The sequence below is a fragment of the Pseudomonas sp. S2_H01 genome (assembly GCF_054668305.1).
In genome coordinates this window covers 4,713,489-4,771,159 of record NZ_CP162756.1, presented here as the reverse complement: position 1 = coordinate 4,771,159, position 57,671 = coordinate 4,713,489, and the positions used below count along the sequence as shown (strand labels likewise).

The 57,671-nt window shown below is 60.0% G+C and carries 52 protein-coding genes and 1 pseudogene (2 of these 53 cut by a window edge); 15 read left to right on the top strand and 38 right to left on the bottom strand.

What is annotated here, in order from left to right; genetic code table 11:
- The 3 genes from AB4N84_RS21260 to AB4N84_RS21250 all read right to left on the bottom strand — a co-directional run.
- Window positions 1-109, bottom strand: the start of a protein-coding gene (locus AB4N84_RS21260; protein ID WP_460043016.1) for an N-acetyltransferase family protein. 377 nt of this gene lie to the left of the window's left edge; only the first 109 of its 486 coding nucleotides appear in the window; it begins with the start codon at window positions 107-109; its stop codon lies off the left edge, out of view.
- 366 nt (window positions 110-475) lie between these two features.
- Window positions 476-745 (bottom strand): tautomerase family protein, encoded by a 270-nt coding sequence (locus AB4N84_RS21255; protein WP_460043014.1) that lies wholly within the window; start codon window positions 743-745, stop codon window positions 476-478.
- Window positions 746-796: 51 nt separating this feature from the next.
- Window positions 797-1,459, bottom strand: coding sequence for an SDR family NAD(P)-dependent oxidoreductase (locus tag AB4N84_RS21250; protein WP_460047089.1), 663 nt, complete (start codon window positions 1,457-1,459; stop codon window positions 797-799).
- Here AB4N84_RS21250 and AB4N84_RS21245 point away from each other — a divergent pair.
- Window positions 1,340-2,026 carry a substrate-binding domain-containing protein gene (locus AB4N84_RS21245; protein ID WP_460047087.1) on the top strand — a complete coding sequence of 229 codons (687 nt, stop codon included), beginning with the start codon at window positions 1,340-1,342 and terminating at the stop codon, window positions 2,024-2,026. The two genes, AB4N84_RS21250 and AB4N84_RS21245, sit on opposite strands and share 120 nt — an antisense overlap.
- Window positions 2,027-2,077: 51 nt before the next feature.
- On the opposite strand, the gene AB4N84_RS21240 is transcribed toward AB4N84_RS21245, so the two are convergent.
- The 3 genes from AB4N84_RS21240 to AB4N84_RS21230 all read right to left on the bottom strand — a co-directional run bounded on the left by AB4N84_RS21240 (window position 2,078) and on the right by AB4N84_RS21230 (window position 7,714).
- Complete coding sequence (locus tag AB4N84_RS21240; RefSeq protein WP_460043013.1) at window positions 2,078-3,799, bottom strand: hypothetical protein; 1,722 nt, start codon at window positions 3,797-3,799, stop codon at window positions 2,078-2,080.
- 176 nt (window positions 3,800-3,975) lie between these two features.
- Complete coding sequence (locus AB4N84_RS21235) at window positions 3,976-6,510, bottom strand: GAF domain-containing hybrid sensor histidine kinase/response regulator (RefSeq protein WP_460047085.1); 2,535 nt, start codon at window positions 6,508-6,510, stop codon at window positions 3,976-3,978.
- A 415-nt stretch (window positions 6,511-6,925) separates the two neighbouring features.
- Complete coding sequence (locus AB4N84_RS21230) at window positions 6,926-7,714, bottom strand: substrate-binding domain-containing protein (protein WP_460043012.1); 789 nt, start codon at window positions 7,712-7,714, stop codon at window positions 6,926-6,928.
- 157 nt (window positions 7,715-7,871) lie between these two features.
- Here AB4N84_RS21230 and AB4N84_RS21225 point away from each other — a divergent pair, with 157 nt between their 5' ends.
- The 5 genes from AB4N84_RS21225 (at window position 7,872) to AB4N84_RS21205 (ending at window position 12,966) form a co-directional block, all read left to right on the top strand.
- Window positions 7,872-8,549, top strand: a complete 678-nt coding sequence (locus tag AB4N84_RS21225; protein WP_074749518.1) for a response regulator transcription factor — start codon at window positions 7,872-7,874, stop codon at window positions 8,547-8,549.
- Window positions 8,527-9,927 carry a sensor histidine kinase gene (locus AB4N84_RS21220; protein WP_460043011.1) on the top strand — a complete coding sequence of 467 codons (1,401 nt, stop codon included), beginning with the start codon at window positions 8,527-8,529 and terminating at the stop codon, window positions 9,925-9,927. Before AB4N84_RS21225 ends, AB4N84_RS21220 begins: the two co-directional genes overlap by 23 nt.
- A 79-nt stretch (window positions 9,928-10,006) precedes the next feature.
- Window positions 10,007-11,197: a D-alanyl-D-alanine carboxypeptidase family protein gene (locus AB4N84_RS21215; RefSeq protein WP_460047084.1), complete on the top strand. Its 1,191-nt coding sequence runs from the start codon at window positions 10,007-10,009 to the stop codon at window positions 11,195-11,197.
- Window positions 11,198-11,336: 139 nt separating this feature from the next.
- Window positions 11,337-11,978 carry a TetR/AcrR family transcriptional regulator gene (locus AB4N84_RS21210; protein ID WP_460043010.1) on the top strand — a complete coding sequence of 214 codons (642 nt, stop codon included), beginning with the start codon at window positions 11,337-11,339 and terminating at the stop codon, window positions 11,976-11,978.
- A gap of 76 nt (window positions 11,979-12,054) precedes the next feature.
- On the top strand, window positions 12,055-12,966 hold the full coding sequence (locus AB4N84_RS21205; RefSeq protein ID WP_460043008.1) for an alpha/beta fold hydrolase: 912 nt from the start codon (window positions 12,055-12,057) through the stop codon (window positions 12,964-12,966).
- Window positions 12,967-13,036: 70 nt separating this feature from the next.
- Here the strand turns inward: AB4N84_RS21205 and AB4N84_RS21200 are convergent, their stop codons facing one another.
- Complete coding sequence (locus tag AB4N84_RS21200; RefSeq protein ID WP_460043007.1) at window positions 13,037-13,903, bottom strand: LysR family transcriptional regulator; 867 nt, start codon at window positions 13,901-13,903, stop codon at window positions 13,037-13,039.
- 125 nt (window positions 13,904-14,028) lie between these two features.
- Between AB4N84_RS21200 and AB4N84_RS21195 the strand changes: the two genes are divergently transcribed.
- The gene (locus AB4N84_RS21195) at window positions 14,029-15,042 is read left to right on the top strand and encodes an NADP-dependent oxidoreductase (RefSeq protein ID WP_460043005.1); all 1,014 of its coding nucleotides are present in this window, start codon (window positions 14,029-14,031) and stop codon (window positions 15,040-15,042) included.
- A 223-nt stretch (window positions 15,043-15,265) separates the two neighbouring features.
- Entirely contained in the window at window positions 15,266-16,012 is a 747-nt protein-coding gene (locus tag AB4N84_RS21190) for a YkgJ family cysteine cluster protein (RefSeq protein ID WP_460043004.1), read from the top strand.
- Window positions 16,013-16,094: 82 nt separating this feature from the next.
- On the opposite strand, the gene AB4N84_RS21185 is transcribed toward AB4N84_RS21190, so the two are convergent.
- From AB4N84_RS21185 to AB4N84_RS21170, 4 genes are all read right to left on the bottom strand, one after another.
- Window positions 16,095-16,481: a DUF1850 domain-containing protein gene (locus AB4N84_RS21185; protein ID WP_074749511.1), complete on the bottom strand. Its 387-nt coding sequence runs from the start codon at window positions 16,479-16,481 to the stop codon at window positions 16,095-16,097.
- The gene (locus AB4N84_RS21180; protein ID WP_460043002.1) at window positions 16,478-18,505 is read right to left on the bottom strand and encodes a TRAP transporter permease; all 2,028 of its coding nucleotides are present in this window, start codon (window positions 18,503-18,505) and stop codon (window positions 16,478-16,480) included. Before AB4N84_RS21180 ends, AB4N84_RS21185 begins: the two co-directional genes overlap by 4 nt.
- Before the next feature lie 74 nt (window positions 18,506-18,579).
- Window positions 18,580-19,533, bottom strand: a complete 954-nt coding sequence (locus AB4N84_RS21175; protein ID WP_074749509.1) for a TAXI family TRAP transporter solute-binding subunit — start codon at window positions 19,531-19,533, stop codon at window positions 18,580-18,582.
- Between the two features lie 149 nt (window positions 19,534-19,682).
- The gene (locus tag AB4N84_RS21170; protein ID WP_074749508.1) at window positions 19,683-20,960 is read right to left on the bottom strand and encodes a DUF2254 domain-containing protein; all 1,278 of its coding nucleotides are present in this window, start codon (window positions 20,958-20,960) and stop codon (window positions 19,683-19,685) included.
- A gap of 179 nt (window positions 20,961-21,139) precedes the next feature.
- Between AB4N84_RS21170 and nhaA the strand changes: the two genes are divergently transcribed.
- The gene (gene nhaA / locus AB4N84_RS21165; protein ID WP_460043000.1) at window positions 21,140-22,483 is read left to right on the top strand and encodes a Na+/H+ antiporter NhaA; all 1,344 of its coding nucleotides are present in this window, start codon (window positions 21,140-21,142) and stop codon (window positions 22,481-22,483) included.
- A 53-nt stretch (window positions 22,484-22,536) separates the two neighbouring features.
- Here the strand turns inward: nhaA and AB4N84_RS21160 are convergent, their stop codons facing one another.
- The 16 genes from AB4N84_RS21160 to AB4N84_RS21085 form a co-directional block, all read right to left on the bottom strand.
- A complete protein-coding gene (locus AB4N84_RS21160; RefSeq protein WP_460042999.1) occupies window positions 22,537-23,592 on the bottom strand; it encodes a Rieske 2Fe-2S domain-containing protein in 1,056 nt (351 codons plus the stop codon).
- The gene (locus AB4N84_RS21155; protein ID WP_460042998.1) at window positions 23,589-24,389 is read right to left on the bottom strand and encodes a cyclase family protein; all 801 of its coding nucleotides are present in this window, start codon (window positions 24,387-24,389) and stop codon (window positions 23,589-23,591) included. Before AB4N84_RS21155 ends, AB4N84_RS21160 begins: the two co-directional genes overlap by 4 nt.
- Window positions 24,386-25,351 carry an NAD-dependent epimerase/dehydratase family protein gene (locus AB4N84_RS21150; RefSeq protein WP_460042997.1) on the bottom strand — a complete coding sequence of 322 codons (966 nt, stop codon included), beginning with the start codon at window positions 25,349-25,351 and terminating at the stop codon, window positions 24,386-24,388. The genes AB4N84_RS21155 and AB4N84_RS21150 overlap by 4 nt, the downstream gene beginning before the upstream one ends.
- Window positions 25,352-25,360: 9 nt before the next feature.
- Window positions 25,361-26,338 carry a fumarylacetoacetate hydrolase family protein gene (locus AB4N84_RS21145; RefSeq protein WP_460042996.1) on the bottom strand — a complete coding sequence of 326 codons (978 nt, stop codon included), beginning with the start codon at window positions 26,336-26,338 and terminating at the stop codon, window positions 25,361-25,363.
- Window positions 26,335-26,898: a cupin domain-containing protein gene (locus tag AB4N84_RS21140; protein WP_460042995.1), complete on the bottom strand. Its 564-nt coding sequence runs from the start codon at window positions 26,896-26,898 to the stop codon at window positions 26,335-26,337. Before AB4N84_RS21140 ends, AB4N84_RS21145 begins: the two co-directional genes overlap by 4 nt.
- Before the next feature lie 14 nt (window positions 26,899-26,912).
- Window positions 26,913-27,176: an SDR family oxidoreductase gene (locus tag AB4N84_RS21135; protein WP_460042994.1), complete on the bottom strand. Its 264-nt coding sequence runs from the start codon at window positions 27,174-27,176 to the stop codon at window positions 26,913-26,915.
- Window positions 27,173-28,351 (bottom strand): MFS transporter, encoded by a 1,179-nt coding sequence (locus tag AB4N84_RS21130; protein WP_460042992.1) that lies wholly within the window; start codon window positions 28,349-28,351, stop codon window positions 27,173-27,175. Before AB4N84_RS21130 ends, AB4N84_RS21135 begins: the two co-directional genes overlap by 4 nt.
- Complete coding sequence (locus AB4N84_RS21125; protein WP_460042991.1) at window positions 28,341-30,812, bottom strand: efflux RND transporter permease subunit; 2,472 nt, start codon at window positions 30,810-30,812, stop codon at window positions 28,341-28,343. Before AB4N84_RS21125 ends, AB4N84_RS21130 begins: the two co-directional genes overlap by 11 nt.
- Before the next feature lie 4 nt (window positions 30,813-30,816).
- Entirely contained in the window at window positions 30,817-31,863 is a 1,047-nt protein-coding gene (locus AB4N84_RS21120; RefSeq protein WP_460042989.1) for a WD40/YVTN/BNR-like repeat-containing protein, read from the bottom strand.
- A gap of 1 nt (window position 31,864) precedes the next feature.
- Complete coding sequence (locus AB4N84_RS21115) at window positions 31,865-33,202, bottom strand: DUF1329 domain-containing protein (RefSeq protein WP_460047083.1); 1,338 nt, start codon at window positions 33,200-33,202, stop codon at window positions 31,865-31,867.
- Window positions 33,203-33,255: 53 nt separating this feature from the next.
- A complete protein-coding gene (locus AB4N84_RS21110; protein WP_460042988.1) occupies window positions 33,256-34,941 on the bottom strand; it encodes a DUF1302 domain-containing protein in 1,686 nt (561 codons plus the stop codon).
- 419 nt (window positions 34,942-35,360) lie between these two features.
- Window positions 35,361-35,798, bottom strand: a complete 438-nt coding sequence (locus AB4N84_RS21105) for a GlcG/HbpS family heme-binding protein (RefSeq protein WP_074749496.1) — start codon at window positions 35,796-35,798, stop codon at window positions 35,361-35,363.
- A gap of 10 nt (window positions 35,799-35,808) precedes the next feature.
- Window positions 35,809-37,176: a metal-dependent hydrolase family protein gene (locus tag AB4N84_RS21100; protein WP_460042986.1), complete on the bottom strand. Its 1,368-nt coding sequence runs from the start codon at window positions 37,174-37,176 to the stop codon at window positions 35,809-35,811.
- Between the two features lie 18 nt (window positions 37,177-37,194).
- A complete protein-coding gene (locus AB4N84_RS21095; protein WP_341845426.1) occupies window positions 37,195-37,578 on the bottom strand; it encodes a Rieske (2Fe-2S) protein in 384 nt (127 codons plus the stop codon).
- Window positions 37,579-37,581: 3 nt separating this feature from the next.
- On the bottom strand, window positions 37,582-38,535 hold the full coding sequence (locus AB4N84_RS21090) for a PDR/VanB family oxidoreductase (protein WP_460042985.1): 954 nt from the start codon (window positions 38,533-38,535) through the stop codon (window positions 37,582-37,584).
- Between the two features lie 53 nt (window positions 38,536-38,588).
- Entirely contained in the window at window positions 38,589-39,713 is a 1,125-nt protein-coding gene (locus tag AB4N84_RS21085; RefSeq protein ID WP_074749492.1) for an FAD-dependent oxidoreductase, read from the bottom strand.
- A 200-nt stretch (window positions 39,714-39,913) separates the two neighbouring features.
- Between AB4N84_RS21085 and AB4N84_RS21080 the strand changes: the two are divergent.
- From AB4N84_RS21080 to AB4N84_RS21070, 3 genes and pseudogenes are all read left to right on the top strand, one after another.
- Window positions 39,914-40,828: pseudogene (locus tag AB4N84_RS21080) on the top strand (LysR family transcriptional regulator); the annotation flags it as partial.
- 212 nt (window positions 40,829-41,040) lie between these two features.
- Entirely contained in the window at window positions 41,041-42,198 is a 1,158-nt protein-coding gene (locus AB4N84_RS21075; RefSeq protein ID WP_460042984.1) for an alpha/beta hydrolase family protein, read from the top strand.
- Between the two features lie 22 nt (window positions 42,199-42,220).
- The gene (locus tag AB4N84_RS21070) at window positions 42,221-43,150 is read left to right on the top strand and encodes a VOC family protein (protein WP_460042983.1); all 930 of its coding nucleotides are present in this window, start codon (window positions 42,221-42,223) and stop codon (window positions 43,148-43,150) included.
- Window positions 43,151-43,260: 110 nt separating this feature from the next.
- On the opposite strand, the gene AB4N84_RS21065 is transcribed toward AB4N84_RS21070, so the two are convergent.
- The 3 genes from AB4N84_RS21065 to AB4N84_RS21055 all read right to left on the bottom strand — a co-directional run bounded on the left by AB4N84_RS21065 (window position 43,261) and on the right by AB4N84_RS21055 (window position 46,514).
- Window positions 43,261-44,301, bottom strand: a complete 1,041-nt coding sequence (locus tag AB4N84_RS21065) for an aromatic ring-hydroxylating dioxygenase subunit alpha (protein ID WP_460042982.1) — start codon at window positions 44,299-44,301, stop codon at window positions 43,261-43,263.
- A gap of 7 nt (window positions 44,302-44,308) precedes the next feature.
- Window positions 44,309-45,409: a Rieske 2Fe-2S domain-containing protein gene (locus tag AB4N84_RS21060; RefSeq protein WP_460042981.1), complete on the bottom strand. Its 1,101-nt coding sequence runs from the start codon at window positions 45,407-45,409 to the stop codon at window positions 44,309-44,311.
- A gap of 214 nt (window positions 45,410-45,623) precedes the next feature.
- Window positions 45,624-46,514: a helix-turn-helix domain-containing protein gene (locus tag AB4N84_RS21055; RefSeq protein ID WP_460042980.1), complete on the bottom strand. Its 891-nt coding sequence runs from the start codon at window positions 46,512-46,514 to the stop codon at window positions 45,624-45,626.
- 128 nt (window positions 46,515-46,642) lie between these two features.
- Here AB4N84_RS21055 and pobA point away from each other — a divergent pair, with 128 nt between their 5' ends.
- Complete coding sequence (gene pobA / locus AB4N84_RS21050) at window positions 46,643-47,836, top strand: 4-hydroxybenzoate 3-monooxygenase (protein ID WP_460047082.1); 1,194 nt, start codon at window positions 46,643-46,645, stop codon at window positions 47,834-47,836.
- A 120-nt stretch (window positions 47,837-47,956) separates the two neighbouring features.
- Here the strand turns inward: pobA and AB4N84_RS21045 are convergent, their stop codons facing one another.
- The 3 genes from AB4N84_RS21045 to AB4N84_RS21035 form a co-directional block, all read right to left on the bottom strand.
- Window positions 47,957-48,136 (bottom strand): CsbD family protein, encoded by a 180-nt coding sequence (locus AB4N84_RS21045; protein ID WP_460042979.1) that lies wholly within the window; start codon window positions 48,134-48,136, stop codon window positions 47,957-47,959.
- A 161-nt stretch (window positions 48,137-48,297) separates the two neighbouring features.
- The gene (locus AB4N84_RS21040) at window positions 48,298-48,552 is read right to left on the bottom strand and encodes a CsbD family protein (protein WP_074749483.1); all 255 of its coding nucleotides are present in this window, start codon (window positions 48,550-48,552) and stop codon (window positions 48,298-48,300) included.
- Window positions 48,553-48,681: 129 nt separating this feature from the next.
- Window positions 48,682-50,175, bottom strand: coding sequence for a PAS domain S-box protein (locus AB4N84_RS21035; RefSeq protein WP_074749482.1), 1,494 nt, complete (start codon window positions 50,173-50,175; stop codon window positions 48,682-48,684).
- Window positions 50,176-50,456: 281 nt separating this feature from the next.
- Here AB4N84_RS21035 and AB4N84_RS21030 point away from each other — a divergent pair, with 281 nt between their 5' ends.
- On the top strand, window positions 50,457-51,449 hold the full coding sequence (locus tag AB4N84_RS21030) for a hypothetical protein (RefSeq protein ID WP_460042978.1): 993 nt from the start codon (window positions 50,457-50,459) through the stop codon (window positions 51,447-51,449).
- An 80-nt stretch (window positions 51,450-51,529) separates the two neighbouring features.
- Here the strand turns inward: AB4N84_RS21030 and AB4N84_RS21025 are convergent, their stop codons facing one another.
- Complete coding sequence (locus AB4N84_RS21025) at window positions 51,530-52,285, bottom strand: bestrophin-like domain (RefSeq protein ID WP_074749480.1); 756 nt, start codon at window positions 52,283-52,285, stop codon at window positions 51,530-51,532.
- Window positions 52,286-52,502: 217 nt separating this feature from the next.
- Between AB4N84_RS21025 and AB4N84_RS21020 the strand changes: the two genes are divergently transcribed.
- Window positions 52,503-53,339, top strand: a complete 837-nt coding sequence (locus tag AB4N84_RS21020; RefSeq protein WP_460042977.1) for a type 1 glutamine amidotransferase domain-containing protein — start codon at window positions 52,503-52,505, stop codon at window positions 53,337-53,339.
- A gap of 433 nt (window positions 53,340-53,772) precedes the next feature.
- Here AB4N84_RS21020 and AB4N84_RS21015 read toward each other — a convergent pair whose 3' ends face one another.
- The 4 genes from AB4N84_RS21015 to AB4N84_RS21000 form a co-directional block, all read right to left on the bottom strand.
- A complete protein-coding gene (locus AB4N84_RS21015; protein ID WP_460042976.1) occupies window positions 53,773-54,600 on the bottom strand; it encodes a carbon-nitrogen hydrolase family protein in 828 nt (275 codons plus the stop codon).
- A gap of 78 nt (window positions 54,601-54,678) precedes the next feature.
- On the bottom strand, window positions 54,679-55,896 hold the full coding sequence (locus tag AB4N84_RS21010) for a M24 family metallopeptidase (RefSeq protein WP_074749478.1): 1,218 nt from the start codon (window positions 55,894-55,896) through the stop codon (window positions 54,679-54,681).
- Window positions 55,897-56,054: 158 nt separating this feature from the next.
- On the bottom strand, window positions 56,055-56,876 hold the full coding sequence (locus AB4N84_RS21005; RefSeq protein ID WP_460047081.1) for a polyprenyl synthetase family protein: 822 nt from the start codon (window positions 56,874-56,876) through the stop codon (window positions 56,055-56,057).
- Window positions 56,877-56,967: 91 nt separating this feature from the next.
- On the bottom strand, window positions 56,968-57,671 hold the 3' portion of the coding sequence (locus AB4N84_RS21000; RefSeq protein ID WP_460042975.1) for an APC family permease. It continues 649 nt past the right edge of the window; only the last 704 of its 1,353 coding nucleotides appear in the window; the start codon falls outside the window, past its right edge — the gene reads right to left on this strand; the stop codon is at window positions 56,968-56,970.

The following is a 57,671-nucleotide window of genomic DNA, read 5'->3' as shown; positions in this document are numbered from 1 at the left end:
AGATATCAGGACGCGCCTCATGGTGGATCGCGTTGAGCAACTGGCCCAACTCACAGATCATCGGCACATCGTTCGCAGTGGCCTGCCGGTAGGTGATCAACTCATCCATTCCCTGTCTTGCTCCTTGTTGAACTTCATTCCCGGAGGCGCTGACAACGCCGTTGCCCTTCCAGTGGTCTCGGATCTTTCCCCAAGAAGGCCCCGAAGAAAACAGCGCTGACGATCTTCTGGCAGTCGGTCAGCATGAAAGAACGTGCATGCTGGCCTTTCAGGCAGGGAAGCATCGAATCCCGTAACTGCCACGCCTCGGTCGACCTCAAGCATCGAGACTAAACCATGAAACGGGCACAGTGGAACAGTGCCCCCCTGTGACAAACAGATCCACGAAAACGGAGTTCGCTCCGCTTGAGCAGGATCTGCTCCGCGCCTGGCGCGCTGACGTCACTTGAGGCTAGACAGAAGCGTTGAGCACAACCTACCCATTACGACGTGCAGCGACATCAGGCTCTGTCGGACCGTCTTGGTCGCGGCGTCGACGGTAAGCGGACAATGGCAACCCGCCCTGGCTGATGTCGTCGATCTCGTGCTCGTGGAAGATCACGGTGGTGTCTTCACGAGGCTTGCCCATGACGTTAAAGAGCAGATCGGCGATGCCCTTATAGACGGCCGCCTTCTGGTCGGCAGTGGTTCGGTCCGCGCCCGGCGTCGTGCCTTCCCGGGTCACCAGAATGTTTACGATTGGCATAGAAAATCCAGGGTATGAGGGGAGCGCGCTGGGCGCGCTCCTCCGAAGGCTTTAACGGCCGGCGATAAGGCCGCCATCAACGTGCAAGATCTCGCCGGTCGAGAAGGCAGCGTCCTCAAGGTAAAGAACGGCACGGACGATGTCCTCGACTTCACCCAGCTTGTTCATGGGATGGAAGGCTGCCAATTGCTCGACAATTTCAGGGTTGTGCATTGGGGTGCGAATAACACCAGGCGCGACGGCATTCACGCGAATCCCTCGGGTGGCGTATTCGATCGCCAGACTCTTGGTAGCCGAATTCATGCCGCCTTTAGTGAGCATGGCAACAAGGGCAGGTGAACGCGAACTGGCGAACTCTGCCGTCGAGGCAGTGATCTGAACGACGTGGCCGCTGCCCTGCTCCAGCATCACAGGAATGACGGCTTGAGTGGTGAAGTAAAAGCCGTCGACGTTGGTTCTCAACTTCAGCCGGTAGTCTTCTTCTGTGTAGTTGGTAAACGCTTTGCCGATGAAGATGCCAGCGTTGTTGACCAGCGTGTCGATGCGGCCAAAGCGCTCCAGCGCCGCTGCCACCAACCGCTTGCTCGTCTCGGGATCGCCAATATCCCCGGCGACGGTGATCAAGTCAGGATCGGTGGACGGTTTAATCGAGCGCGAGGTAGCGACGACACCGTAGCCCTTAGCGAGGAACGCATTCACGATGGCCTCGCCCATTCCCTGCGAAGCGCCGGTGAGATTGCTACTTTCTCGCTGACAGCCCGTTATCCCAAGCTGGATATAGATCTGTCCCCTGCCCTGCGGTCCATCAGCCTTGACCGACGTGAAGCGGATATTGCCATCCGCTTCGACAAGCCCAAGGACGGCGATATCATCGCGCGTCCGATGGTCGAGGTGGGCTATGGGTTTTATGGGACGGAGGAGGCCTGTCGCTCGTTTGAAGCCGCAGGCAATCTGGTTTTGATCGGCTTCAATGAGGCCGATGGTTACCTGACCCAGGAAAAATGGGTGGCCCGGCATTTCCCTCGCGCTCGCATTGCTTTTCGCGCCAAAGACCAGGCGCTTCATGCGATAGCAGCGCGGTCGGGTATCGGACTGGCCTTGATTCCACACTATATCGGGCGCGCGAATTCGACACTGCGGGTATGCGATCTTGGCGCAGTGCCCTCCAGCCGGGAGGTTTTTCTGTTGACCCGCAGTCGCGATCGTAAGGACGCCTCCATCCGGGTCGTGGCCGATGAGGTGGCTGACATGTTTGAGCAGGAACGCGATCTTTTCGTGTGAGTCGCGAAACCGCAGTACAGTTTCTTCCCCCTGCGGCCCGCAGCGGTTTGCTCAAACCGGGCTTTGTGGCGGAGTGAAGTAGACGGATGCGTCGTCATCGGATGAGTCTGTCGCGGTGTGATAGCTGGATGCGTCGTCTTCTGAGAGATTTTCTGTCTGCACTGCGGATTGAGCCAGCCGCTCGGCAGGTCTCTGCGAAGACGCCGAGCCTGAGCGCTCTGCCTCGCTCGAGGGTCCGCCGCTGATCGTGGGCTGCGCCTGCTCGCCGCCAAGGCTCCCCCGAAGACTGCCTCCTGGAGACTGGGTGGAGTTGCGTTCCGTGTCGGCATTCATGATTCGATTGCCGGTGAGGCTGGTGCGCGCAAGAGAATTCGATTCTGAATCCGCTCGCCGGGACCGCTGACTGGACGGTCTGCCGATAAGGCCTGACGCCTCGTCGGGAGCCTCCTCCGCTTGTCCATGCGCTGGCTGAGCGGTCTCTGTCGCGCCCGCCGTATCGGCCGTTGTCCCGCCTTGCGCCATTAAATCCTCAACCAGCTTGTCTGCGACGGCGACGCTCGCGGCATTGGCACCGAACACGACGGCGCCGCCCGCTGTGTTGATGGCGTGTTTTGCAAACGACCCCCAGGCTTGTTGTTGGGCCAACGCGTTGACTGCAGCGCCCTTACCGGCTTCCAGCGCGGCGAAGCCACCGGTCAGTGTGGTGACGTTAGCGGCACCGGAAGCGGTGAAAGTGCCTTTGGCGGTTCTCGACAAGGCCCCAAGCGGATCGGTGAGCAATGTGCGCCCCGCGTCGGCCAAACGCCCTCCCGCATTGGTGAGAGGCGTACTGAAGGTGTTTGCGCCCCGCAGTGCTTGCAAGACGTCGAACCAGTCGGTTTCCTGATTCAAGTCCTGTTTGGGCTCGGCATCTCTTCGTCCCAACAGCAGCGCGGGGCCACTGGTGAATTGCTCCGTCCGACGATTGTGGGCGGCGTAGCCGGTGCCGGCGCCAGCGGCTAACCCACCCGTTATGGCAAGGGCGGTATCCAGAATGGGTTCAACCGCAGGATTGAGTTTGGCCGCCACCGGGCCAGCAATCATCCTGACGGCATTTCGGACAGTGAATGTCTGCGCCTCCTTTGCGTTTTTGATGGCCAGGTTCGCTTTGGTATCGATGCTCTCCAGCGCGACTTTTAAAGACTCATGCAGTTTGTCCCCGGGGGCCTGCAGGTAATACGCATCTTCTCGAAGTTTTTTCATGGACGCGCCGCCGACCTGATCGATCACTGACGCCGCCGCGAGAGAGATCGCCCCTTGCGCTGCCGCTTTTGCCACCGGATTTTGTATGTTTGCTCCGGCGCCTGTGATGGCGGGAATGGTGGCCTGGAGCGTCGATGCCAGGGCAAACGGCAAGCCGCCAACCGTCCCCGACACCATTGAGGCGTTACGGTCCATCTTCTTCGCTTTATCCATCACCGTTTGAAGCTCTTCGAACGAGATGTTCTCTTCCATCAGTTTGTTGACTCGGCTTTCGATGATCCGATCAATTTCTCCCCGATGTGGCGATTCTGCCTCCAGACGGTCCCGATAGGGCCTGAACTGCCGGCTTATAAAGTCGGTAAGCAAATGCCGCATTTCACGGGAGTCGTTCACAGCCGCGGCACTCACCTGTCCGGATTGGGGATGACCCTGTCCCACGCAAGCATGATCGGTGACGGCATTTGCACCCGACCCCTCTTGGCGTTCGATGGAGTGTGAGGAATCGGGGGTTTGCTGGCCAGACACGCGCATGGTGAAGTCCTCTCTGGTAATACGGATGCATCGCTGCTAACCGCGATGGTTATTCAAAGAGGTGTGTGGCCTACCGCGCCGTTCCGGTTCCGGTGCAAACGTCGGTATTTGACGGTTGTGTTTCAGGATAATGACTCGCCTCCTGTCCCACGGTCGCGCTGCGCTTCAGGCGCCGATCAAGGCGCTGCTGTCTGGCCCGCAGCATCGTCCCGGGACTCGCCACGCAGCTGCGAGAGGCTTGCCGCCAGTTCATTCTTGCGAAACGGCTTGGTGAGCCGAGGAAGATCCGGGTCAAGGCCCTCACGTTCTGCATAGCCGGAAATGAGAAGGATCGGGGTTCCTGGCCTGGAGGTACGAACCACCCTGGCCAGGTCGGTCCCGTTGATGCCCGGCATCAGATGGTCCGTTACAAGCAGGTCGAACGCCTCCCCGGCCTCCATCAGCTCAAGGGCCTCTTCGCCTGACGCCGCCTCGATCACGCCATAGCCCAGTTCGGCCAGCATGTACGCTGTACTGGTGCGTACCAGTTCTTCATCATCGACCAACAGCGCAAGCCCACTCGTCAGCTGCGGCTCCACTGCGTCCACGATGCGCAAAGCCGGTGCCGGCTCGGTCATGCTGCGCGGAAGCCAAAGCTCCACGTTCGTGCCGAGATCGGGTGCGCTCTGAATCGTCAGTGCGCCGTTCAACTGCGAGGCCAGCCCATGCACCATCGAAAGGCCCAGGCCGGTACCTTTGCCAACGCCCTTGGTGGAAAAGAATGGCTCCACGGCGCGAGCCAGTGTCGCCGCGTCCATGCCAATGCCGGTGTCCGCGACGGACAGACACAGGTATTCGCCCGTCGCAAGCTTGGAACGGTGCCCCGTGCCGACCCGCTCGGTGCTGGCAGAGATGCGCATCGTCCCGCCCTCAAGCATCGCGTCGCGCGCGTTCACGGAAAGATTGAGAAGGGCCATTTCGAGCTGATTCAAATCTGCAATGGCCGCAGGCAGATCCTCTGGCACATCGATGACCACCTTGATTTGCGGCCCCGTCGTGCTGGCCACGAGATCGCCCATATCGCCCACCAGCTTCGCCACGTCGACGGGAACCGTGCGCAGCGGTTGACGCCGTGCGAAGGCAAGCAACCGTTGCACCAGGGTCTTTGCACGTTCAGCCGATTGCACCGCCCCAGAAATCAGCCGCTGCTCCCGTTCGCCGCCTACGCCTCGTCGCTGAAGCATGTCGAGGGTGCCAACAATGGGTGTGAGCAGGTTGTTGAAATCGTGGGCCACACCGCCGGTGAGCTGCCCCATGGCTTCCATCTTCTGGCTTTGACGCAGCGCTTTTTGCGCCTCTTCCCGTTCGGCAATGGCTTGCGCAACCCTTCCTTCAAGGGTGGCATTGAGCTCTCGCAGTTTCTCCTCGGCGACCTTGCGCGGGGTGATCTCGATCGCCGTGCCGGTCACGCGCAAGCAGCGGCCGGCCGTATCGAACACGCCCCGGCCCTTGGCCGCCACCCAGCGAACGATGCCGTCTTCGCGGCCAATCGTGCGGTAGTCGACTTCGTAGAGCGCGCGGCGTTCAGGGTCAACGGCCGCCGTGAAGGCTTCAATGGTCGCGTCCCTGTCCTCGGGGTGCAAACCGTCATAGAAGTCTTGCAGCGTGACGGGCACGTCAGCCGAGATGCCGAACATCGCTTTCGTCTGCGACGGCCAGATCAGCGTGTTGCGCACGAAATCAACGTCCCAGAAACCCACATCAGCATGGTCAACCGCCAGGCGCAGTCTCGCCTCGCTGATCCGGTTCGCGGAGTCCGCTCGAGCGCGGAGTGCGACAAGGCCGACCGTGTGCACCACGAAATCAATGATCTCAATATCCGCGGACAACGGCTCACGCGGCCCTTGGTGGTACATGACGAAAGCGCCGAGCACAGCGCCTTGCATCGAACGAATCGGGATTGACCAGCAGAGGTGCAGCCCCTGTCTGATAGCCAGCTGACGCAACTCGCCCCAGAGCGGATCGCCTGAACTGTCGCAAATGAGCACCGGAGCATGACCCGACGGCTCGGTGCCCAAGGCCTCAGAGTGCGGCCCAACGGTGATGCCTTTGACAGCATCGATATAGGGACCCGGCAAGCTTGGGCCGGCGCAATGCTCCACGTGGCGACCGTCCTCGGTCAGGAGCAGGACACTTCCCAGGAAACGGGAGGTGGACAGGTCCTCCACCTCGCGGACGATCGCGTCCAGCGTGACGCTCAGGGCAGTCTCTTGTACCGCCAGTTCCAGGATGCGGTTCTGTGCAGACCCAAGCGCTGCCTCGCGATTGCGCGCTTGGGTGAGGCGAGCGTTTTCGATGGCGATCGTGGCCAGCCGCGCCAGACTTTCCAGGCGCTCGATCGTATCGGAATCGTGATCACGAACCTGCGACCAGTAAGCCCCCAGCGCTGCAACGGGGACAGGTCTGCCTATGGGCACCATCACCAGGCTGCGGACGAACGTGGGTGCATAGGCATCCTGCGGGACACGCGGATCGAGCCTGACGTCAGGGATCGCCACCGTCTCGCGGTGACGCATCGCCCACCCCGAAATGCACTGATCGACGAGAAAACTCTGGCCTTGCCAAAGCGCAGAGATGGCATCTTCAGCCACGTAAGAACAGCGGCCGTCATTTTCGATGACGACTGCAATGCCCTCCGCGCCCACCGTGGCACGCGCCGTGTCTCGCAACACATCGACGACCTCCTCCACCGACGCCGCTCTGACCAGCCTTTCACTGGCATTCAGCACATGAGACAAACGGTCATCAATGACGGGGTTCATCGGAACAGTCAGCAAACAGATCTCCCAACGGCCAGAGAATCGTGTCCGGCGGTCTGGTTCAAGTTGAAGGCGGGGAAAACAGATGCCGTAGCGCGACGCTTTCTTATCGACACGGACGGAAGTCAGTTTCTCAGAAAAGACCCCATCAAGCATCACCCGCAAGCAAGCGTGCGACGGACAGCAAATCGGCTCAGAAACAGCCTGTCGGATTACCTACCCGATCACGGCCGCCTGCCTGCCGGGCACTCGGTCACACCGCAACGACGTCAATGACAGGGAGGGAAATGCATGGAAGGAGAGCCTTCACGAAAATCATGAGCGAACACTAGAACGGTTGCAGCCCGCTCTCCTGCATCGCTGCCCGCCCCTGTGAAGACGTCATGTAGTCGAGCAACGTCTTGGCTTCGACGGGATGAGGGCTGCCCTTCATGACGGCACCGGAGTACAAGACCATCTGCTGCACGTTGTCGGGGATCAAGCCCACAATATCAATGCCGGGCGCGGCTTTGAGTTCACTCAACTGCTGAAACCCCAATTGAACATCACCGCGCGCCACGGCATTGCCGACGGGCTCGGTGGAGATGGCCCTGCTTTTGAGCACAAAGTTCTGATCAAGCTCCATTCGCGGGAACAGCCAATGTGAAAGGTACATGCCCGTGGGACTGTTGGCGTAAGCGACAGACTCGGCGTTCATCAGCGCCTCGCGCAAGGCATCAACGGTGTCAATCCTGGGCTTTTGAGCGCCGTCCTTGACTGCCATGGCGATCAACGACTGTCCCAGGTCAACGCGGGTGGCCGGATCCACCCTGCGTTGCGCAACCAGTCGGTCCATGGACACCCTGTCGGTCAGCACCAGGTCAAACGCATCGGGACTGGGTGCGGGCTCAAACGTATCGGCCAGCGTCACGCCAGCGGGCGGCGCCTTGATGATGTCCAGGTGAATAGCGCGGCCTTTTTCGTAGTCAGGCGCGATGGCCTGAGCCGCACCGATGAAACCGCTGGAGCAGAGCAACCTCAGGGTCACTGGACCTTCTGCGGGCTTGTCGGCGGCGTGGCTCAGGCCGTTGCAAAGAAGAAGGCAGGTCAGCAAAACGGGTCTGAAGCACGGGTGCATGGCAGGCAAATCCTCGTCCGGAAAACCTTCACGCTAAAGCAGCGTTCCACCTCCCCCGTGTTAACCCGCGTTAAGAAAAATTTACTTTAACGGACAAACGTACCGGCTCACCTTGCGCCTGCCGTTAGAATGTACGCCCCCCACTCTGGAGTTCAGAATGAATCGTGCGTTAGTCATCGAGGACGACGAAGTTACCGCACACGCCATCATGACCGAGCTTGACGCTCATGGCTTTCAGGCTCAATGGGCGGACAACGGACGCGACGGTCTCGCGCTGGCCATCGCAGGAGGCCATGACGTCATTACCCTGGATCGCATGCTGCCCGATTTTGACGGACTGACGATCGTCAGCACGCTGCGGCAGTTGTCCATTCAGACCCCGGTGCTGATGATCAGCGCCCTGTCGGACGTCGACGAGCGGGTTCGAGGTCTGCGCTCCGGTGGCGACGACTACCTGACCAAACCGTTCTCGATGATCGAAATGATTGCGCGCCTCGAGGTGCTGCTTCGTGACCCGGCACCCGGCGAAACGGAACATTGCTTGCGCTTCGGCGGGCTGCAGATGAACCTGATTGCCCAGACGGTGACGCTTGACGGTCAGGCAATCGCGCTGCTTCCCACCGAATTCAAATTGCTGACCTACCTGATGCGCAACGCCGGTCAGCTGGTCACGCGCACCATGCTGTTCCAGGAGGTCTGGGGTTATCACTTCGATCCCGGCACCAACATCATCGAGGTGCACCTCGCGCGCCTGCGTAAAAAAATAGAAGGACCGGGAGCGCCCGCCATCCAGACGATTCGTGGGTCAGGCTATGTCCTCGTCGACAAGGACTGAACGCTGGCGGTCCAGCGGCAGCCGTCTGATCGGTCTGTATGCGTTGTTTTTCGTGGCCTGGGGTGCCGTTTTCACCGGAGTACTGTACTGGGAGATCACGCGCTATCTAGGCACCGTGGCCGAGCGAACGCTGATGCAACGCGCGCATTATTATGAAAAAGTCAGCGATGCGGCGCTGGTGTCCGAGCTCGCCGGAAGCGAGGTGTACTCCACGCCGGGCATCGATGCTTACGGGTTGTTCGAAGCCAACGGCGCCCACCTGACCGGTGACTTGCTCAAATTGCGCTCCAACCTTCCCGACGATGGACAGGTGCATTATCTGGAGCGCGGTTTAAGCATCGCGTTGCCCAATGAGGAAACCCGCAGCAGCTATGCACTGCGGCTGGATCGCGCGGATGGCAGGATCCTGATCCTCGCGCGCGACGGAGGCTCGATCTCCGCCGTGGGAGGCATTATCGGGCAGGCCCTGTTCTGGGGGTTGTCGCTGACGCTGGTGCCGGGGCTGATCGGCTGGCGCCTGTTGCGAAGACGCCCCATCAGGCGCGTGGAGCGGTTGCAGCGCAGCACCGAGCGCATCGTATCGGGCAACCTGCGTGAGCGGCTGCCGCTCTCGGCCCGCCGCGATGAACTCGACATGCTGGCCAGCGCTGTCAACACCATGCTCGAACACATCGAGCAACTGATGCTGGAGGTCAAAGGTGTGTGTGACGGCATTGCCCATGACCTGCGAACCCCACTGACCCGGTTGCGGGCCCGCCTGTATCAGCTGCAAAAACTGCCGCTGCAGCAGGCCCATGTCGATACGCTGAACTTGGCACTGGAGGAAAGCGAATCGATCATGTCGCGCTTTCAGGGCCTGCTTCGAATATCTGAGCTGGAGGACACCCGACGGCGCTCGGCCTTCGAAGCATTTCAGCCCGCGCGGCTGCTAAAGCAGGCTCACGAGTTTTATGAGCCGCTTGCCCATGAGAAACACCAGCAATTGATCCTGCAGACGCCTGATGACTGCCCAATGCTGGAGGGTGATACCTCTCTGCTGTTCGAGGCGTTGGTGAACCTGATGGACAACGCGATCAAATTCACTCAACCGGGAGGCCACATCTGCCTGCGCTGCGTGCGAAAGGAGCACAGTCTGAGTATCGAGGTGCAGGACAACGGCCCAGGCATCCCCCACCACGAACGCAACAGCGTGACCCGACGTCTCTACCGCGGCGATCAGTCCCGGCAGCAACCGGGCAACGGGCTCGGCTTGTCACTGGTGGCTGCGATTGCCCGACTCCACGGGTTCGGGCTGGGCATCGAAGCTGGCGTCGACGGACGCGGTACCCGAGTGACACTCGAATGTCCTCTGCACGATGCTCGGCACGGCGCTTCTTAAACTTTTCTTAACCCTGCTTAATTGGTCGCTGTTTTTGCGCTGATCTAGGTTGTCGCACCTCGCGTCTAACCAAGGCTTTCTGTTCGTGAAACACCTGACCCCACGGCTCGTCCTGACTCTTGCGTTGACTCACTGGCCGACAGTGTTCGCCGCTCCCGTTCCCTCAGGCCCCATGACACCTTCGGCGCCTCAGCTTCATGCAAAATCCTGGGTGCTGATGGATGCAGGCACCGGGGACGTGATCACCAGCCATGATGCAAATGAACACCTGCCCCCTGCCAGCCTGACCAAATTGATGACGGTGTACGTCGCGACCAACGAGATACAGAGCGGCCGGTTGCGATCCGACGATGAAGTCACCATCAGTGAGAACGCCTGGCACACCGAGGGCTCGCGCATGTTTCTCGATCCGCGAAGCAAGGTGGCCGTCCATGACCTGTTGCGCGGGATCGTCATCGACTCGGGCAATGACGCCAGCGTCGCGCTCGCCGAGCACATCGCTGGCGATGAAACCAGTTTCGCCGGCTTGATGAACGCAACGGCAAAGCGGCTGGGGCTCGACGACACGCATTTCCTGAACCCGACCGGCCTGCCCGCGCCAGATCACTATTCCTCAGCGCTGGACATGGCGAAGCTCGCTCGGGCCATCATCAACGACGAGTCCGCTTATTACCCGCTGTATAAACAAAAGCACTTCACCTGGAACGGGATACGCCAACCCAATCGCAATCTGCTGTTGTGGCGGGACGAGTCCGTGGACGGCCTGAAAACCGGGCATACCGAGGCAGCGGGCTACTGCATGGTCACCTCTGCCCTGCGCGACGGTCATCGATTGATCACGGCAGTATTTGGCTCCACCTCGATGAAAAATCGCGCCAATGACGCTGAAAAACTGCTGAGCTACGGCTTTCGCTTCTTCGACACCCAAACCTATGTGAAGGCGGCTCAGGTCCTGTCCAACCCGATGCTCTGGAAAGGCGAAGACCGGACGCTGCCCGTAGGGTCGCTGGATGATATTTCCCTGACCCTGCCAAAGGACCGGAATCGCAAGGTCGATGTCCGCTTCAACATCGACCACCCTCTGGTCGCCCCCATCGCCATGGGCACCGTGGTCGGCAGCCTGGACCTGTACGACGGCGATAAGAAACTGGCGACGCGGCCTTTGATCGCCCTGGAAGAAGCGCCTGAGGGCGGCTGGTGGAAGCGGACCTGGGACACCGTGCGGCTGTTCTTCCTGAACATGTTCGGACAAGGAGAATCGGACCAGTAAGCCAATGCGAGCTGGCAGGATACGGTCAAAGATCCTGCCGGATTATTGCGGTCATCAAGGCCACAAGGGCTGGCCTCAAGGAGGGACGTGACCAGCCCTTGATGGATCAAACGCAGGTTTTTTATCTTCAGCTCTTTATTTGGAAACGATTGATTCCTATACTCGCGCCATGACTACGAAAAATGACTTCTCCGTCCGGCCAGGTCGGCCGCGCGAATTTGACACTGACGCGGCGCTGGACAAAGCGATTACACGCTTCAGTGAATATGGGTTTCACGGCACCTCGATCTCGGACTTGAACACGTGCCTGGGCCTGACGTCGGGCAGCATCTACAAGGCCTGGGGCGACAAACGCGGCCTTTTTCTGGCAGCACTTGATCGCTATTTGACCCGACGTGCAGAGGCGATTGCCGCCTGCCTGGAGAGCAAGCGCTCTGGACGCGACAAAATCGAAGCGCTGCTCATTCACTACGCGCACCTCAGCTGCGAGGCTGCAGGCCGCACAGGATGCCTGGTCGTCGAAACCGCGGTTGAGCTTTCGCGGGCTGATAGCGAGATTGCAGGCTTGATCGGCGCGCAGCAGGACAGGCGAGAAGCCCAGCTCCGCCGCCTGATCGAGGAAGGTCAGTCAGATGGCTCCGTTCGTGAGGAGCTTGATGCCCCGAATCTGGCAAAGCTGCTCTTGGTCCTCCAGCAAGGCATGCGGGTAGTGGGCAAAACGGGCTCAGACACCGAACAGATGCTCGCAATGGTGAACGAACTGATGGGACTGCTGGAGTAAACATTTAGTCAATTAGGAAACGATCAATTCCATTTCGGGAGATATCATGAAGATTCGATCAGAACAACCAACGTATGTGGGCACGGATTTCATGGTGCGCACAGATTTCTGGCAGCGATTCCGCCACGCAAGTACGCAGATCAGCGGAGTCAATATTCACTACGTCGAGGGCGGCGCAGGCCCGACGCTTCTGCTGATACCTGGCTGGCCGCAGAGTTGGTATGCATGGCGTTATGTAATGCCCCAATTGGTGGATGCCGGTTACCGAGTGATTGCGGTTGATCCCCGTGGCATGGGGGAAAGCGATGCGCCGGCAGGCAATTATGATCTGCGGACCGTCGCCACTGAGTTGCATCAGTTTGCAGAAAAAATCGACCTGTTTGATGAAGGCCCGATCCATGTTGCGGGGCACGATGTGGGCACCTGGATTGCCTATGCCTGGGCTGCGGACTGGCCTGCAGACATCCGGCGCCTCGCGTTGCTTGACGCACTGATTCCCGGCGTTTCAGCGCCGCGCACTGATTTGCCGTCCGACGAGGCCAACCGGCGCAGTTGGCATTTTGCGTTCAACCAACTCGACGGCCTTCCTCAATTGCTGATATCCGGTCGCGAACAAGCATTCCTGACCTGGCTGTACAAGGCCAAGGCGCTGCAACCCTGGACCATTACCCCTGAAGACATTGCCGTTTATGCGCGCCAGCTTGCCGCCCCCGGGGCATTGCAAGCGGTCACCGGGTACTACCAGTCAGCGCTGTCACCGGAAGGGGTTGCCGCTAACCGGCGTCGCGCTGAAACGCCGCTCAATATTCCGGTATTGGCCCTGGGGGCAGAGCGAGGGGTGGGCGATCATATCGTCAAAGCCCTGCGCGCCTTGGCCACCGATGTACAGGGTGATGTGATCCTCAACGCGGGCCATTACCTGCCGGAAGAGGCTGCGAATCGGATAGCCGATGAGTTGATCGGCTTTTTCGGCAATCAAGAAGAGTAGCGATGCTTCTCTTCTTTTTTCTGGCTGCTGCGGCAGGCGGGAGTATCGCTGCACTCTGAAAAATCCCGGCTCAACCAAGCTCGATCAGCATGTCCAGAAAAGCGCGCACCGCAGGATTACTGCGACGGCTCTCGGGCCAGATGGCGGTGATGTTGTGCCGATGCACCGCGAACTCGGACAGTACAGGCACCAGCTCCTGTCGCCTCACCCTCGGGGCGGCCATGAAGCTCGCCGCCAAGCCTATCCCCGCCCCCGCCGCGATGGCCGCCAGAACGGCTTCGCTCGCATCCAGGACGACAGGCGATGACGGCAGCCGCTCGATCTCCTTGTCGCCCACCCGAAACGGCCAGCGCAAGGTCTGGCCGGTGCTTTGATAGCGCAGGTTGACCGTCTCGTGCTCCACCAGATCATCGGGGTGCTGAGGCGTGCCGCACCTGGCCAGATAATCCGGCGAAGCGTAACAGCAGAGGGTGTACGGCAAGAGCCGGCGGGACAACAGGGACGAGTCCGAAAGCTCACCAATCCTCACCGCCAGATCAATGCCCTCGCCAATCAGGTCGACGATCTGGTCACTCAGCCGAACGTCGAGCAGCACCTTGGGGTGGCGTTGCCGAAACGCCGTGATGACGGGCGCTATCACGTGCAGCCCAATGGGAAGTGACGTCGCGATCCTCAACGTGCCCGCCGGCTCGGAGCGCGCGGACTTCGCCACCTGCTCGATCTCTTCGGCCTGGCGCAACAGCTGCAACACCCGCTCGTGAAGATCGCGACCTTCGGCGGTGAGGACCAGCGAGCGCGTGGTGCGGGTGAACAATGACACGCCGAAATGATGCTCAAGCCGCTGGATGCTTTTGCTGATCGCGGAGGGTGAAACGGACAGCGAGCGGGCCGCTGCTCTGTAGCTGCCCAGAGAGCCCGCGCGGGCGAATGCGATCATCCCGCTCAGTCGTTCAAATCCGATTGGTTCCTTCATGGCACCATTGAAACGAATTGTAACCTTATTATCAACCCGACCATTGAGGCTTACGCTGAGTCATCCCCATTGATCTGCACGAGGTTGCGATGAACGACACGATGAAAGCGGTGCTGCTACGGGAATTTGGCGGGCCGGACGTCCTGCGTTACGAAGAGGCGCCCACACCCATTCCCCAACGTAACGAAGTGCTCGTCCGTGTGCACGCGGCCAGCCTCAACCCGCCCGACCTCTATTTGCGCGACGGCTATCGGGCGTTGCCACCAGCGTGGCGTCCAGACGCGCGATTCCCCCTGATTTTGGGTACCGATGTTTCAGGAGAGGTCATTGCCGTTGGCGACAGCGCCTCCCGCTTCAGCGTCGGTGACGAAGTCTATTCAATGGTGCGTTTTCCGGAAGACGTGATGACCGGCAGCGGCTCTTACGCTCAGTTCGTTCGCGTCCATGAGGACGAGTTGGCCTTCAAACCCCAGGGCATCGATCATGTGCAGGCTGCCGGCGCGCCCATGTCGTTGCTCACGGCCTGGCAATTCCTGATTGACCCCGGCCATGACGCGCCGAACCCGTTCCAGGCATTTCGGCATGCACCCGTCCCGCTGAAAGGCAAAACGGTGCTGGTCAACGGTGCTGGAGGGGGTGTGGGGCATTTGGCGTTGCAGGTTGCCAAATGGCAAGGAGCGCGTGTGATCGCGGTGGCCTCTGGCAAACACGAGAACCTGCTCCGCGAATTGGGCGCCGACGCCTTTATCGATTACACAAAGACCGCCGCCGACGCTGCAGCAACGGATGTGGATCTCGTGATTGACGCCGTCGGCGGCGAGAGCATGGAACGCTTTCTGCGCGTGATCAAACCGGGCGGCGCCCTCTTCCTGGTCAATCCGCTGGGGTTCTGCGGGCATGAAGAAGCCGCCCATCGAACTGTCACGGTGTCGTCGACACAGGTGCGCTCCAATGGAACACAACTGGCCGAGGCCGGTCGGCTGCTGGATGACGGCACGCTGCGTGTGGTGATTGACAGCACATTTGCACTGGCCCAGGCATCGGATGCACACCACCGCGCTTCACAGGGCGGTATCCAGGGCAAGATCGTGCTCATCGCCTGAGTCATCGATGCCCTCGAAGATGAGCCGACGTTAGAGGCATCACCTCACCCCATTTTTTCGGCTCACTGTAACCAGAGCCTGAAAACAGCGAATTAACTTCCGGGCGTGGTCGCCAATGTTATCCGTCTGGGTATCAAGGTCCGCGCGCCAACCGCCCGGAAAGAGACAACTCGCCTCTCCGGATCATCGCCTTCCACGGCCCTCGCGACCCTCCGGAATTGATATGCAACCTGACGTAACCCACTTCTCCTGCACTGGCTGTGGCGTCTGCTGCAAAGGAAGACTTATACCGCTCACGCTGGATGAAACCCGACAATGGTTGCGTCGGGGACATGATGTGTCGGTGATCGTTGAAGCCTTCGATGAGTCGAACTGGGCAGGCTCCTCGCTGCAATTCTCCCACGCCTCAGGCCGGTCCGTGACCGTACGCAGCGGGGATGCTCCGGTCCGGTTGATCGCTCTATTCGCAGGGCGAGCCCTTGAGCAATGCCCAAACCTGAAGGACGACAACCTCTGCGGTATCTATGAAGAACGACCGCTGGTTTGCCGCATCTACCCCATGGAAATCAACCCGTTCATTCCCCTGGTCAAAGAAAAAAAGGCATGCCCGCCCGAAGCGTGGCAGAGCGATGACGTGATCTGCACCGATGGGCGCGCTGACTCGACGATGGAAGCACTCATCCACCAGTCCCGGCAGGCAGACAAACACGATGCTGCAACCAAGGTCGCCATCTGCGCAGCGCTGGGGTTGAATGTCGCCGGCTGGAAGGATGACGCGCTGGTGGTCTACTTCCCGGAGCGGGCCCGACTGCTCGAAGCCATTGATCGTGCAAGGGACGGATCGGCGCTGGCATCGGAAACACAGTGGCGGGTACGAGTGGACAAGCCCTCGTTACGCAACAGGTTGACTCACGCGGCCATTGAGCTGGCTGACAACGAACCGGCCCATTACATTTTTCATGAACTGTGAAAGCGTCTGTGCCCTGCGACGCCCCGCGTGCAACCGTGATTCATTGCAGTGCCGGCTCACATCATGCTCCACGCCACAGGGATCAATGACGCTCGCACGCCCACAGCTCAATGCCGGGTTGGCGCGCGTCGGGCGCGCCCACCCAGGTGCTCATTGCCTGACACCGATCCTCAAAGCACAGCTGATAATCACCGGCTTCCGGCGTTCGGCCCAGTTTCAAGGGTTGCAGAGGACTCAGTTGGCGGCGGTAGTGCCAGCTGCCGTTTCTCAGGAAGGCGTCATCGGGGATTTCCATCCCCGCGCCATTGCCGCGCACGCGGGCCTCGCCCAGCACCAAGCCCTGCTCGGTGACTCGGTAGTCCTCTTCCCAGCGGATTTTCTCGATGGTGTGGTTCCACGCCAGCGTGAAGCTGGAGAGAGGAAGTTGGGCCCAGACCACGCCGGCCAGGCCCAGGCACAGTCCGATCATGCGTTGGCGACGGCGGCATGGCGTGAACGCCAGAGGTGCTGACCGATGACCAAAGCGCCCAGCACGAAGCCAGCCTCGTCGGTCAGCGGCAACGCCACCACCAGCAACGCGCCTGCGGCAAAGGCCAGCAACCGTTCCCACATCGGCATTTTCACGTTCAGATAACCCGTCGATGCCATGCCCCACAGACCCACCGCCAACACGGTTTTGATCAGCATATAGGCGGTCATCCACAGATTGCCGCCTTGCAGCATCAGCGCCGGGTTATAGACCGCCATGAACGGAATCACGAAGCCCGCAAGCGCAATTCGCACCGCCCACAGACTGATCTTGAACCCGGTTTCCTTCGCGATCGGCGCCGCGGCAAAACAGGCCAGTGCGACAGGCGGCGTCAGGTCGGCGAGGATGCCGAAATAGAACACGAACATGTGCGAAACGATGAGCGGCACGCCCAGCTCGAGCAACGCGGGCGCGGCGATGGAGCTGGTGATGATGTAGTTGGGAATGGTCGGAATGCCCATTCCCAGCACCAGGCAGGTGATCATCGTCAGAATCAGCGACAGCAACAGGTTGTCCCGGCCGATCGCCAGAATGTAACCCGCAAACGTAGACGCCACCCCCGTCAACGAAACGATCCCGATGATAATCCCGACCAGCGCGCAGGCGATTCCCACCGGAACCGCGTGACGTGCACCGTCGACCAGCGCATGCAGGCAGATCACCACGGTCTCGCGCCCGCCCTTGATGAACCCGCACACCAATACCAGCGCTGCGATGACGGCGAAGATCACCCCGATACCCAGCTGGAAGAACCCGACGCACAGCACCCCTAGCGCAATCCAGAACGCACAGCGCAGGGCAAAACTCGACACTCTGAGGATAATGGCCGAGCCGAGAATCACGATAGCGGTCAAGGCCAGCCCCACCATGCCGGAAAACAGAGGTGTGCGGCCGGAAAACAACAGATACACCAGCACCAGCAATGGAATCAGCAAATACCAGTTTTCTTTCACGGCACCCAGCGCGCTGGGGCATTGGTCCTTGGGCAGGCCTTTGAGGTTGGAACGCTTGGCCTCCAGATGCACCATCCAGAACACTGAGCCAAAGTAGAGGATCGCCGGAATCAATGCGGCCTTGGCGATCTCCACGAACGGCACATTGATGGTCTCGGCCATGATAAAGGCGACCGCGCCCATGACCGGTGGCATCAATTGGCTGCCCATGCTGGATGTCGCCTCAACGCCACCGGCGAATGCTGCCCGGTAGCCAAAGCGCTTCATCAAGGGAATGGTGAACTGGCCCGTGGTGACGACGTTGGCGATGCCGGAACCTGTAATCGTGCCCATCAGCGCCGAAGACGCGACCGCGACCTTGGCGGGCCCCCCAAGTTTGTGGCCGAACAGCCCCATGGCGAAGTCGGTGAACAGTTTGATCATCCCGGCCTGTTCCAGGAAAGCGCCGAACAGGATGAATAGAAAAATATAGGTCGCAGACACGTAGGTCGGTGTCCCGTAAAGCCCTTCGGTGCCAAACGCCAGCTGATTAACGATCTGGTCAAAGCCATAGCCGCGGTGCGCGAGGCCACCCGGCAGGTATTCACCAAACAGGCCATAAGCCAGAAACAGCCCACAGATGATCGGCAGCGCGATGCCCATCACCCGCCGGGCCGCTTCGAACACCAGCACGATCAGCAGCAGGCCAATCACCATGTCGCTCGTTGTAAGGTCGCCGGAGCGCTGGATCAGATCCGCCTCAAATACCCACTGGTATAACGCGGTGGCGATGCCCGCCAGGCTAAGCACCCACGCCAAGGGCTGCCAAGGACGGTTTGTGCCGTGGGCGGGGTAACTGAGAAACACCACCCACAGCAGGAACCCCACGTGAACGGCGCGTAATACCTGGCTTGAGATCGGAGAAAACGCGGCTGTCACGATCTGAAAGATCGAAAACGCCAGTGCGACAAAGAAAAGGGTTCTGGGCCAATCCCGCGGGCTCGCGGGAATGCCGTGATGATCTTCACTCATTGACTGCCTCATGACCGCATTGAACAAGGACGGAAACGGGCGCGGTCACCGAAGCGACACCGCGCCCGTGAGCGTTACAGCGCGCCTTTTTCCTTGTAGTAGCGTTCGGCACCGGGGTGCAGCGGGATTGGCAGGTTCTTGGCCGCGGTTTCCAGCTTGATGTCCTTGGCCGCGGAGTGTGAGTTGCCCAGCCGGGTAAGGTTGTCGAACATCAGTTTGGTCATCTCATACGCCACTTCCTCCGGAACGTCCTCACGGGTGACAAGGATGTTGGTGATGGCCACGGTGGGCACTGCTTCGGGCTGACCGTCGTAGGTATTGGCGGGAATCATCGCGCTTTGATAGGCAGGATTGCCGATTTTGGCGACGACGTCAGTCGGGATGGACACGTAGTTGAGCGGCATCACCGAGGACAGGTCCCGAATCGCCGCCATACCCAACCCCGAAGACTGAAGCGTAGCGTCGAGCTGGCGATTCTTGATCAGCTCGACCGACTCGGCGAATGGCAGGTATTGCACCTTGCCCATGTCCTCATAGGTCAATCCCGCAGCCTTGAAGATGGCCCGTGCGTTGAGTTCGGTGCCAGATTTCGGTGCCCCGACGGAAATGGTCTTGCCCTTGAGGTCAGCGAGGGTCTTGATCCCCGACTCCTTGCTGGCAACGATCTGGATGTAGTTGGGGTAGGCGCCGCCGATGGCGCGGAGCTTGGTCAGCGGTGCTTTGAAACCTGCGTCCTCCACGCCGTTTTTGGCATCGGCAACCGAATCGCCGAGCGCCAGTGCAAGTTCGCCGCGACCGGCCTGCAACAAGTTGAGGTTTTCGACCGAGGCCTTGGTGGCCTGGACGGACGTCTTCGACCCCGGTATCCCGTCGCTGTAGATCTGCGACAGGCCAACGCCAATCGGGTAATAAACCCCGCTGGTGCCTCCGGTCAGGATATTGATGAACACGGGGGCTGCGTGTGCGGCGCTGGTGACAGCCAGCGCGGCTGCCGCGGCCAGGAGGGTGAAACGGGTGGACACTCGCATTGGGAACTCTCCGTCTTGTTATGGCTTTATGCAGAGTCCTTCCAATGTAGTAGATAGATGAGCAGAGGGTGGCAAGTTGATAGCCAATCTGTGAGGTGATGTTTCCCAAACCCGCCGTTTAAAGAGCGTTGTGACCGGACTGCAAGGCGCTAGCGGGGCATTGTACGGGCCAGCGAAAGAAGCCGATCCTTCTCATATTGCAGTTGCAATGTGGCCTCCGCACGGCTGAGCAGAAGATCCGCGTGCTTGATGCAGACCTGTCGGAACAGCTCGGGGTTTATCTGAGAAAGACTGATCAGAGCCTTGAGAAGTCGAATGTTGACTTCCAGCAAACCTGCACCGTCCCTGCTGATCGGCGAAAAGAAATCATCGAACAGATCCTCGACCGTCAGGCCTCGCAGATAGACCCCGTCACAGCCTGGATCATGCTCCGGTGTTGAAAGCTGCGGCTTGCCCCAGCAGGTCAACGTTCGCACACCCCGCCCTATGACATCAATTGCCGTGCCTGGGTCGTTTACGGCCGGAGACAAGGCGCGCGATGCAATTTCCGAGAGGACCGAGAGCCCAAACCGGGGATCGTGTTCAAACGTCCTTCTGACGCCTATGGTCAGTGCCGCCCGGATCTTCTCAGCGTCCAGGCGCCCGTCATCGATGCTCGCCGGGTCCAACGCGACGATACGGATCACTGGCATCCCCACGTGAACGAAACTCCCCGGAAGGACCTCCAGATAGAGCTGAATCTGGCGCTCTTGGGCGATAACGTCCAGCGCCTGCACATCGATATGCTGAACATAGCCGGTTCGCTCACTGGACAGCGTTCGTGCAGAAGCGGGAAGCACCAGGTCGGGTGGATACGCTGCACCACCCAGATACGGCCACTGTGCTCGCTGGTTGATGGCGGCTATCGTGGCGTTTTCCACCCGGTCAATGGTCTCACCCACCCTCCCGAGTTTGGACAAGTGGTCAATCCAGCGCAGCAGGGTGTAAACAATGAGGATGACCACGCCGATCGTCACCGCAAACAGCAGCACACGCCCCTGCGTGCCGTAGGCGCCCGTGCTCAACGCAATGATGCCGACCAGGCTGAACAGAAATGAGCCGATGAACGTGGCGAGTGCGTTTTGCGTCGTGGTGTCTTCCATGACGAGCGTCGTCGCACGAGGGGTCACCCCGCTGCTGGCGGCACTGTACGCGCTGACCATGGTACTCAAGGAAAACGTGGTGACCGCCAGCATGCTCGATGCAATGATCCCCAAAATCTTGTCCACCGCATCAGCGCCGATGCGCGCAGACAGGGACTCGGGGATGAAGTCCTTGAAGACCACCGCAACCAATGCCGTGGCAACCCCAAGCAGTGAAAACAGGGACGCTCTGAACCACAGCCGTTTGGTCAGTTGACTCGTGATCCAACGCCAACGCGCAATCATGTGAAGTACCTTCAGGGGTGACGGCTCATTGAGTGGTTGCCGGGGCAGAAGTTTCATTGTGCGATGAAGAGGGTCGTTTGCATCTTGCCTGCTGGCTACCTATCATCGCGGTGGGTGCGCTGCTGCATAAGGCACAGGGCAGGTTAAAGCTTAAACGTTGGTCGGGCCGCCAACGGAGAGTGATCGTGCCCCATACAAAACCGGCGTCCACTGCTATTCCCCGTCCTCAGGTTCTCACCGAACGTGCGCTGTCGGCACTGGAGCGCTTCTCGCACATCGAAGCCGTCAGTGGCATCGTCCTTTTACTGGCCGCGATGGCTGCCTTGATCTGGGCAAACAGTCCGGTTGCCGAATCCTACGAGCATTTCTGGAATACCCGACTCACCCTCGGCCTCGGCGATTTCACGCTCTCTCGTTCGCTGCACTTTCTGGTTAACGACGGATTGATGACCGTTTTTTTCCTCGTCGTCGGGGCAGAAATACGCCAGGAGATCAGAGACGGCGCGCTGGCCAACATGAAGCTCGCCACCCTGCCGCTGGGCGCCGCACTGGGCGGCGTGATGATGCCAGCACTCATTTACACGCTGCTCAACCATGGCACTGAAGCCAGCGCCGGGTGGGCTGTCCCCACGGCTACCGACATTGCATTCGCGGTGGGCGTACTCGCTTTGCTGGGGAAGTCGATTCCGGCAGGTGTGCGCATTCTGCTGCTGGCGCTGGCAATCATTGATGACATCGTCGCGATTCTTATCATCGCAGTGTTCTACACGGCCAGTCTGGACTACCTGGGTCTGGTGGTTGCTGCTGCCGGACTGTTGCTTGTGCTGGTGTTCCAAAGGATGGGCATCGGTAAGGCCTACGCCTACCTGTTACCCGGCGCAATTGTCTGGTTTGGCTTGTTGAAAACGGGCGTGCACCCGACGCTGGCAGGCGTCATTCTGGGCCTCATGGCGCCCGTAAATTCCAAGCCCGCCCAAGAGCGCCCACTGGACACCATCGGGCGGAATTTTCATGAACTGATGGATCGTTTTTCTCAAGCCAGAGACAACCCGCAGGCCGTAGCCAAACCGCTGAAACAGCTACGTCACGCTCAACGGGAGGTACTGCCGCCGGTCCAACGCATCCAGGTCGGCCTTCATCCCTGGGTGGCGTATGGCGTCATGCCGCTGTTTGCACTGGCCAATGCGGGAGTGAGCCTGGAAGGTGCCAACCTGAACGATGCAATGTCGCACAATGTCTTCGTGGGCGTGATCCTGGCGCTGGTGCTCGGCAAGCCGCTGGGCGTGATGCTGGCCAGTTGGGCGCTGGTCAAACTCAACATCTGCGAACTGCCGGATGGCGTGACCTGGAAAGGCGTCACCCTGGTGGGGTTGTTGGCAGGCATCGGGTTCACCATGTCCATCTTCATCGCGTCCCTCGCCTTTTCGGATCCGGCGCTGCTGTCATCCGCCAAACTCAGCGTGCTGGCGGCGTCCTCGGTCGCGGCGGTCATAGGGTTGAGCTGGGGGAAGCTTAAATTCTGAGCAGTGATCGCTGGGCGCTACAGCAGCGCTTTCAGACACACTGTGCGGCATGATCAGCTTTCCCTCACCCTTTCCAGCGCCACAAGCCGCTCCAAAATCCGGCGGGACTGCACCCCGCCGGAATCGATATTGAGTTTCAGCAATGACCTGTCCGGATGAGCCAGAATATTGCTCTGTTGCTGCTCGAGCATCTCAAGGTCTTCTGAGAAGATTTTCGCCTGACCGTCCCTGATGGCCTGTGTCAGGCCCTCATCGCGGGTGTTGAAATTGCGGGCCATTCCCCAGAAATACCAGATCGAGGTTTCGGTCTCCGGCGTCATGAAATCCACCACGATGCTGGAGACTTTGTGCTGCTGATCTGAGTGATAGCCGCCCTTTCCCGCATGGGCGACGCCCACTTCTATCAGGACATGACTGGGCGGGCTGAACCGGCAAATCTGCCAACGATCCACCAGCACATCGTCGGCCAGATGGTTGCCTCTCAGGGCCATACGCCAGAACGGCGGTGGCGTAACGTTCTCCATGTAACGCGCGGTGACCACCTCGTCACCCTCGACTTTGGTGATCGGCACGGTCTCGTCGATCTCTTTCTGACCAATGCTTGAGGCATGCACATAGGTCTCGTGAGTGAGGTCCATCAGGTTATCGATCATGAGCCGATAATCGCAGTGGATATGGAACATTCCACCGGCATAGGTCCATTCCTCGCTCTGCGCCCATGCCTGGTGCCTGATCAGCGCAGGATCAGCGGTCTGCTGATCGCCCGGCCACACCCAGACAAAACCATAACGCTCGACGACCGCATAACGTTTATTGCAAGGAAAGGCCCCGACCCGCTGCCCCGGCATCTCGATGGTTTTGCCGTCATCCCCCATCGTCAGTCCATGGTAGCCGCAGACCAGCTTGCCATTTTTGACCGAACCCAGTGACAGCGGCGCGCCGCGATGAGGGCAGAAATCCTCAACCGCGGCGACCGCGTTGTCGACGCCACGGTAGAAGACGATCTTTTCTCCGCAGACCTGCCGCCCGAGCGGCTTTGCAGCGATTTCGTCAGGGGTGCACGCGACATACCAGGCATTTTTCGGAAACGTGCTGCTGCTCCCAGTCATGGCGACATCACCGGCTCGTCGAATATCGCCACCGCACGGACGAACCCGGCCGATGCATGCTTGATCTTGTAGGGAAAACAGGAGACCTGAAAACCATGGGCTGGCAGCTGCTCGAGATTGGCCAGTTTCTCCATTTGGCCATAACCGATGTCCCGGCCCGCTTTGTGCCCTTCCCAGATAATCGCGGCATCGCCTGTCCGGGCAAAACGCTCACGGGTGTACTTGAACGGGGCGTCCCAACTCCAGGCGTCTGTCCCGACCACCCGAACCCCGCGCTCCAACAGGCACATCGTGGCTTCGCGGCCCATTCCCACGCCTGCGTCCAGATAGCCTGGTTGACCGAACAAGGCGCCGGCACGGGTGTTGATGAGCACGATGTCCAGCGGTTGAAGGTCGTGGCCGATGCGGGCCAGTTCCTCCTCGATCTCGCGCGCAGTGACAATGTGGCCATCAGGCAAGTGACGAAAATCAAGCTTTACACCGGGTTGCAGGCACCACTCCAGCGGCAGCTCATCAATGCCCCACGCGGGATGGCCGCCGTCCGTGGTCGACGCGTAGTGCCAGGGCGCATCCATGTGTGTCCCGCTGTGCGTGGTGATCTGCAGACGTTCCGCTGCCCAGGACTCATTGCCGGGCATCTGATCCAGCCGCAACCCCGGGAACATCGCGGCCATTTCAGGCCACCCTTGCTGATGGTCCATGTACTCGATTTTTGGCAGCAGCGGTGGCGGATCGGTGTAGGGGTTGTTTTCGAGGGTGACGGACAGGTCGACCAGACGGCGCTTGGTAGTGCTCACAGCGTTTTCCTCATGGCAGTCAGATTAAGGGCATTGCGAATCAGCGCGCCGGCGTTGCCGTCGTGGCAAAAACCGGCAGCGCGAGCCTGGGGTGTTTTGAGCGCTGGCATTGCGCCAAACAGCGCCTGGAGGTCGGCATCGGGCTCGAACGAGATGCGTGCCCGCCCCGCTTCTCCAAACCGGGTAGCCAGTGCATCGATGACTTGCTCAATGGAAAGACGAAGCACAGGTAGCTGCCAGACCCGCTCGGTGTCTAGCAACAGCGACGACAGCTCTGCGGCATGAATCAGGTTGCTGACGCAGCAGTGAGCGGACATCCACCAGGCGGTCGCTTGCGCACTGACCGGGCAGATGTAAGCTTCACCGGCGGCGTAGGCCTGCAAAAGATCACTCATGAACGCAGAGCGCAGTCCAGTGGGTTGCCTTGGGCGCGCGACAATACCGGGCAATCGCAACGCGCGACCGTCGACCTCGCCCCGCCGGGCCAGATCGCGAAGCGCCGTCTCGACCATCAGTTTGTGCGTCCCGTACGACATCTGAGGACGGGCAGGCGCATCCTCACCCATGCGGTCAGGCAGCTGGGCGCCGTACACCGCGACGCTGCTGGCGTACACCAGGACCGGCGGCCGAGGCTGACGGCGCAGTTGGTCCAGCAGCTCCAGGCTCGCCATCAAGTTGACCTGGTAGCCCACGTCGTAGTCCTGCTCGGCCGCACCACCCGGCAGACTCACCAGATGGAACACGACGTCGACACCGTCCGCCAATACCCGACGGATCAAGGCGGCGTCGGTCATGCTGCCTTTGTGCAACCGAATTCGCGGATCGGGCGCAAAACCCTCCAGATGGGCATCGAGCAGCAGCAGCGTATTGATCGCTCTACCACTAATGGCACCGCGCGTGAGCAATTGCAGCGTCAGGTGTCGACCGACAAAACCATTGGCACCGGTTATCAATACACGCATGGAAGCCCCTCAGCCGTTGGCTTGCACGATGCGCTGATCGATAGCGCCAAACATCGACTGACCGTCTGCGCCCAACACCTCCATTTTCACGCGGTCGCCAAATTGCATGAAGGACGTCCGCGCGCCGCCGTGGTCGATCATTTCAATGGCGCGTCGCTCGGCGATGCACGCAGAACCGGCGGACCGATCCCTGTTGGAGATCGTGCCCGACCCGATCAACGTGCCCGCCCCCAGCTTGCGGGTGAAGGCGGCGTGCGCAATCAGCTGCCCAAAGCTGAAATTCATCTCGCCAGCATGGGGGTTGCCGAACCACTGGCCGTTCCACTCCACATTCAGGTGCAGTTGCACACGCCCGTCGCGCCAGTCATCACCCAGTTCGTCGGGGGTCACCGCAACAGGCGCGAAGGCGGAGGATGGCTTGGCATGAAGAAAGCCAAAGCCGGTTTTCATCTCGCGCGGCGCCAGGGCGCGAAGGCTGACATCATTGATTTGCACCAACAGCTTGATATGGCTGAGTGCGTCCTGGGCCGAGCAGCCCAGAGGCACGTCATCGACCAGCACGCCGAACTCGCCTTCGAAATCGATTCCCTGGCTGACGCTCGGCAAACAGATGTCCTGCTGTGCGCCGAGAAAGTCATCGCCGGCGCCCTGATACATCAACGGCGTCTGATCGGCACCTTCGATAGGCTCAAGGTTGAAAGCCTTCTGCATCAGAGTGCCGTGGTTGAGGAACGCCGAGCCATCGCACCATTGGTAGGCCCGGGGCAACGGCGCCATCGCCTTGGCCGGTTCAAACGCGAAGGCGCCTTCCGCGGTACCGGCATCCAGCGCCGAGGACAAGGTCCTCAGCACCGGTTCGGATCGCGCCCAGTCCTCTATCGCCTCGCGCATCGTTGCAATCGGTGCGGCGATCGCTCGCTGCAAATTGCGGGACACCACCACCAGATAACCGTCACGGCTGCCGTCGCGCAGCGTTGCCAGCTTCATGACTGCAGCTCCTGCGCGAACTGACCATCGAGGAGGATGAACACCATGCGGGCCATGGCATCGGTCCGGTTGCTCCAGGCATGGTTCGTGCCGCGCTGGACCACCACGTCGCCTCGACGCAGATGCACGTCCTCGTTGTCCAGCACCAGCCACACTTCGCCCTCGGTGACGATGCCGTAATCCACCGTTTCGGTGCGGTGCATCAGCTTGTGGCGAGCGTCAGCGTGTCCCGTTCCCGCGTGCGCCTGGCCGATTTCGGCGAAGGCAGCCGCGGCGGCCTCGTCGCTGACCGCGTTCTGCACGCTGTCGGGCGGGATGTCCACGACTCGAATCAGGCTGCCCAGTGGATCAGGACTCAAGTTCAAGGGACGCGCGGTGGGATCGTCGCCGTTGTCGATCATCGCCGGGCTGGACCCGGTGCTCCAGATTTCATGGAACACGGTGCCCGGCACGGACTTCAGCGCAAAGGTGTTGGGCGCCGCCGCGCAATGACTCACGGTGGCCTTTCCATCGGGGGTGTGTCCGGTGACAACGCGTTTGAAGGCAGGTAATTGATTCATGTGGCCGTCCTTATTCAATTGCCATCGCCAATGGTGGTGCCACCGTCAACGATGAAGTTTTGTCCCGTCATGAAACCGCCCGCTGGAGTGGCCAATAAGAGCGCCATCCCGGCGACTTCTTCAGGCGTGCCAACGCGCCGCAAGGGGGTGAGCGCCAGGCGTTTTTCCATAAGAGCTGGAGCGTCGGTGAGGGGGCGGGCGATCGCCAAGCCGATGCCACGCGTCGCGCCGGTAATCAGCGCCGTCGTTGCGGCCAGGCTGAACAGGTCCTGATTCATGCCTGTTCTCCTATCGCGACCGGCGCGGAGATTTTCAAACAGCACAACGCGATCACGCATTGCAGGCCGCCAATGATGGCGAGCGCTGTGGGCAGCGCCGAGCTGGCGCCCTGCGTCATCATCAGCACCGCCAGGGGGCTTATGAATTCACCGGCGAAGATCGCGGCGGTAAAGAATCCGCTCGCCCGTCCCCGCTGGTTGAAGTCAACCAGCGCCATGATCCGGGTGATCAGCGTTGGCAACATCAGGCCAATGCCCAGGCCGTTGATAAAGACCGCCATCGACAACGTCCGATGTGATCCTGCCGCCGCCATGAGCAGTCCGCCGATGCCGGCCAGTGCAAATGCCAGCAGCAATAAACGCGCGGGGCGGGTACTGCCAATCAGCCGGAAACTCAGCGCCCCCAGCACGACGCCCAGCTGGTTACCGCCCATGGTCATGCCGATCTGTTGAGGTGAGTCCACGCCCAACAGATTGAGCAGATAACCGGCTTGCACGGGCACGATGAACAGGCTCAACCCTGCCAACAAGGCCAGACCCAGCAGGGGCCGCAATCTCGGCCAGGGCATCGGTGCCCCACCTTGCTCAAACGCCTTTTGCGAAACGGGCTCCCACAGCCAGAACGCCATCAGCGGCAAAAACACCAGGCCGACCGCATACAACGTGAATGGCGTGCGCCAGCTGTCCTGTCCGAGATAGCCACCCACCCCCATGAACACGGCGGCAGACAACGAGGTCATGACCATTTGCAGGGCGAACAATCGCTCCCGTCGCCCGCCTCGGTAGTAGTCGCCCATCAACGTGGTGCAGCAGGTCATGATCCCCGCTTCAGCCAGTCCGATCCCCGCGCGACTGATCACGATCGCCTGCAAAGACTCCAGCCACAGCGGCAAGGTGCCGCAGACGGTGTACAGCAGCATCGCCATGAGCAGCAGCGGCTTGCGCCCGACATGATCAACAATCATCCCGGCCAATGGCGCGAGGACGGCAATCATCAGCGCGGGCAGCGTCAGCGCGACCGGTACAAGCACAGCGGCACCTGAGGTATCGGCAAAGTGCGCCTGCATGCGGGGCAGCACCGGCGCCAGCAACACCGCACCGAGCACCGGCAGGCAACTGCCCAGCAGCAACAGCACAGATTGGGGCAGACCCGCAGAGCGTTGCTCAGCTGTCATGACGCACCTCCAGACGCTGGTGTGCCTTGCGCTTCGACGAAGGCCGGGTAACGGACGCCGCAGGCGCAGGTGTGCTCACCCGCACCTGCCGCTGTGGCAGCAGGAAGTACGCCAGCGCGGGCAGCAGGACCAACGCGCCGACCATGTTCCAGACAAACATGAAGGCCAGCAGCACGCCCATATCCGCCTGGAACTTGATAGGCGAAAACATCCAGGTGCCGACACCGATCGCCAGCGTCACGCCGGTCAGCATCACCACCTTCCCGGTGAACTGCAGCGCTTGGTAATAGGCCTGGGACAGGCTCGACCCACGGCGCATCTCGGCCAGCACAATGCTCATCACATACAGTGCGTAGTCCACGCCAATGCCCACGCCAAGGGCAATGACCGGCAAGGTCGCCACCTTCACCCCGATCCCTAGCCAGACCATCAGTGCTTCGCAAAGGATGGAGGTGAGCATGAGTGGCAAGACCGCGCAGAGGACGGCCCGCCAGCTGCGGAACGTCACCAGGCAAAGCAGACAGACTGCGCCGTAGACCCACCAGAGCATCTCGTGGCTGGCCTGTTTGACCACGATATTGGTGGCCGCTTCGATGCCCGAGCTGCCGGCCGCCAACAGGAACTGCGCCTGGTCGCTGTCGTTTTCTCTCGCGAAGCCCTGGACACTGGAGACCACGCGTTCCAGGGTGTCTGCTTTGTGATCGGTCAGGAAGGCGTACAGCGTCAGCAGACTACAGTCCTCGTTGTACAGGCCTCGCGGCGCCCCGGCCGTGACCATGTTGAGGGTCGCCTGGTTGTTGAGCAGCTCGTACCATTTGGGGTTGCCCTCGGACAAGCCCACCAGCACCCGACGGTTGAGCAGCGCCAGCGAGTTGGTGGAATCCACGCCCGGGAGCCCGCGCAACTGCCAGTCCAGGTTATCGACCCGTTGCAACGTGTCGTAGCTGGAACAACCCCCCGGAGCCGTCTTGACCATGACCGCAAAGACATCGCTGCTGGCACCGTAGTGCTGCGTCAGATAGGCATTGTCCTGGTTGTAACGTGAGTCGGCGCGTAACTCTGGGGCGCCGGCGTCCAGGTCGCCCACCTTGAGGTGCAGGCTCACCAGATAACCCGCCACGGCTAGAACGGACGCGACCAGCACGCAAGTCGCTGCCCAGCGTCGCTGCGTGAAAAGATCGAGGAAACGCCAGGCGGGATGGCGCGCCGCGCCTGCCATGTCGGCCTCCTCACTGCGAAGGCTGCGCTTGGCAGCCACTGCGCTCACGCCCAGATAGGACAGCAGAACCGGTAGCAGAATCAGATTGGTGAAGATCAGCACCGCCACGCCGATACTGGCAATGACCGCAAGGTCCTGGATGACCTGAATCTTGATAATCATCAGGACCGCAAAGCCCACCGCGTCACACAGCAGTGCCGTCAGTCCGGCCAGAAACAAGCGGCGGAAGGTAAAACGCGCGGCCACCAGCCGGTGCATGCCCCGGCCGATGTCCTGCATGATCCCGTTCATTTTCTGTGCGCCATGGCTCATGCCGATGGCGAAAATCAGAAAGGGCACCAGCACCGAATATGGGTCCAGCTCGAACCCGAGCAGCGGGAGCAGGCCCAACTGCCAGACCACCGCCACCAGCGAACAACTCATCACCAATACCGTGCTGCGCAGGCAACGGGTGTACCAGTAGAGCACTGCGGCGGTAATGGCGATGGCCGCGCCGAAGAACAGCAGGATCTGCCTGAGCCCCTGAATCAGATCCCCGACCACCTTGGCGAAGCCGGTGATGCGAATCTCGATGGATGCATCCTGATACTGCGCCCGAAGCGCCTCCAGTTGCTGCGAGAGCACGTTGTAATCCAGCGCTCGGCCATCGGCAGTGGTGGTCAGCAAGGGCACATAGATGATGCTTGATTGCTGGTCGAATGCCACCAACTGCCCGATCTCGTTGGAGCGTTCGATATTGCGCTTGAGTGCATCCAGACTGGCGGCGGAACCGTCATACCCGTCAGGAATGACCGGCCCGCCTTCCAGCCCTTCTTCGGTGACGCCTACCCATCGGGTGGCGGGCGTCCACAGCGACTTCATGAAGGCACGGTCCACGCCCGGCAGCAGGTAGACGGCATCGTTAAGCTTCTGCAGGGTCTCCAGATAATGTGCGTCGTAGATGCCTGCGCCTTTGTTGATGACCGCGATCCGCACCGCATTACCCAGCCCCGAAAGCTCCTGGCGGTGCTGCAGATAGTTGGCGATGAAGGGGTGATCGGTCGGGATCATCTTTTCAAAGCTGGCGTTGAGCTCAAGCCGTGTGGCTTGCCAGCCCAACAGCGCCGTCACCAACAGGCAAAGCAGGAGGACAATGCGACGGTGATTAAACAGGGCTCGCTCAAGCAGAGAGCCAGAGCGCTGATCGAAATCGGCAAGGTTGCCATTCAAGGGCATCGTGCCTGGTGGGTTCGCGGCATGCATGGGCTTACTCCGCAGCGTTCAAGGGCGTGACCAGGCGCGCGGGTCCGGCAAAACCTGCACCCACCAGGGTGCCGTCGGCCGCCTGGGCTATCGAGGTCAGGGATGGTCCGGGTGGCAGCGCGAGTGGAGCGAGGTGGGTACGATCGGCCGATGCCTGCAACACACCGCCGGCCTGGTTGACCAGTACAAGTTGCTGACCGAGCAAACGCATATCGTTGATGGAAACGGGAAGCGGGTTGACCACCTCGGCAAAGGTATGTCCGTCATTGCCGACCCGGAAAACCTTGCCGCGAAGGCCCGCGACCCAGACGGAGCCATCGCTCTGCACGGCGAGGGTGAAATAACTGCCCTCATAGGGCGTGTCGACCGCCTCGAACTGTTCGCCTTGGTCGAGAGAGCGCAGAAACAGGCCCTGTTCACCCGCCACATAAACGTGATGGCCTGTTTGTGCGACGGCGTACAGGTGCAGCCCCTGAGGATTAGGCAGACGTCCCGCGAGCGATGACCACGTCTGACCGCCGTCGTGCGTGATCAGCGCCATCCCGTAGGCGCCCACCACGATGCCGTTGAGCGCGTCGGTGAAGCTGAGCGCCAGGAGCGGCTTGTCCGCGCCATCGGTGACCCCTTGCCGTGCAGCCGCAAGACGACGTTCATCGCCTCCCTGCTGCGCGGCGGTCAGTTCCAGTGCGGCCACCGCGCGCCCATCAAGCTGAAGCGCCCAATGCTCACCGCCATCTGTGCTGTGCAGCACCACACCGGCATGCCCTACCGCCCAGCCTTGCTGCCCTACAAACTGCACGGCGGTCAGCGTACTGCTCACCGGGACCGTCGCCTGACGCCAGGTCGCGCCGTTATCATCAGAGAGCAGAACGGTGCCCCGCTCGCCCACCGCGACCAATCGATCCCCGGCACGGGTAATGGCCTGCATGACGCCGTGCAGCGCTTGCACCGATTGAATTGCCGGGTGGCTCAGCACATCGACAGGAGGGGCTGCCAGCAGCGGCGGGACAACCGCCACCAGGCACAGGGTCAGCCAACGTTTGCCGTTCATATCAGCGCACGCCTTCGCCAGCCAGGGCATCCGGCGTGAATACCGAATCCTTGTACGGCTGTACCACGCGGTATTGCTCACTCTTGCCAGCAAATATGTCACCCGTGAACCAGGTGCTGGAGAGCAGATCGTAGAAGCCGTTGGTCACCGTCACGACACCCGGCAAATCGGGAAGCACGACCGGCGTGGTCCACAACACTTTCGCCAGCTGGTTCTGAGCGTCATAGCGCTCGCCCAGCACCGCTGCCCACGTGTCCTCGTCCAGGTAATACGTGCTGCGTGGCATCACGTGACGCTTGCCGGATTTGAGCGTTGCCTCAACGACCCACACACGGTGCAATTCCCAGCGCAGCACATCGGGATTGAGGTGGTGATCACCCAGTAAGGCTTCGGGACTGGCAGCCGTGAAGACCTTGTTGGAGTTGTAAGGGATATACATCTCCTTCTTGCCCACCAGCTTCCAGTCAAATCGATCGACACGGCCGGTGAACACGTACAGCTCGTCGAAGCTCATCACACCGGCAGTGGCCGGTGTCGGCGTATCGCAGCACGCGTTGGGCAGACGGCGAACGCGCCGTTGGCCCGGCAGATACGTCCACGCGCCGGTGTTGTCGGCATTCACGTTTTCACGACCCGTGATGGCTTCGCCGGCGCGCAACGGCGGGCCGTCGTTGATCATGCGAATGCTCCAGAAGGTGCCGTCTTTCTTACCGCCGTCCGGCAAATACCAGGGCATCTGATAGTCCGCACGCGAATCGTTGGTCAGCACATGCTTGCCATCGGAGGTCGTCAAGTATTGGGAGAAATCGGTATGCCACGATGCGGCGCGCCAGCGCATCAAATGGTTCCAGATGGCTTGAACGCCGTCCTTCGCCAAAGGAAAGGGAATGCCGCCCTCCCCGTCCTGGGGAATCAGACCGGCTGAACTGTCGACCAGTCGGGTCTTGCTTGCGTTGGCATAGGTGGCGTCATACACCGACTGAGGCGCCGCCGCGGTCCGGTGCGTGGGGTAAACGTCCAGACGATAGCTGTCCGGGTACTTCTTCAACATCGCCTGAATGCCCGGCGTGACCTTGTCGGCGTACTGCCCGATGTTTTTTGAGGTGATGCTGAACAGCGGCTTCTCGGCCGCGAAAGGGTCGGTGCGCTTGCCGCCCTCTTTGAAGCCAGGGTCGACTTTGGTCAATCCCCCGGTCCAGGCAGGAATGCTGCCGTCGGCGTTGCCCGCCCGCTCGGCGCCCAAAGGCGTGAGGGTGGTTTTCAGGTCAGCCGCATCGGCTGCCAGAGCGCCCTGAGACACCAGCGTGGCGACCGCAAGCGAGGTAATAAGAAGCGTCATTTTTTTGCGAAGGGGCACGGTTTTACACATAGTCATGGCAGTTGTTCCCAGGCTCAAAAAGTACGGCTGACGCTGAAGGCGACGAAGTCTCGGTCCTTGAGCGACTGTTCGAAGGTGTAGTTGTTGCTGGCGTCGAGGAAGGTGTTGGCAGGGCCGTAGTAATGGGTGTACGTCAGCCCCAGGTTCCAGGTATTGAGGTAATTACCCTTGACGCCGATGTTGATGTCGCCGCCTCGGTCAGTACCGAAGGCCGTCCCCAGTGACTCCGAAGCGCCATGGGTGAAGCTCACGCCGAAGGGAACGCTGATGTCCATGCCGGAAAACGCCTGGCGATACATCGGCTCGTAAACGGTCCTCACGCTCCAGGCATCACGATCGGCGTTGTGGTCGACGGCGTCCGGATTACGGGTCACGCTCAGGGTGCGGTTCCACGCGAACTCACCCAGAAAACTGGTTTCCTGCGCTAAAAAATTCGGACTCAACGTCGCCAGCCATGAAAGGTTGGCGTGCAATGTGCGCCCCGTTGCATACAACGCGTCGTCGGCTTCATTGGAGATGCCTTCGCCCGGCAACAGCGTGCGCTGATTGGTCGACGCCAGCGGCTGGTCCCAGCGTGTCGACATCTCGCCTGCGATGTTGAACGCGTCCACCGTGGTGGAAAAACTGGCGCCCAATGCTTTGATGCCCTCCCCGTACACCCAGCTGTATTCGCCGGCATCACCGGTCAGCGGGTTCAGATTGGCAAAGTCCGGACGGACCAATAGCTGGGGGTTTTTGTCGTGGAAGCGAATCGCGTAGACACCGAAGTCATAGTTTTCGGTGCGCCATTTGACCTGTACGCCACCCTGCCCCGAGTCCTTGGCCTGTTTGTCGGCGCCGTGATAGAACGCCAGCGGCTGAGCGCCGGGGAAAAGCGGTGCCCCCACGAACAAACGCTCATTGCCCTCACCGATGGAATCGAAAGACGAGAAGTAACTGCCCGAACCCGGTAACCGGTTCGCCTCCCACTCAAACTGGTAATACGCGCCAATCGAGACATCCGGCGTGATCTGCAACTGCCCGGACATCTGGTTGACCGGACGTATCAACTCCTTGAACTGGGTGTTGGGCACTGACACACCCTTCACCACATCAATAGGCGCCATGCCTCCGGCAATACCGTTCATGCCGTAGAACAGACTTTCACCCCATTGCATGGCGTATTGACCGATGCGTCCCGACACCGGCATTTCGCCCAGATCGCCTTTGCCGTAGATGAAGGCGTCGAGCAGTTCCGCCTGGCGGCCGTGCAAGTTCCGGGTGCGGTCCGTGAAATGGTCGTAATTCACCGAGACGCTGTTGACGGTGCCCGGGGAGTTGTTGTCGTTCTGCTTGTTATAAACGTCGTCGTACCAGGCGGCGCCGCTCACCCGGGCACCGAAGTTCTGGTAACTGATGTCGAATTCAGAGAGCAAATCCAGGCGGCTGGAGATCAAGCCCTTGCCGAAGTTGCGATCACCGTCGTCCCCGTTGACTGACGTACTGCTGTTGGTGAGTTGCGACGAGGCGCTTTTGGTCCGCCATGCCGAGCTGTACTTGAGCGTGTTGTCCCAGCGCGTCCGGATATCCGGATTCCCCGTGTCGAAATCAAACGCTTGCACCAGCGGTACACCGCCGAATACGGCTGTTAAAGCAAATACCAGTGGGTGCCGGGCAAATGTCGGGCGCGAGTTTACCCTTGCCCCTTTATGAGTGGCCATCAACTATCCCTCTTTGTTGTTGTTATCCGTAGGACCGACGTACTGCTTTCACGCAGGCGAGCAGCGCTCCTCGTAAACGAGTGTCAGCGGGCTAAAGGCTCAGGTGGAGTAAGTGTCAAGATTGAACAATGCGGAGGGATACCTTCCAAAGAAGGCGACGCTTTTTGCGCGAAAGGAAAACAATGGTTTGCTCGAGATCATGGTGAACCTCACTCTTCTTATTTTATGACCCCCACCATTACCGAGTAACTATTACCGGGGAACAATGGGTTGGCTGGGTACAGCTTCACGCCAAACAGGTGTTTTGACTAATCGACTCTTGAGATGCGATGTATTGCAAACCTAGATACCTGAACGGGTCGCAGCATTGCGTAAGCGATGGCTGTCGCACACCGAACAACGCCCTTGGCGTGGCGCTTTCACTGTGAACCAGCATCGGCGACAAGACCGACCGCAGCGATCGCCGCCAGGGCGCAACGCTCATCGTTGTCCGAGGTGTCTCCGCTGATGCCGATGGCGCCCACGATGTCTCCAGCGTCGTCTCGAATCAGCACGCCACCGGGAACAGGCAGCATGTTCCCGCCAGCCAGATCGCTCAGCGCGCCGAAAAACGCCGGCATCACTTCCGCCCGACGCGCCAGCTCACGACCGCCGAAGCCCATGCCAAGCACGGAGCTGGCTTTACCGTTGGCAATCTGCGGGCGCAGCAGGCTTGCACGCTCGTCACGTTTGAGTGCCAACAGATGCCCGCCCGCGTCCAGCACGGCGACGCAAAGGGGTTGAAATCCTTGCCGCGCGCCTTCGCTCAGCGCCTCGTCGACCATGCGGTCCGCGAGGGTCAGGGTGAGTCGGTTCATGCCACGCTCCTTATTGCCGATTCAGGGTGGACAGCGTGCGCTTGCCCATCTCCACCGCGCGTTGGCGCGTGTGCAGCTCGGACCACTTCACGGTATTGAAATCGCTGACCCGGTTAGGGTCATAGCCCGGCACTTGGGCCTCGATACGGCGGCCACCCAGATACACGCCACAAATGCGCTGGCGTTCTTGAAGGATGGCGACGTTGTCCAGCGGCGAACCGTCGACGCGAATGAAGTCTGCACGGCGCCCCACTTCCAGTGCCCCGACCCGTTGCGTGGCAGGCATCATTTTGGCCGACACCGAAGTGGCAGCGCGCAGCGCCTGGGCGGGACTCAAGCCCAACCAGTCCACCAGGATTTCTATTTCTCGCGCATGCCACTCGCCATAAGGGGTGATGGCAAAGCCGCTGTCGCTGCCGGTCATGAAGGGAACCCCGGCTGCAAAGGCTTTTTTCAGGTTACGACAGCCTGCTTCGATCACCCTGCGCTGCATGGAGGCGTAGCCGGATTTGGTCGACGCTTCGTAGGGCTCGGCGAACTCCGTGTTGTTCGCCAGCATGGTGAAGGTCGGGGCGACGTGGCTGCCGGATTTCAGGATGGCTTCAATGCACTCGTCGTCCATGAAGAAGGCGTGGAAAATCACATCAACGCCGGCCTTGGCGGCGTACAGGACGGCTTCGCGGCCATAGGCGTGCACGGCGACTTTCTTACCCAGACGGTGGATTTCGTCGACCATGAAGCGTGTTTCATCCTCGGTGAATGCCGCAATGTGCTCACCGTTGGGACGAAAATGCGGGCCATCCATGGCGATCTTCATCAAGTCCACACCGTCCTTTGCCTGACGCCGGATCTCGGCGATCTGCTCGTCGCGCGTGGCGCACAGCCGGCCACTGAAATACTCAGGTGTGCCGACCCAGCTGGGGAACCAGTCGTTGAGGCTTTGCCGATTGGAAATGACATTGCTGCTGGCAGCGATGCGCGGGCCTGTGGACATGCCGGCGTTGATCGCGTTGCGGACCGAAATACTGCACTGGCCTGCATCGCCGGGCACCACGACCGAGGTGTAACCGGCCGCGAGCACATGCTGGGTGAAAAACAGACCGCGCAGGGCGCGAAACTCAGGCGACACATGCAGATCAATGTCCTCCTCGCTTTTCGCGTTACCGAACACGAGATGGGTATGCACATCGACCAGTCCCGGCATGACGAAATGCTCGCCGGTGTCGATGACTTCCTCACCGGCACCGATCGCCGGTGCTGAGTCCTGCGGGCCGACATACGTGAAGACGCCGTCTTCGATGATCAGTCGCTGATGCTGCCGCGCGGTGTCTTCGAGGCCGGTAAAAAGCGTGTTGCAATTGACATGCGTGCGAGCCATGGCTGGGTTCTCTTGTTGTTATGCCGTGAGGGGTTGCGCAGGGGTATCCACCAACCAGACAGCACCGTCCTCGTCGATGACGATCGGTTGCTGCTGCAGCGTTTGTCCAAGACAAGGGCCCAGTACACACCGCCCGTCATCCGGTCGGAACAGGGCGCCATGTGCGAAGCAGACAATGTATTGGCCGTCTGCCGACATGAACCGGTCTTTGCGGTATTGCATGGCGACGTCCATGTGCGGACAGCGGTTCAGCCAGGCACGAAGCACGCCCCGCCAGCGGACGACAAACAGCGTGTCGCGCCCCTCGGCATGAGGATCGAATCCGCGTGCCGAGCCGTCCACGATCATGTCCTGCTGGCACAGAAAAATTCGGCTGAGTGTCACAGGGGAACGTTGCGTCACGGGCTAAAGGTCCAGCACCAGGCGTGGACTTTTAGACCGCGAACAGCAGGGCGTGAATTGATCGTTCAGCGCCTGCTCGGCCGCAGTCATGAACATGTCCCGATGGTCGGGCTCGCCCTCGAGCACACGGGTCAGGCACGTGCCGCAAATGCCCGCTTCGCAGGACAACGGCAGGTCAATGCCATTTTCCAGCAGCACCTGAGCCACCGAAAGATCGGCAGGGACAGAGAAACAGCGGCCGGTACTCGCCAGCATCACTTCGAAGCTACCGTCATCGGCTTGCGCCACCGCCTGTGGCTGGGCGGCAAAGTACTCCCGGTGCAGACTGTCTTCAGGCCAGCCGGCCAGACGTGCCTGCTCCAGGATGAATGCCATGAATCCGCCGGGTCCGCAGACATACAGGTGATCGCCTTCGCAATAGCCGCTTAACGCCTGAACTGCATCAAGCCGGGTCTCGGGCTGGTCATCAAAATGCAGGTGCGCCCGTTCGGCAAAACGCGATTGCTGAATACGCTCGATGAACGCGACGCTGGCGAGCGAACGGCCGCAGTAATGCAGCTGGAATGGGGCATCGATCTGCGCCAGACGTTCAGCCATGCAAAGAATCGGCGTAACACCGATGCCCCCAGCAAACAACAACGAGCGTCGAGCACCGTGTGCGAGGGCAAACAGGTTGCGCGGCTCACTGATCTGCAACACACAGCCTTCTTCGAGGGCATGCATGGCCTTGGAGCCGCCTCGGGTGGCAGGGTCCAGTAACACCCCGATTTGATAGCGAAACTGCTCGTCGGGGTGATTGCACAGCGAATACTGGCGCACCAGCCCTGAACCCAGGTGCACGTCGATGTGCGAGCCGGCGCTGAACGGCGCCAGTGGTACGCCGTCCGTACGGGCGAGCTCGAAGCTGAAAATCCCGTCGGCCTCGCGTTTTTTGCGGGTCACAATAACGTCGATCATTGCCGTTCCCTTGCTTGTTGTTCAGGGCAGCGCCACGGCGATGGCGCGCGAGGTCAGATAGGCTCGGCGGTCAGCTTGAGCATTTGCTTGGTCAGGCCGATGCGATCAAAACTCTGATCCCGCGCCATTTCCCGATCACCCGCCAGCACCGACTTCTCGCTGATGAACTTGCAGCGCTCGAAGCGGCGATTCATGAAGCGTTGAAGCTTCTGCTCCATGCTGCCGTCTGCGGTCAGCTCCATGCTCAGCACCAAGGCATCTTCAATCGCCATGCCCGCGCCCTGCCCCAGATGCGGGGTCGTGGCGTGTGCCGCGTCGCCGATCAGCAACACGCGTCCCTTGAACCAGGGTTCATCCACGAACACGACTTCCATGGGCTTGTAGACCACCTGGCTGCTGTCGGTGATCTGCTCGCGCAAGCGACCGACCAGCCCGCCAATGTTGCTGATGCGATCACGCATCAGCTCAGCCAGTTGCTCGGGCGGATACCAAGGGTTCTCGGGCTCGTGGGAGGTCGAAAACATGTACATGAGGTTGTCAGAGAGCGGCACCAGACCGGCGTTGCCGCCTGGACCCATGTAGCTGGCGAGATGATCGATGGAGGGGTCGCGGGGAAAGTTGTAGCGCCAGACTGCCTGGCCAGTGAAGCGCGGCCGATACGTGTCGCCAAACAGGAGGGTGCGAATTTTCGAGTAAACCCCGTCGGCGCCGACCATCAAGGCATAGCGTCCCTGTGAGCCGTCGGTGAAGCTGACGTCCACGCCGTCTTCATCCTGCTCGAACGCTTCGACGCTCAGTCCCAGACGAATCTGTGCCCCCAACTCGATGGCGGTGCTGCTCAGGACTTTATGCAGCGCCAGCCGTGAAATACCGACGTTGGCCGGGTATTGCGGACCCGCCAACCGTTGGCCGGGAATGCGCGCCAGCGGTTCGCCTTCCAGATCATAGATGCCGACATCTTCGAAGCTGTAGGCGGCATCCAGATACCGGTCGAGGACGCCCAGGCGGGCCATTTCCCGGACCACGTTGCTTTGCTGGATGATCCCCACGCCGTAAACGGTCCAGTCGGATTTGATTTCCACCAGATCCACCGGCACGCCTTCACGACGCAGCGCGATGGCGGCACACAGACCACCGATACCTCCGCCCACGACCAGGACCTTATCGACTTCGCTCATTCGGCGTTCCTTTTGTTTTTGTTGTTTTGATCATCAAACGGCAAGCGCTGAACGCACGGCGGCGATGCCGCAAAAGCCATCGTTGGCCGGTGCTGCAGGCTTACTGTTGAGCCGACGATAAGCAGGAAATGAGGCGTTGACTAATCGGGAGTTGCCATGGAAAGTATTTCAAAAATAAATACAACAATGAGCCAGCTACCATGCGATTCAACCACCTCGATCTCAATCTGCTCGTCGCTCTGGATGTCTTGCTCGAAGAGCAGAACATCACCCGTGCGGCGGGACGCCTGCATATGACGCAGTCTGCATTGAGCGGAATTTTGCGCAGGCTGCGTGCCTACTTCGAGGACGATTTGCTGGTTCAGGTGGGGCGCACAATGACGCCGACGATGCTCGGCAAGGACTTGCAGATTCCGGTGCGCGAAGTGCTTCTGAAGATTCAGACGTCGATCGCTGCAAAGCCTGTTTTTGACGTCGCCCAGAGCAAGCGCCATTTCCGGATCATGGCCTCTGACTACCTGATCAACGTGCTGTTTGCCGAGGTGATTCAGCGCATCGTTTCGGACGCCCCGCACGTCACGTTCGAGTTGATGAGCCCAGGCGAAACCGCTGTCGAAATGCTGATGCGCGGTGAAATCGACCTGATGATCGCGCCTGAACAGCACATCAATGCGGAGCATCCCTCACAGCTGCTGTTTGAAGAACAACACGTGTGTGTGGTGTGGGAAGGCAATACGAGCGTCAGAGAGCCCTTCACGCTGGAGAACTACCTGGAACTGGGTCATGTCGCGGCTGCCTTCGGCCGCAGTCGCACGCCTGCCATCGAGCAATGGTTCATGGACCAGTACGGCTGCCAGCGCCGCATGGAGGTCATTACTCACGACTTCAACACCATCCCTCATCTTCTCATCGGCTCGCAGCGAATCGCGACCATGCACAGCCGCCTCGCCTCGCTCTACGCGCAGCTGCTGCCATTGAGGCTCGTTCCGCCCCCGGTAAAAATTCCGGTGATGCGCGAGTACATGTCGTGGCATCGCAGCCTGGACGGCGATGCCATGCTGATCTGGCTTCGTACAAAACTGCTTGAAACCGTCCGCAGTTTTGAAACCCCTCCCTCGCCTGATGGCTCTCCCTTCCTGCTAACGCTTCGCGCACCGATCTGCTGGCCCACCTATCGCGAACCGCGATGGCTGGCATGTGAACTCGCAATTTGTCGATCAGATGCAAGCGTGCGAGCTTCCTTGCGTGCTGGCACTGATGCGTGTGCCCGCTGCGGCATGCGTTTCACAGTGCCGCGCCTCGGAACCGTTAGAAGGATAATAAAAATATGTTTCGCTACTTCCCCACCAATTACGTCTGGAATCTGTCCGTAGACCTCGCCATCGAGATGGGTGCCCGCATTGGCGAAATCGAAGAGATGTGCGCGCCGCTTCAAGAAAGCGCCAAGCACCCCGACGCGACCGGCACACAGGCGTTTCGTGAGACCTGGTCAAAAATGGCTGACAAGTTGTGCAGCCTTGCCGAGGAAGACGAGGCCCGCGGCCGGCTGTTTTCGGCCGGCGAGAAATACAACCGTGCGGCCACGTATTACATCACCTGCGAACGCCTGCAGGCTCACGGCGCTCCGGCCCGCGAAGCGCTCTATGAGCGGTTTCTGGACACCTTTGCCCGCGGCGTGCGCCTGTCCTCGGAAAATTGCGAACGCGTAGAGATTCCCTACGAAGGCAGTCACCTGTCAGGCCTCTACACCCGCGCTGAAGGTGTGCAGGGGCCTGCGCCCATTTTGGTTCAGGTCAATGGCCTGGATTCCACGAAGGAGATGAAGTACCGGGTGGGTCTGCCGGCCTGGCTTGCAAAACGCGGTATCGCTTCCCTGGTCATCGATCAGCCTGGAACGGGCGAGGCCTTGCGCCTGCAAGGGCTGACAGCACGCTATGACAGCGAGCACTGGGCCAGCCGCGTGGTGGACTGGCTAGAGACCCGTGACGACATCGACCCGAAACGCATTGGTCTGGAAGGCGTGTCTCTGGGCGGCTATTACTGCCCGCGCGCCGTTGCTTTCGAGCCACGCTTTGCCTGTGGCGTGGTCTGGGGTGCCAACCATGACTGGCGCGATGTCCAGAAACGGCGCCTGGCCAATGAGGGCAACTTACCGGTTCCGCACTACTGGAAACATGTGTGCTGGGTGTGGGGAGCGAAGGACATTGATGAGTTCATGACGGTGGCCGAGCACGTCCATCTGGATGGCGTGCTGGATCGAATCAAGGTGCCCTTCCTGGTGACCCACGGCGAAAAGGACAGCCAGATTCCGCTGAAATGGGCGCATCGCACCTATGAGCAACTGATCAACAGCCCGCAACGCGAACTGAAAGTTTTCACCGAGCGAGAAGGCGGCGTGCAGCACTCAAGCTTCGACAACAGCATCAACGCGGGTCAGTACATCGCTGACTGGGTCGCTGAAACTTTGGGCGGCCGTACGGCCTGAGCCACAACAAGAGAGACAGCTCATGAATATTATCGGACCTGAATATCTGGTATTCGGCGTCGACGACGTTGGCGTTTGCGTACAGTACCTGACCGACTATGGCCTCAAGCCCGTTGATGTCGACGACACCGGCGGCTTCCTCGAAGCGCTGGACGGCACCGGCGTCCTCATTCGTCATCGGGATGATCCACAGCTGCCGCCCGCAATGGGCACGGCCAGCACCCTGCGCGAGACGGTGTACGGCGTCGCTGATGAGGGAACGCTGCTGGCCATCGAGACCGAATTGCGCAGGGATCGTGAGGTCAGCCGCACAGAGGATGGTGTGCTGCATGCGGTAGACGACATGGGATTTGCGGTCGGTTTCAGGATCACCCAGCGCCGTGAACTGTCGCTGCCCGGAGAAGTGAGCAACGCACCAGGATCGTCGACGCTGCGCGAGATCAACAGCCTGGGCGCCAGCAATGATATGCCTGCCCTGGCCCGCAGCTTGTCGCACGTTGTCTATTTCGTCCCGGATGCCGATAAAGCAGAGGCGTTTTACACGCGACTGGGCTTCGTCTGCACTGACCGTTTCATTGGAACCGGCCCTTTCCTGCGCCCCGCGGGCACACAAGACCACCACACATTGTTCTTCATTCAAACGCCGCCGTTCATGAAAGGCATTGAGCACTTCACCTTTCACATGGCGGGTCCCACCGAGGTCATGCTCGCGGGTACGCGTTTCGTCGAAAAAGGCTACGAGTCCTTCTGGGGTCCGGGCAGGCATCAACTGGGCTCGAACTGGTTCTGGTATTTCAACAGCCCTATGGGCTGCCACGTCGAGTACGACGCCGACATGGACCTGCACGACGACAGCTGGTCGCCACGGGTGGAACCCTCCAGTGCCGACACCTCGCAGTATTTCCTGTTCCAGCACCGCGAAAAGTGGATGCCGGGTGGAAAGCCGGAATAAATCATTGAAGTAACGCGCGTTAATCCCGCACAACGAAGAAGGCCGCTGCACTCCGTAAGGGTTGCAGCGGCCTCGTTACTTTCACCGTACGCTGATCGCCTCAATGACGGTTAGAGGCCGACCTCTTTCTCCTTCGCGATCAAACCGTCGAGTACCCGGCGCGCACGAATGGCGGCCGCATCACCCGGCAGCAACACGGGTTTCAACGACCAGAAATCGTCGTCCCCCATTGCCAACTGCTGCGCTTCCAGCATCGGCAGGTCTTCCTCGGTGAACGGGACGGCCAACGCGGACACCTGCCCTTGCGCAATCTGCTGACCCAACGCCCCCATTTCCACGGGCATCGGAAAAGAAAACCAGTAGTGAGTGGTCGTTTCGGTTTCCGGCGTAAACAGATGCGGCAGCGCCGTTTCACGGCCCTCACTGCGCGGACGGCCAGTGGGTACCGCGCCGGCATACAACAACATATTGGCGGGGGCGTCCCAGCGCACGTCCGTCCACCGGTCCACGGGCGTATCGGCCGGGATACCCATTGCGTCGTAAAGGAATGCCGGCATGATCTCGTTGACGGTCTGGCGATAGGACCAGACCGTAGAACCGTCCTGCTCGACCTTGGTGATCGCGCTGCTGACATCTTCGCTGCCCAGGGTCGTGGGGTGCAGGTACTGGATATGCGACAGATCGAGGATGTTGTCGGACTCCAGAACATAATTGGCCCGGGCATGAAGGTAGCGCTTGGCAACGTAGAACCGCTGCGGGTCCATGCAGGAGAAATCAGGGATGAGTGTTTCATCCGCTTTCTCCACATCACCCATCCAGATCCAGATCACGCTGTACTTCTCCACCACCGGGTAGGCGCGAACCTGAGCAGCCTTCGGGATGGCACCGTTTCCGTGAGGGTTGCGGGTGCACTGCCCTTCGCCGTCGAACTCAAGCCCGTGGTAAGGACAACGCACGGCATCGCTGCACAAAATGCCTTTGGACAAGGGCGCGAAACGGTGGGCGCAACGGTCAGCCAGGGCGCGAACCTGACCCGACTGTTCACGGAAAAAAACCAGTGCTTCCCCCAGCAAACGCCTGCTGAACAGCGCTTCGGGCTTCACTTCCTCATCCCAGGCCGCGACGTACCAGGTGTTTCTCAAATAGGTCATTTTCTTATTATCCTCGCTCGCCTGTCGGGTTATCCGCGTGATTCTGACGTAACCGTTCGATGATTCGCCGTGCACGGTTCGCCCCCACGTCGACGTGGATATCGACGGTGGCCGGCTTACCAAACCGACACATGTTTCGGTATTGCGCCTCGATGACCACTTTGTCTTCGTCGAAGGTCAGAATCGTCTGCTCGACCACTTTTGCTTTGACGGCCTCCGGATCGCTCAGCGGATTGGTCGCTATCGTCCAGAAGTAGTGGCTGGTCGTTTCGGTCTCGGGGGTCACTCCGTGAAAGCCACGCATGTGAAAACCGCCGCGATGCGGATCATCGATCGACTCGGAGCCTGCATCCACCGCGCCCGTCCAGATGCGCAGGTGGCTGACGTGAAATTCAATCTCCTGCCACCGATCCACGTTGCCCGAAAAGGGATAGGCCGCGGTATAGGTGGGAGGCGGCACGGAATCAAGCATGTGTCGCACCACCCGCACCGTCTGATCATCACTCTGGACATCCATGCGCGCGTTCATGTGGATGCTTGCATTGCCACCGATGGTGCGCAGATGCACATAGCCCAGATGGCTTAAATCCAGAAGGTTGTCGTGGATGAGTTGGTAAGGCGCATCGTAGTGATAGACATCGCCGTCGTAGAGGTAGCGGCCGCTGCTGTGGACGTCATAAACAGGCGGTTCGGACAGGGGCTGAGGGTGCGCCTCGCTGCCGTGCCAGATCCAGACAATGTGATCCTTTTCACGGACGACGTACGCAGGGACTTTCGCCTTTGCGGGAATTCGATCCTGCCCCGGCACCTCGATGCATTTGCCTTGAGCATCGAACAAAAGACCGTGGTAGCCGCAACGTATGCCTGCCTCTTCCAGGGTGCCGTTTGACAGTGGCAGCGCGCGGTGACAGCAACGGTCTTCCAACGCCGCAACCGTGCCATCGGCGCATCGAAAAAGGACGACCGGGAGGCCCAGTAACGTGCGCGCCAAGGGAGCACCTTCAAGCTCTTTGGACAAGGCCGCGACGTACCATTGATTGATCGGAAAGGTCGCGGGTTTGGGGGCAGCCTGGGGTTGAACGGCCGAGTCGAAGACGGTAACGCTCATTATCATCTCACCTTGCTTGTTTTTAGTATGAGGTGCCCAGATCCATGAGGTGACGGTCGTTCACCGACCCTTGAGCAACCCTGCCGGTAGACCTTAGCGCTCAGCACCTTGCGCGCACCAATCAGATCCTCCGCTAGGAGGTATCGCCAACCGCGATGCCTGACCCGGAAGACAGGTGTGATCGGTGACGGCCAGGGGCGTCAGGCGTTGTCCGTCACGGGTCCGTTTGACGCAGGCCCTGGCCGCGAAAATCCGAGGGTGAAAGACCGCTGAGGCGCTTGAAAAAGCGAGAGAAGTACGCCGGATCGGAAAAGCCCAGCGCATCGGCCACCTGAGCAACGGTCATGCTGGTGTAGATCAGGCTGCGCTTGGCCTCGAGCAGCATGCGCTGGTGCACGACCTGCAACGCACTGAGGCCGGCCAGTTCGCGGCAGACATTGTTCAGCTGCGCGACCGAGAGGCCGACCTTGTAGGCCAGGTGCTCGACGCTGGGCTGCTCGCGGAAATGTGTTTCGATCAGGCTGATGAAGTGTGCAAGGTAGCGTCGACCACGCTCCGGCGCCTGCTTTGAACTGTTGCGTGCGGTGGCTTGTCGACCCACCCAGACCAACGCCACATTGATCAGCGAATGAAGCATCACATCCCGGCCCGACTGGAGCGTTTGGTACTCACGCAGCAGCGCCGTAAAGAGCGTCGTCAGGTACTTGCGATCGCTGCCCGCCAGATAGAGCGCCGGCTGAGCCAGCACATCATGGGTGGCACCCGCCTGAGCCTGCAACTGAGCGATCAGCGGAGCGGCGAGCGTTACCACGTACCCATCGATGTCCTCCGAGAAACGAAAACCGTGGACGCATTGGGGTGGAACGACTTGCAAGGCCGCTTCGCGCACCACGAGGTGCTGCCCCTCGATATCAATCTGCGCCTGTCCCTTGCGTACGTAGAGCAGCTGGCACAAATCGGCGTGCCGGTGAGGCTGGATTTCCCAATGGTGGAGGCGACTGCGTTTGGCAATGGTCTCGCAATGCAGCAGGTCGGGGGTCGCCCAACGCTGTCCCTCGCCATACAACTTGAACACCGGAATGTTGTCCAGCACTGCCCTGACCATGCCGCCTCGCACTGGGCGATAATCGCCCCAATTACTGAAAAGTACCTGAAGTTCTGGCTTGTTAACCTTCTAAACCACCTTCAGCAAGCGAAAAATGCAAGCTCATAACCACAACAAGCTTGCGTGGAATAACAACAATGAAGACTCAAGTCGCAATCATCGGTGCCGGTCCATCCGGTCTTCTGCTCGGTCAGTTGCTGCATAAGGCTGGCATCTCCAACATCATTCTTGAGCGGCAGAGCCCGGAGTATGTGCTCAGTCGCATCCGTGCAGGCGTGCTCGAACAAGGGATGGTTGACCTGCTGCGCAAGGCCGGAGTGGCCGATCGCATGGATGCCGAAGGCCTGGTGCACGACGGGTTTGAGCTGGTGTTCGCCGGCAAGCGCCAACACATCGACCTGAAGAAGCTCACGGGCGGCAGGGCCGTCATGATTTACGGCCAGACCGAAGTCACCCGCGACCTGATGACGGCGCGCAAAGCGGCGGGTGGCGAGACCTTTTACAAGGTCGAGAACGTCAGCCCTCAGGATTTGAAAACCGACCGTCCCTGCGTCACCTTCGAGAAAAACGGTGAGACGGTGCGTCTGGAGTGTGACTACATCGCCGGATGTGACGGCTTTCATGGCGTGGCCCGGCAATCGATCCCTGCTGATGCACTGAAGATTTTCGAACGGGTCTACCCGTTTGGCTGGTTGGGCGTGCTCGCCGATACGCCGCCGGTCAACGACGAACTGGTGTATGCCGCCCATGAACGAGGCTTCGCGTTGTGCAGCATGCGCTCGCCCACGCGAACCCGTTACTACTTGCAGGTCGGTGCTCAGGAGAAAGTCGAAGACTGGTCCGATCAGCGCTTTTGGGATGAATTGAAGTGCCGCCTCCCCGCAGAGCTGGCGGACCGTATGGTGACAGGCGACTCCATCGAGAAAAGTATCGCCCCCCTGCGCAGTTTCGTGGTCGAACCCATGCAGTTCGGCAGGCTGTTCCTGGTGGGCGATGCCGCCCATATCGTCCCGCCGACAGGCGCCAAGGGCCTGAACCTCGCCGCCAGCGACGTCAGCACGTTATTCGACATTCTGTGCAAGGTGTACAAAGAAGGCCGTGAAGACGCGATTGAGCAGTACTCGGCCATCTGCCTGCGGCGGATCTGGAAAGCCGAGCGTTTCTCGTGGTGGATGACCTCGATGCTGCATGCCTTCCCGGACGTCGATGCGTTCGGCCAGCGCATCAAAGAGACCGAGCTGGATTATTTCGTGGGATCTCTGGCGGGACGCACCACCATTGCCGAGAACTATGTGGGATTACCGTACGAGAACGTCGAGTAAGCTGGGATCAAGGGTGGCGCGGGCGGCGGCAAGGATTACCCATTCCCCTGGAAGCCTGCCCGAGGACAAACGAAAAACGGTCATCCTGAGATGACCGCTTTTTTGAACACCTGACCGCTGTCAGTGTTTATCCAGCGCGTCCTTGACGTCCCCGACCACCTGCTGGGCCTCCCCCTTCTTTTCCTGAATCTTGCCTTTGACCTGCAACGATTCGTTGCCCGTGACTTTGCCTACGCCTTGCTTGATGTTGCCGACCGCTTCGTTGGCCAGGCCTTTGATTTTGTCTGAAGTGCCGCTCATGGTTGCTTCTCCGATAACGTGAGTGCCAATGCCTGGCACTTTGGGTCATTCGGCAACGGTCAAGGCACGTGGCCTTCCGCACCGAACAGTCGAAACGCGTCCGTCGTCTATGTCTGTGTCTGTTTCTGCGACAGAGCGCTGATTGGCTCTACCCGCCAGGTTCAGCGGCGGCGTTTGATGAGCCAGGCCACCGCGAACGTCAGGCCCGCGAGGGTAAACAGAGTGGCGCGCGGCCTGCGTTGCAGATAGGTTGCGCAGGTGTCCAGCACATCACCATAGCGCTGCTGAAGCTCCCCAGCCGACTGCCTGGCTTTTCCTTCCATCTGCAAGCGCTCGTCCCCGGTCAGTTCGCCCAGAAAATCCTGGGTTTTACCCGCGGCCTTTTCCAATGCGCCCTTCACCTGTTCCGCCTTCATGGTATGTCCTCCAGGATCACTCTCATTCATTGCGGCCCGCAGCGGCCGGTACATTCACAGGTTAAGCAATGAGTGCTGGGCGTTTAAGGCGCTTTTGCACCAGTGTCGCCAGTGCATTTGCATCAGGGATTAGCGTTTTTTTGTGCCCTGGCTCGCAAACAGGTGGCGTTCACGGGCCCAGACGATGGCTTCGGCCCGGCTGTGAACGTCGAGCTTGGAATAGACGGTGGCCACGTGGTTACGAATCGTGTTGAGCGCCAGGTTCAACCGCGACGCAATTTCCTTGTCCGCGAGCCCTTCGCAGATCAAGCCCAACACGTCCCGCTCCCGGGCCGTGAGGTCGGTAAAGGACGCGGTCGGCAGGTTCTGGCCATTGACGCGTTTGGCGTTGGCGAGTTTTTCGATCAGCGTCTGGCTGAACCAGGAGGCATCTTTCATCACCGTCTCGATGGCCTCCACCAGCTCCAGTTCCGACCGCTTGCGCTCGGTGATGTCCATGAACACAAACAGATAACAGGCCGCGTCCTGAATGGTCACGGTGTCTGCCGCAAGGACACAGTGCATGATCTCACCGCTCTTCTTGCGAACCTTGAAATCCACGCCCTCGATGTGCCCGCTCTTTTCCAGGATATCGAACAGCTGAACCGCGTCTTTACCCTTATCGAGGAAGTCCATCTCGGCGACGGTTTTGCCAATCATCTCCAGGGTGGTGAAACCCAATGTGGAGAGAAAGGCTTCGTTGGCGTCGACGATCTGCTGACGATCGGCTGTGCACACCATGATCGGCACCGGGGTTAACTTAAAGGTCTTGGCAAACCGCTCTTCGCTCTGACGCAACGCGGTCTCCGCCTTACGCCGGGCTTCGAGGTCGATGAACGAAAACAGCATGCAGTCTTCTTCATTCATGTCCAGAGGCTGCCCGGCCACGATGACCAGCTTGGTGCCGCCCTCGGGCATTTTAAGCTCGGCCTGCATCTGCGGAATGGTCGCACCGGCGTTCAGCCGTTCGATGGCGAGGTCTTTGCGCTCCGCATTTTCCAACACGTCGACTTCGTAGACAGAACGGCCGATCACGTTTTCCCGGGAATGCCCGGTCATCTCCAGGAAGCCCTGATTCACCTTGATGAAGCGCAGATCGCTCAGACGGCAGATGACGGCCGGGGCCGGGTTGGCGTTGAAGGTCTTCTCGAACCGCTGCTCGGCACTCGCCCATTCAGTGGCGTCGGCCATGATCAAGACCAGAGATTCCGGCTCGCCGCTGCTGTCTGACAGCACCATGCTGCGCACGCGATGCACGCGGCTGCGATCTTCTTCATCTCCGACTCGACTGACCTCCACCAGCACATCGCTGAACTCCTCGCCGGCCGCCACCCGGCTGATCGGGTATTGATCCGGATCCAGCGGGTGGTTGTTGCGATAGCGCAGCGAAAAGCGTTCACGGTAGGCGCCGCCGTCGGCACCCAGCTCGCTCACTTCGTTCACACCGTGCATCAGCAGCGCAGCTTCGTTGGCCCAGATGATGGTCTGATCGACCTCGACCAGAATGACCCCATCCGACAACCCGGAAATTATGTGCTGCAACTGACGACGGTTGGTTTCTCGGGCAAGCACAGCATCTGTCATGTCATCTCCTGGATCGGTTAACGAATGCTGCACCTCGACTGTCAAGGCACTGCAAACAAGGCACAGCAAACCATCGGACTTGCGCGTGCAAGCTTAGTGCAGCGCCGCGCACAAACGTCGGTGCGAATGCACCAGTGCAACCAGTGCAAATGCGCCATCACACGCTCGCGCTGCCTGCGCAGACTGATAGCACGTCACAAAAGACGAGTTGAGCCGCACGTGATGGCGGCTCGTATCACGCACGCAGGTAATGCGCTGCCATTGGACACGAGGAATCGCTTATGACTTCGACTTACGCTGCCCCCGCTACCCTTCATTCGGCCTCCCCTTTCAGGGTGTCGTGGAGTTCAGTCTTCGCGGGTGCGTCCATTACCTTGGTCACCTACCTGGTGCTGAGCGTACTCGGAACGGCCATTGGCGCCGGTGCAATCAATCCGCTGGCGCAGGGCAACCCCTTGCAAGGGTTCGGAACCGGCGCAGGTGTCTGGCTGTTTGTGAGCACACTGCTTGCCATCGGTGTCGGTGCCTGGGTGTCGGGCCGCACAGCGCCGGATCGCGGCGGGCTGCACGGTCTGCTGAGCTGGACCATCAGCACCCTGCTGACCACCTGGCTGCTGGCGTCGCTGGCGGGTTCATTGGTGGGCACTGCGGGCAACATCGCGGGTAAAGGTCTTTCCCTGGCCGCCGATGGCGTGGCCGCTGCGGCGCCCGGGGTTGGGCAGACCATCAAGCAACAGCTGGACAAGAACGGCATCAGCCTGGATTGGGACAGCCTGAAATCAGAACTGGACACCACGCTCAAGCAGTCCGGCAAGCAGGCGCTTGACCCCGCAACACTCGATCAGAAGGCCGACGCCGCCGGAGAAGATGGCAAGCAGGCTGCGGCTCAAGCGTCCACTGATCCGACCCAGGCCGGCGATCAGTTGAAGCAGTGGTTCGAACGCATCCAGAAAGCGGGTGAGCCTGCCCTGAACGCTGCGGACAAGGAAGCGCTGGTCAACATCGTTGCGGCGCGCACCGGCAAAAGTAAGGATGAAGCCCAGCAGATCGTCGACAACTATGCCCGGGCATATCAAGAAGCTGCCGCCAAAGTAAATCAGCTCAAACAGCAGGCTGAGCAACAGGCCCGCGAAGCGGCAGACGTTGCCGCCAAACAAGTCTCCAAAGCGGCCTGGGGGACGTTCTTCATGTTGCTGCTGGGTGGCGCAGTGAGTTTCTTTACCGCCCGTTACGCCATTCGGTCGCGTCCACAAGTGCTGGTCGTGACTGAATAACCGATAACGTCCTTACGCTCACATTAAGTCCGGTACGAATCGCTTCGTACCGGACTTTTTTCTGGGCGATTGAGAACAGGCTAGAGCTGCATGACTGCAAGCGCCCTGCGCAGGGGCTCGTCGGATATCTGGATGGGGCCATGAAAAGGTATGTCCATGTCCAGGACCAGATACACAGAGGCCGCGATGAGCAATGACGAGGCGACGAACATGCCCACGACCATCGAATTGCGGGGTGCGCGGTATCCGAAGCTCGCAAAGATCAGCGTCAGCCACGCGACCAGCATCCCGATCAAAGGGCCTGGAATCGCACCTTCTGACTGCTCCACGATCCTCCAGCGTTGCTCGATGAGCGAATGGTATTGCTGACGGATGTCCTGAAGCATCGTTTCATGAAAGCGGTCCGGCGGTTTTATACCGGTCAAGGACTTCCCGATGTTATCCAGATACTGAGCGGCCTCGCTGTTGCGATGCTGCAGGGCCTCGTCTCCTCGATAGGGGGTTTCGACCGCACGCTCGACATACGTCAGCAGACGACCGCGGGTGTCCTGGGCCGCGTCGCCATAGCTGCGCAGGGTGCGATCAAAAATGATCAGGCTGGTTGCATACCCGTGGAAGCTTGCATCAATCGACTCGAAGGTATTCTTGGCCGAATTGATCATCAGGCCAAACACCAGCGACGTCATGACCACAAAGATGTTGGCCACCAGGCGCACGACCGTGTTGGTGTCGTCATCCCGGTGGTGGGCTGGCAGCCTGGGGCACCAGTGCATCATGAGCAACGAAGCAGCCACCAGGCACACGAAGATGGCCAGCGGGATCACAAGTGAGTTCATACGTCAGCGCCCTGCTTGATTGGACTCAAGGGTGTGAAGGGTAGACTGCCGCACCGTCGCAGAGGTTGCGTTCAGCCATTCGCGGACCAGGCACATTAGCCAGTCCCCCCGAGTATTGATTACGCGATGTAATAATTGATATCCAGTTCAGGGACTCTATCGACTTTTGCCCCAGTAATAAGATGAGGCTATCAAACCATCGCTACTGGAGAACCGTGTGAAAAAAACCATTATGGCCGCGCTGCTGACCGTTGCCGCCAATTACGCCCATGCCGGCACTGTCCTTGTTGTCCTGTCAGACCAGGCTCAACTGGATCTTAAAGATGGCAAGGTCATGGAAACAGGATTCTTCCTGAACGAGTTGATGCAGCCGGTACAGACCTTCATCGCCGCGGGTCAAACCGTGATATTTGCCACCCCCAGCGGTAAAGCGCCAACGGCAGACCAGAAGTCCAATGATGTCAGCTTCTGGGGCGGCGATGAAAAAGCCCGTCAGGAAAGCCTCGCGATGCTGACCACACTTAAGCTGACCGCGAAGACCGGTTCGCCGGCCATCAGCTTTGCGCAGGTTCAGAAAATCGGCTACGACAAGTTCGACGCCGTATTCGTACCTGGCGGCCATATTCCGATGCAGGATCTGCTCAAGGACAAGCAACTGGGTCAGTTGCTGACCCATTTCCATGAAAAAGGCAAAATCACCGGCTTCACCTGCCACGGCACTATAGCCATGTTGTCGACGCTCCCGGACGCGCGTGGGTTTGTCTCGTCGCTGGAATCTGGCAAACAGCCGGCGGCTCCCGCCAACTGGATTTACAAGGGCTACAACGTCACCGCGTTTACCGACGCAGAAGAAGAGCAGGCGAAAGGTTTCCTCGGCGGCGGTCATATGAAACTGTTCCCGCAGGATGGGCTGACGGCAGCCGGTGCCAACTTTTCCGAAGCCAAGCCATGGAGCGAACACGTGATCGAAGACCGCGAAGTCATTTCCGGTCAGAACCCACAGTCGGCCAAGGCCGTCGCCGTGGCCATGCTGGCGAGACTGAAGTCATCCTGAGCGCACGCAGCGTGATGACGCCTGGGGACCTTCGACGACCAAGCCTTTCCAGTCTGTTTATCTGCTCGAGCAGGACGATGCCCGGCCGTTGAAGATGCGCGCGTACTGAAGACGCCTGGTTGATACTCCAGAGTCCGCAGGGTGAAACCGATGGCGTACACGCTCTGAGCGCGGCACGCCATCGGTCCTGGGTGTCTCGACGAAACGCATCAGCTTGACCCAGGCGGTATGCCGTCCTTGTTAAAGTCTTTCAGCCGTTCCCTCTCCTGTTCGGTCGAGTGGGCAGGAACATCTTCTTTGGGCGCTTCTTTCTTTTCTTCGGCCATGGTCATGTCCTCTGATGGGTATCTGATTGGGCACCCGCTTCGCTGAACGGTTCAGGGAAAATCCGAGTCAGGCGGCGATGAGCGGCCAACAGCCCCGCACTGCACGATCAGCCAGGAATGAAGCTGACTGTATTGGCAATGCCATCCTCGCTGGAACCGCGTTCAACGCGCAGTGGCACCTCGCGTCGGTCGCGCAGATAGCGGTAACTTTTTCGGCTTTGCTCAATGCGTTCTCGATCCAGCGTAACGCGCACAGGGTGTCCATCGGTGGACTCCACCAGCACGGTCCCGAACGGGTCGACGGCGACACTCTCGCCGGGAAACGACAACCCTTTGCCTTCGCCGATCCGATTCACCAGCACGGCAAAGCACTGGTTCTCCATGGCGCGAGTGATCACGGCGCGTCGATGAACAGGCCCGTAAGGGGTCATGTTGCCGTCCAGCACCAGGATCAGGTCGGCCTCCAACAAGGCCAGCGCCCGGGCTGTTTCCGGAAACTCAATGTCGTAGCAGATGAGCATGCCCACCCGCAGCGAGGCGATCTCGCACACTGCGTAATGCGAACCGGCATTGAACACCCCCCAATCCGTGTCGGGCCAGAGATGGGTCTTGCGGTACTTGAGGGCGATGCGTCCAGAGCCGTCGATCAGCAGCGCCGTGTTGTACGCGCCTTCGTCAGCCACTTCGCAAAACCCGAACGCGACGGCAATGCTGCGTTTGCGTGCCGCGTCCTGAATGAGCCGCACGGGTTTGCTGTGGGTGGTGAGCCCCGTGGTTTGCACCTGATCCGGGGTCGGAAAGCCAGACAGCGTCGTCTCCGGAAACACGATCAAATCCGTATCCAGAGGCGCGTTGCGGATCATTGACAGCATGTTGCTCAGATTGAGCTCAACCTGAGCATCTGCGATGGGCATTTGCGCCAAAAGAATGTTCATGCAGGCCTCCATAAAAAAGGGCGTCGCACCTGGGTCGAAGAGCGCGGCGCCCGAAACGTCGAAGGGTGTAACCGTCGATCAGAACCAGAAGACCGGCGTGGTCGTGAGCAACTCGATTCCGGTCCGGGTGACGATGAAGTTCTGTTCCCAGCCTACGCTGCCGACCCCTTTTCGCGTCATGAACGATTCCCCCGAGGCGACCATCCCTTCTTCAAAAATGTCGTCTGCCGTGACCGAATCCCGGTTGATGATCGGGTGTTCCCACATCGAACCATTGCCGTGGCCGAAGTACGGCCATTGCTTGGCAGCCAGGTCCTCTTCCTCGGCGACGCGCGCCTGTACACGCTCGGCTTCGCCCACCACGTCGAGGACCTTGGCGCCATGCTTGACGGAGTTCATCACTGCTTCTGTGATCGAATAGGAGTCAACCAGCAGCGAGCGCTGCTCCGATGTAGGCTTGCCGCCACAGACCAAAGAGCGGCCGGGGTCGAGCCAATACCCTTGATGGGTCGGGCCATAGATCCAGGTGCGAACGATGTCGCCTTTGCTCGGCGCGCCCATGGAGTACCCGTACATCGGGTCGCGCTCGAAGAACTGGCTGTCAGCGTCATTCCCGAAGTTGACCGGAATGCGCAGCCAGCCGCCTCCACGACGCGTCAGTTCGTAGGCGCCCTCCGCCGCTGCTTCTGCTGCGGTCTTGCCGGCGTAGAGGCTGTCGCACACGCGGTACAAGGCACTGGACACCATCTGTCCTGCTTCACGGAACATGTCCAGTTCCCGAGGGCTCTTGATACGGCGGCAACGGCGAATCAGGTTATCGTCATACTCGAACTGGATACCCGGTGTCTGCTCGGCAAGCTGACTGGCGTACTTCATGGGCAGGTTGTCCGACCCGACGAAGACAACGCTACGACGTGGTTTGCGGGCGTTCAGCGCCTTGGCAACGCTGCTGATCGGGTCGTCACTGAAGAAGTAATCGCCACAACGCACCATCCGACGCCGCACCGTGGCCACATCGGCATGCAACTCCGGTTCCTTGCCAGGCTCCAGTATCACGCAGCAAAAACCTCGAGCGTTCCAGATAGGAGAGTCCGGTTCCTGGCCCGAATGCTCCGACCAGAAGTTGGTCAGCCAAAGTGTTTCCATGGCCCGCTCGTAGTGACCGGCTGTCTTGCCCCAGACAATGGCCAGTTCATGACCCAGACGGCGCATTTCGTCTTCTACCTTTTTCCAGCGACCCTGGTATTCGTCCACTGGGAAATAGCCGTCGGGATAATTCATTCTTTCGATTGTCATCACGATTACCTCACTGTTTTTTTATACGAAGCGCGACGAGCACACACCCGTGTTTAAGCGCCATGACGGACATGTTCAGTGCAAAACGTGGGAACTCAAATACTGCAAATCTGCACTATTGCGGTTGTTATCAATGCCATTAAAGAAACGTCGTATCGCTAGAAACTTCGCGCCACGACAACATGGGCAAGTTGACGAAGTTCATCGGCCTCCGCGCCAAAGACGTCCAATGACGTGAGTGCACCCAGCAGAAGTTGCGAGGCATACTGCCGTGCACCTTCCAGTCCCCGTGAAGAAACAACCGTGGACTTGTCGGCACGCCGGTCTGCGCAAGTGGCTTTACCCAGGAGAAGTGGATCCCCGACGACGTCCAGAATGTCGTCTCGCACCTGAAAGGCTCGGCCGATCTGTTCGGCGTATTTGCTCATGGCCACGAAGCGGCTCGTTTGAAGGTCTGCACCGCTTGCCATCGCGCCCAGTACAACACTGGCCTGGATCAGTGCGCCGGTTTTCAAACGCTGCACTTCGGCGATCTGATCATTGTTCGGTCGGTCACCGGCCAAGGTCATATCGAGGAACTGACCGCCAGCGAGGCCCGCAGGCCCCGCCGCCTTGGCCAGGACCTCCACCATCTGCAACCGTATACCGGCGCTGACCTGCGACGATTGCGTCAATGATTCGAACGCCAGCGCTTGCAAGGCATCACCTGCAATCAGGGCCGTGCTCTCACCGTAGGCCACATGCAACGCCGGTTTCCCTCGGCGAACGAGCGCGTCGTCCATGGCCGGGAGATCATCGTGAACCAGAGAGTAGGTATGCAGCAGCTCCACCGCACAGGCGGCACCGTCCGCAGCATCAAGCTGCCCTCCCATGGCCTCACAGGCGCTGTAAGCGAGCATGGGCCTCAAACATTTACCCGGTTCGAATACGCCATAGGCCATGGCGCTGTAGAGCTTTTGCAGTGAAGGACTGGCGGGCATCAGCAGCGTGCGCAAGCCAGTGTCCAGTCGGGCACGAAGGGTCAGATACCGTTCACTGTTCACGCGTTCAGGTATATCGATCACCTCGTCATCACCTGTATTCGTTATCTGCGACGGCAGCGCGTAACGGTGAGGAGGCATAAGACGGTGAGGCCCATTTTGAATAAATAACTGCGCCCACAATAGCCAGGAAAACAATCATGATGGGCACTGCCCAGTTCTCATACCAGGCAAGTTCCGGGTAGCGAGGCCATGAAATATTGACGGCCTCAAACAGTGTCCAGCCCGTCGCGACGAAGATCACCGGGATACTGAAAATACCCAGAGAGAACGGCCCTTCTCGCCAATCACCTTTCAACACACTCACACAGGCGCCCACCAGCGGGAACGCAAAGGCGAGATAGAACCCCGCAATGCTGAATGCCAGTAACAGCGGATAGATATTGGTGAACGACAACATGAACAACAGCGCCGATAACCCGCCCGTCAATAGAAATGCGCGCGTTGGTAATTTGTCGTCCCCGCTCAACTGCCGCAGAAAATCCGAGCAGGGAATGGTTCTGTCTCGAGCGAACGCCCAGATCACCCGGGACACCGACGCTTGAATGCCGAGCATGCACGCCACGAACCCGATAATGAACAACACCAGCATCCCCTTGTAAGCGACCTGCCCTAAATGCGTGATCAGCGTCACCGTGACAGGGTCGCTTCCGGCCGGGAATTCCAGTGCAGGCAAGGCGAGAATCAGCGAAAACGCCGAGAACGCCACCACCGCGCCAACGGACAGCAAGCAAA

Bases quoted from the DNA above. Each gene is read 5' to 3' on its own strand.
- AB4N84_RS21255 (WP_460043014.1), bottom strand. From the start codon at position 745: ATGCCAATCGTAAACATTCTGGTGACCCGGGAAGGCACGACGCCGGGC.
- AB4N84_RS21250 (WP_460047089.1), bottom strand. From the start codon at position 1,459: ATGGGCGAGGCCATCGTGAATGCGTTCCTCGCTAAGGGCTACGGTGTC.
- AB4N84_RS21240 (WP_460043013.1), bottom strand. From the start codon at position 3,799: ATGCGCGTGTCTGGCCAGCAAACCCCCGATTCCTCACACTCCATCGAA.
- AB4N84_RS21230 (WP_460043012.1), bottom strand. From the start codon at position 7,714: ATGCACCCGTGCTTCAGACCCGTTTTGCTGACCTGCCTTCTTCTTTGC.
- AB4N84_RS21225 (WP_074749518.1), top strand. From the start codon at position 7,872: ATGAATCGTGCGTTAGTCATCGAGGACGACGAAGTTACCGCACACGCC.
- AB4N84_RS21220 (WP_460043011.1), top strand. From the start codon at position 8,527: ATGTCCTCGTCGACAAGGACTGAACGCTGGCGGTCCAGCGGCAGCCGT.
- AB4N84_RS21200 (WP_460043007.1), bottom strand. From the start codon at position 13,903: ATGATCGCATTCGCCCGCGCGGGCTCTCTGGGCAGCTACAGAGCAGCG.
- AB4N84_RS21195 (WP_460043005.1), top strand. From the start codon at position 14,029: ATGAACGACACGATGAAAGCGGTGCTGCTACGGGAATTTGGCGGGCCG.
- AB4N84_RS21190 (WP_460043004.1), top strand. From the start codon at position 15,266: ATGCAACCTGACGTAACCCACTTCTCCTGCACTGGCTGTGGCGTCTGC.
- AB4N84_RS21185 (WP_074749511.1), bottom strand. From the start codon at position 16,481: ATGATCGGACTGTGCCTGGGCCTGGCCGGCGTGGTCTGGGCCCAACTT.
- AB4N84_RS21180 (WP_460043002.1), bottom strand. From the start codon at position 18,505: ATGAGTGAAGATCATCACGGCATTCCCGCGAGCCCGCGGGATTGGCCC.
- AB4N84_RS21175 (WP_074749509.1), bottom strand. From the start codon at position 19,533: ATGCGAGTGTCCACCCGTTTCACCCTCCTGGCCGCGGCAGCCGCGCTG.
- AB4N84_RS21170 (WP_074749508.1), bottom strand. From the start codon at position 20,960: ATGATTGCGCGTTGGCGTTGGATCACGAGTCAACTGACCAAACGGCTG.
- AB4N84_RS21160 (WP_460042999.1), bottom strand. From the start codon at position 23,592: ATGACTGGGAGCAGCAGCACGTTTCCGAAAAATGCCTGGTATGTCGCG.
- AB4N84_RS21150 (WP_460042997.1), bottom strand. From the start codon at position 25,351: ATGCGTGTATTGATAACCGGTGCCAATGGTTTTGTCGGTCGACACCTG.
- AB4N84_RS21145 (WP_460042996.1), bottom strand. From the start codon at position 26,338: ATGAAGCTGGCAACGCTGCGCGACGGCAGCCGTGACGGTTATCTGGTG.
- AB4N84_RS21140 (WP_460042995.1), bottom strand. From the start codon at position 26,898: ATGAATCAATTACCTGCCTTCAAACGCGTTGTCACCGGACACACCCCC.
- AB4N84_RS21135 (WP_460042994.1), bottom strand. From the start codon at position 27,176: ATGAATCAGGACCTGTTCAGCCTGGCCGCAACGACGGCGCTGATTACC.
- AB4N84_RS21130 (WP_460042992.1), bottom strand. From the start codon at position 28,351: ATGACAGCTGAGCAACGCTCTGCGGGTCTGCCCCAATCTGTGCTGTTG.
- AB4N84_RS21125 (WP_460042991.1), bottom strand. From the start codon at position 30,812: ATGCATGCCGCGAACCCACCAGGCACGATGCCCTTGAATGGCAACCTT.
- AB4N84_RS21120 (WP_460042989.1), bottom strand. From the start codon at position 31,863: ATGAACGGCAAACGTTGGCTGACCCTGTGCCTGGTGGCGGTTGTCCCG.
- AB4N84_RS21115 (WP_460047083.1), bottom strand. From the start codon at position 33,202: ATGACGCTTCTTATTACCTCGCTTGCGGTCGCCACGCTGGTGTCTCAG.
- AB4N84_RS21110 (WP_460042988.1), bottom strand. From the start codon at position 34,941: ATGGCCACTCATAAAGGGGCAAGGGTAAACTCGCGCCCGACATTTGCC.
- AB4N84_RS21105 (WP_074749496.1), bottom strand. From the start codon at position 35,798: ATGAACCGACTCACCCTGACCCTCGCGGACCGCATGGTCGACGAGGCG.
- AB4N84_RS21100 (WP_460042986.1), bottom strand. From the start codon at position 37,176: ATGGCTCGCACGCATGTCAATTGCAACACGCTTTTTACCGGCCTCGAA.
- AB4N84_RS21090 (WP_460042985.1), bottom strand. From the start codon at position 38,535: ATGATCGACGTTATTGTGACCCGCAAAAAACGCGAGGCCGACGGGATT.
- AB4N84_RS21085 (WP_074749492.1), bottom strand. From the start codon at position 39,713: ATGAGCGAAGTCGATAAGGTCCTGGTCGTGGGCGGAGGTATCGGTGGT.
- AB4N84_RS21075 (WP_460042984.1), top strand. From the start codon at position 41,041: ATGTTTCGCTACTTCCCCACCAATTACGTCTGGAATCTGTCCGTAGAC.
- AB4N84_RS21070 (WP_460042983.1), top strand. From the start codon at position 42,221: ATGAATATTATCGGACCTGAATATCTGGTATTCGGCGTCGACGACGTT.
- AB4N84_RS21065 (WP_460042982.1), bottom strand. From the start codon at position 44,301: ATGACCTATTTGAGAAACACCTGGTACGTCGCGGCCTGGGATGAGGAA.
- AB4N84_RS21060 (WP_460042981.1), bottom strand. From the start codon at position 45,409: ATGAGCGTTACCGTCTTCGACTCGGCCGTTCAACCCCAGGCTGCCCCC.
- AB4N84_RS21055 (WP_460042980.1), bottom strand. From the start codon at position 46,514: ATGGTCAGGGCAGTGCTGGACAACATTCCGGTGTTCAAGTTGTATGGC.
- AB4N84_RS21045 (WP_460042979.1), bottom strand. From the start codon at position 48,136: ATGAGCGGCACTTCAGACAAAATCAAAGGCCTGGCCAACGAAGCGGTC.
- AB4N84_RS21040 (WP_074749483.1), bottom strand. From the start codon at position 48,552: ATGAAGGCGGAACAGGTGAAGGGCGCATTGGAAAAGGCCGCGGGTAAA.
- AB4N84_RS21035 (WP_074749482.1), bottom strand. From the start codon at position 50,175: ATGACAGATGCTGTGCTTGCCCGAGAAACCAACCGTCGTCAGTTGCAG.
- AB4N84_RS21030 (WP_460042978.1), top strand. From the start codon at position 50,457: ATGACTTCGACTTACGCTGCCCCCGCTACCCTTCATTCGGCCTCCCCT.
- AB4N84_RS21025 (WP_074749480.1), bottom strand. From the start codon at position 52,285: ATGAACTCACTTGTGATCCCGCTGGCCATCTTCGTGTGCCTGGTGGCT.
- AB4N84_RS21015 (WP_460042976.1), bottom strand. From the start codon at position 54,600: ATGAACATTCTTTTGGCGCAAATGCCCATCGCAGATGCTCAGGTTGAG.
- AB4N84_RS21010 (WP_074749478.1), bottom strand. From the start codon at position 55,896: ATGACAATCGAAAGAATGAATTATCCCGACGGCTATTTCCCAGTGGAC.
- AB4N84_RS21005 (WP_460047081.1), bottom strand. From the start codon at position 56,876: ATGCCCGCCAGTCCTTCACTGCAAAAGCTCTACAGCGCCATGGCCTAT.